Annotated in this window: 46 protein-coding genes, 1 pseudogene and 1 other annotated feature (2 of these 48 only partly in view); of the genes and pseudogenes, 17 read left to right on the top strand and 30 right to left on the bottom strand. The window is 50.6% G+C overall.

All coding sequences use genetic code 11. The features are described 5' to 3' along the window. On the top strand, window positions 1-779 hold the 3' portion of the coding sequence (locus M1D61_RS09380) for a DUF4179 domain-containing protein (protein WP_458122099.1). Its footprint begins 364 nt before the window's first position; 779 of the gene's 1,143 nt are visible here — the last part of the coding sequence; its start codon lies off the left edge, out of view; its stop codon occupies window positions 777-779. 391 nt (window positions 780-1,170) lie between these two features. Here M1D61_RS09380 and M1D61_RS09375 read toward each other — a convergent pair whose 3' ends face one another. Further along, complete coding sequence (locus M1D61_RS09375; protein WP_458122098.1) at window positions 1,171-1,392, bottom strand: hypothetical protein; 222 nt, start codon at window positions 1,390-1,392, stop codon at window positions 1,171-1,173. Between the two features lie 114 nt (window positions 1,393-1,506). Further along, on the bottom strand, window positions 1,507-2,796 hold the full coding sequence (locus tag M1D61_RS09370) for a glycoside hydrolase family 27 protein (RefSeq protein WP_458122097.1): 1,290 nt from the start codon (window positions 2,794-2,796) through the stop codon (window positions 1,507-1,509). Window positions 2,797-3,083: 287 nt separating this feature from the next. On the opposite strand from M1D61_RS09370, the gene M1D61_RS09365 reads away from it, so the two are divergent. Further along, window positions 3,084-4,784 carry a methyl-accepting chemotaxis protein gene (locus tag M1D61_RS09365; RefSeq protein ID WP_458122096.1) on the top strand — a complete coding sequence of 567 codons (1,701 nt, stop codon included), beginning with the start codon at window positions 3,084-3,086 and terminating at the stop codon, window positions 4,782-4,784. Window positions 4,785-5,001: 217 nt separating this feature from the next. Continuing rightward, window positions 5,002-6,108: a DUF4179 domain-containing protein gene (locus M1D61_RS09360; protein ID WP_458122095.1), complete on the top strand. Its 1,107-nt coding sequence runs from the start codon at window positions 5,002-5,004 to the stop codon at window positions 6,106-6,108. Between the two features lie 187 nt (window positions 6,109-6,295). On the opposite strand, the gene M1D61_RS09355 is transcribed toward M1D61_RS09360, so the two are convergent. Next, window positions 6,296-6,487, bottom strand: a complete 192-nt coding sequence (locus M1D61_RS09355; RefSeq protein WP_458122094.1) for a hypothetical protein — start codon at window positions 6,485-6,487, stop codon at window positions 6,296-6,298. A gap of 197 nt (window positions 6,488-6,684) precedes the next feature. Between M1D61_RS09355 and M1D61_RS09350 the strand changes: the two genes are divergently transcribed. The 3 genes from M1D61_RS09350 (at window position 6,685) to M1D61_RS09340 (ending at window position 9,126) form a co-directional block, all read left to right on the top strand. Then, complete coding sequence (locus tag M1D61_RS09350) at window positions 6,685-7,569, top strand: DUF6597 domain-containing transcriptional factor (protein ID WP_458122093.1); 885 nt, start codon at window positions 6,685-6,687, stop codon at window positions 7,567-7,569. A 286-nt stretch (window positions 7,570-7,855) separates the two neighbouring features. Next, window positions 7,856-8,239 (top strand): VOC family protein, encoded by a 384-nt coding sequence (locus M1D61_RS09345; RefSeq protein ID WP_458122092.1) that lies wholly within the window; start codon window positions 7,856-7,858, stop codon window positions 8,237-8,239. A 566-nt stretch (window positions 8,240-8,805) separates the two neighbouring features. Continuing rightward, window positions 8,806-9,126: a hypothetical protein gene (locus tag M1D61_RS09340; RefSeq protein ID WP_458122091.1), complete on the top strand. Its 321-nt coding sequence runs from the start codon at window positions 8,806-8,808 to the stop codon at window positions 9,124-9,126. 242 nt (window positions 9,127-9,368) lie between these two features. Here the strand turns inward: M1D61_RS09340 and M1D61_RS09335 are convergent, their stop codons facing one another. From M1D61_RS09335 to M1D61_RS09315, 5 genes are all read right to left on the bottom strand, one after another. Next, window positions 9,369-11,117 carry an extracellular solute-binding protein gene (locus tag M1D61_RS09335; RefSeq protein ID WP_458122090.1) on the bottom strand — a complete coding sequence of 583 codons (1,749 nt, stop codon included), beginning with the start codon at window positions 11,115-11,117 and terminating at the stop codon, window positions 9,369-9,371. A 57-nt stretch (window positions 11,118-11,174) separates the two neighbouring features. Further along, a complete protein-coding gene (locus M1D61_RS09330; protein ID WP_458122089.1) occupies window positions 11,175-12,086 on the bottom strand; it encodes a carbohydrate ABC transporter permease in 912 nt (303 codons plus the stop codon). A 107-nt stretch (window positions 12,087-12,193) separates the two neighbouring features. Then, window positions 12,194-13,132, bottom strand: a complete 939-nt coding sequence (locus tag M1D61_RS09325; protein ID WP_458122088.1) for an ABC transporter permease subunit — start codon at window positions 13,130-13,132, stop codon at window positions 12,194-12,196. A gap of 490 nt (window positions 13,133-13,622) precedes the next feature. Continuing rightward, a complete protein-coding gene (dat, locus tag M1D61_RS09320; RefSeq protein ID WP_458122087.1) occupies window positions 13,623-14,489 on the bottom strand; it encodes a D-amino-acid transaminase in 867 nt (288 codons plus the stop codon). 173 nt (window positions 14,490-14,662) lie between these two features. Beyond that, window positions 14,663-15,421: an SDR family oxidoreductase gene (locus M1D61_RS09315; protein ID WP_046215122.1), complete on the bottom strand. Its 759-nt coding sequence runs from the start codon at window positions 15,419-15,421 to the stop codon at window positions 14,663-14,665. A gap of 305 nt (window positions 15,422-15,726) precedes the next feature. Here M1D61_RS09315 and M1D61_RS09310 point away from each other — a divergent pair, with 305 nt between their 5' ends. Continuing rightward, entirely contained in the window at window positions 15,727-15,843 is a 117-nt protein-coding gene (locus M1D61_RS09310) for a hypothetical protein (protein ID WP_458122086.1), read from the top strand. On the opposite strand, the gene M1D61_RS09305 is transcribed toward M1D61_RS09310, so the two are convergent. The 6 genes from M1D61_RS09305 to M1D61_RS09280 form a co-directional block, all read right to left on the bottom strand. Next, window positions 15,804-17,699, bottom strand: coding sequence for a cache domain-containing sensor histidine kinase (locus M1D61_RS09305; RefSeq protein ID WP_458122085.1), 1,896 nt, complete (start codon window positions 17,697-17,699; stop codon window positions 15,804-15,806). The two genes, M1D61_RS09310 and M1D61_RS09305, sit on opposite strands and share 40 nt — an antisense overlap. Beyond that, window positions 17,696-19,342 carry a response regulator transcription factor gene (locus tag M1D61_RS09300; RefSeq protein WP_458122084.1) on the bottom strand — a complete coding sequence of 549 codons (1,647 nt, stop codon included), beginning with the start codon at window positions 19,340-19,342 and terminating at the stop codon, window positions 17,696-17,698. Before M1D61_RS09300 ends, M1D61_RS09305 begins: the two co-directional genes overlap by 4 nt. 5 nt (window positions 19,343-19,347) lie before the next feature. Continuing rightward, window positions 19,348-20,691, bottom strand: a complete 1,344-nt coding sequence (locus M1D61_RS09295) for a glycoside hydrolase family 140 protein (protein ID WP_458122083.1) — start codon at window positions 20,689-20,691, stop codon at window positions 19,348-19,350. A gap of 165 nt (window positions 20,692-20,856) precedes the next feature. Next, entirely contained in the window at window positions 20,857-24,099 is a 3,243-nt protein-coding gene (locus M1D61_RS09290; RefSeq protein ID WP_458122082.1) for a glycosyl hydrolase, read from the bottom strand. A gap of 72 nt (window positions 24,100-24,171) precedes the next feature. Beyond that, window positions 24,172-26,994 carry a glycoside hydrolase family 2 protein gene (locus M1D61_RS09285; protein WP_458122081.1) on the bottom strand — a complete coding sequence of 941 codons (2,823 nt, stop codon included), beginning with the start codon at window positions 26,992-26,994 and terminating at the stop codon, window positions 24,172-24,174. 157 nt (window positions 26,995-27,151) lie between these two features. Further along, entirely contained in the window at window positions 27,152-30,637 is a 3,486-nt protein-coding gene (locus M1D61_RS09280; RefSeq protein WP_458122080.1) for a chitobiase/beta-hexosaminidase C-terminal domain-containing protein, read from the bottom strand. A 493-nt stretch (window positions 30,638-31,130) separates the two neighbouring features. Continuing rightward, window positions 31,131-31,368, top strand: a binding site (T-box leader). Window positions 31,369-31,591: 223 nt separating this feature from the next. Between M1D61_RS09280 and M1D61_RS09275 the strand changes: the two genes are divergently transcribed. Continuing rightward, window positions 31,592-32,767: an aminotransferase class I/II-fold pyridoxal phosphate-dependent enzyme gene (locus tag M1D61_RS09275; RefSeq protein WP_458122079.1), complete on the top strand. Its 1,176-nt coding sequence runs from the start codon at window positions 31,592-31,594 to the stop codon at window positions 32,765-32,767. A 304-nt stretch (window positions 32,768-33,071) separates the two neighbouring features. On the opposite strand, the gene M1D61_RS09270 is transcribed toward M1D61_RS09275, so the two are convergent. From M1D61_RS09270 to M1D61_RS09235, 8 genes are all read right to left on the bottom strand, one after another. Beyond that, on the bottom strand, window positions 33,072-34,145 hold the full coding sequence (locus M1D61_RS09270; protein ID WP_458122078.1) for a M42 family metallopeptidase: 1,074 nt from the start codon (window positions 34,143-34,145) through the stop codon (window positions 33,072-33,074). A 451-nt stretch (window positions 34,146-34,596) separates the two neighbouring features. Continuing rightward, complete coding sequence (locus tag M1D61_RS09265; protein ID WP_458122077.1) at window positions 34,597-35,358, bottom strand: alpha/beta hydrolase; 762 nt, start codon at window positions 35,356-35,358, stop codon at window positions 34,597-34,599. A 386-nt stretch (window positions 35,359-35,744) separates the two neighbouring features. Further along, window positions 35,745-36,782 carry a metallophosphoesterase family protein gene (locus tag M1D61_RS09260; RefSeq protein WP_458122076.1) on the bottom strand — a complete coding sequence of 346 codons (1,038 nt, stop codon included), beginning with the start codon at window positions 36,780-36,782 and terminating at the stop codon, window positions 35,745-35,747. Beyond that, window positions 36,779-37,111 carry a DMT family transporter gene (locus M1D61_RS09255; RefSeq protein WP_458122075.1) on the bottom strand — a complete coding sequence of 111 codons (333 nt, stop codon included), beginning with the start codon at window positions 37,109-37,111 and terminating at the stop codon, window positions 36,779-36,781. Before M1D61_RS09255 ends, M1D61_RS09260 begins: the two co-directional genes overlap by 4 nt. Continuing rightward, window positions 37,108-37,914, bottom strand: coding sequence for an HAD family hydrolase (locus tag M1D61_RS09250; RefSeq protein WP_458122074.1), 807 nt, complete (start codon window positions 37,912-37,914; stop codon window positions 37,108-37,110). The genes M1D61_RS09255 and M1D61_RS09250 overlap by 4 nt, the downstream gene beginning before the upstream one ends. Window positions 37,915-38,013: 99 nt before the next feature. Continuing rightward, window positions 38,014-39,306 carry an ABC transporter substrate-binding protein gene (locus tag M1D61_RS09245; RefSeq protein ID WP_458122459.1) on the bottom strand — a complete coding sequence of 431 codons (1,293 nt, stop codon included), beginning with the start codon at window positions 39,304-39,306 and terminating at the stop codon, window positions 38,014-38,016. Between the two features lie 224 nt (window positions 39,307-39,530). Next, the gene (locus tag M1D61_RS09240) at window positions 39,531-40,331 is read right to left on the bottom strand and encodes a carbohydrate ABC transporter permease (RefSeq protein WP_046215217.1); all 801 of its coding nucleotides are present in this window, start codon (window positions 40,329-40,331) and stop codon (window positions 39,531-39,533) included. 152 nt (window positions 40,332-40,483) lie between these two features. Next, window positions 40,484-41,317 carry a carbohydrate ABC transporter permease gene (locus M1D61_RS09235; RefSeq protein WP_046215216.1) on the bottom strand — a complete coding sequence of 278 codons (834 nt, stop codon included), beginning with the start codon at window positions 41,315-41,317 and terminating at the stop codon, window positions 40,484-40,486. Window positions 41,318-41,579: 262 nt separating this feature from the next. On the opposite strand from M1D61_RS09235, the gene M1D61_RS09230 reads away from it, so the two are divergent. The 3 genes from M1D61_RS09230 to M1D61_RS09220 all read left to right on the top strand — a co-directional run bounded on the left by M1D61_RS09230 (window position 41,580) and on the right by M1D61_RS09220 (window position 43,890). Beyond that, window positions 41,580-42,122 carry a GbsR/MarR family transcriptional regulator gene (locus tag M1D61_RS09230; protein WP_458122073.1) on the top strand — a complete coding sequence of 181 codons (543 nt, stop codon included), beginning with the start codon at window positions 41,580-41,582 and terminating at the stop codon, window positions 42,120-42,122. 93 nt (window positions 42,123-42,215) lie between these two features. After that, a complete protein-coding gene (locus tag M1D61_RS09225) occupies window positions 42,216-43,190 on the top strand; it encodes an aldo/keto reductase family protein (protein WP_046215110.1) in 975 nt (324 codons plus the stop codon). A 148-nt stretch (window positions 43,191-43,338) separates the two neighbouring features. Continuing rightward, the gene (locus M1D61_RS09220) at window positions 43,339-43,890 is read left to right on the top strand and encodes an O-acetyl-ADP-ribose deacetylase (RefSeq protein WP_458122072.1); all 552 of its coding nucleotides are present in this window, start codon (window positions 43,339-43,341) and stop codon (window positions 43,888-43,890) included. A gap of 165 nt (window positions 43,891-44,055) precedes the next feature. Here M1D61_RS09220 and M1D61_RS09215 read toward each other — a convergent pair whose 3' ends face one another. From M1D61_RS09215 to M1D61_RS09205, 3 genes are all read right to left on the bottom strand, one after another. After that, window positions 44,056-45,351, bottom strand: coding sequence for a galactokinase (locus M1D61_RS09215; RefSeq protein WP_458122071.1), 1,296 nt, complete (start codon window positions 45,349-45,351; stop codon window positions 44,056-44,058). 303 nt (window positions 45,352-45,654) lie between these two features. Continuing rightward, window positions 45,655-47,850: a bifunctional alpha,alpha-trehalose-phosphate synthase (UDP-forming)/trehalose-phosphatase gene (locus M1D61_RS09210; protein ID WP_458122070.1), complete on the bottom strand. Its 2,196-nt coding sequence runs from the start codon at window positions 47,848-47,850 to the stop codon at window positions 45,655-45,657. Between the two features lie 278 nt (window positions 47,851-48,128). Next, window positions 48,129-48,833 (bottom strand): YceI family protein, encoded by a 705-nt coding sequence (locus M1D61_RS09205; protein ID WP_458122069.1) that lies wholly within the window; start codon window positions 48,831-48,833, stop codon window positions 48,129-48,131. A 201-nt stretch (window positions 48,834-49,034) separates the two neighbouring features. On the opposite strand from M1D61_RS09205, the gene M1D61_RS09200 reads away from it, so the two are divergent. Both M1D61_RS09200 and M1D61_RS09195 read left to right on the top strand, forming a co-directional pair. Next, complete coding sequence (locus M1D61_RS09200; protein WP_458122068.1) at window positions 49,035-49,718, top strand: response regulator transcription factor; 684 nt, start codon at window positions 49,035-49,037, stop codon at window positions 49,716-49,718. Continuing rightward, window positions 49,703-51,211, top strand: coding sequence for a HAMP domain-containing sensor histidine kinase (locus M1D61_RS09195; protein WP_458122067.1), 1,509 nt, complete (start codon window positions 49,703-49,705; stop codon window positions 51,209-51,211). The genes M1D61_RS09200 and M1D61_RS09195 overlap by 16 nt, the downstream gene beginning before the upstream one ends. 386 nt (window positions 51,212-51,597) lie before the next feature. Here the strand turns inward: M1D61_RS09195 and M1D61_RS09190 are convergent. Both M1D61_RS09190 and M1D61_RS09185 read right to left on the bottom strand, forming a co-directional pair. Beyond that, window positions 51,598-51,714: pseudogene (locus M1D61_RS09190) on the bottom strand (excalibur calcium-binding domain-containing protein); the annotation flags it as partial. 598 nt (window positions 51,715-52,312) lie between these two features. Further along, window positions 52,313-53,218 carry an NUDIX hydrolase gene (locus M1D61_RS09185; protein ID WP_458122066.1) on the bottom strand — a complete coding sequence of 302 codons (906 nt, stop codon included), beginning with the start codon at window positions 53,216-53,218 and terminating at the stop codon, window positions 52,313-52,315. A gap of 291 nt (window positions 53,219-53,509) precedes the next feature. Between M1D61_RS09185 and M1D61_RS09180 the strand changes: the two genes are divergently transcribed. Both M1D61_RS09180 and M1D61_RS09175 read left to right on the top strand, forming a co-directional pair. After that, on the top strand, window positions 53,510-53,719 hold the full coding sequence (locus M1D61_RS09180) for a KTSC domain-containing protein (RefSeq protein WP_458122065.1): 210 nt from the start codon (window positions 53,510-53,512) through the stop codon (window positions 53,717-53,719). A gap of 107 nt (window positions 53,720-53,826) precedes the next feature. Continuing rightward, window positions 53,827-54,195 (top strand): hypothetical protein, encoded by a 369-nt coding sequence (locus M1D61_RS09175; protein ID WP_458122064.1) that lies wholly within the window; start codon window positions 53,827-53,829, stop codon window positions 54,193-54,195. A gap of 135 nt (window positions 54,196-54,330) precedes the next feature. Here M1D61_RS09175 and M1D61_RS09170 read toward each other — a convergent pair whose 3' ends face one another. The 3 genes from M1D61_RS09170 to M1D61_RS09160 all read right to left on the bottom strand — a co-directional run bounded on the left by M1D61_RS09170 (window position 54,331) and on the right by M1D61_RS09160 (window position 56,461). Next, a complete protein-coding gene (locus tag M1D61_RS09170; protein WP_458122063.1) occupies window positions 54,331-54,663 on the bottom strand; it encodes an antibiotic biosynthesis monooxygenase family protein in 333 nt (110 codons plus the stop codon). A 137-nt stretch (window positions 54,664-54,800) separates the two neighbouring features. Then, window positions 54,801-55,247 carry an AAA family ATPase gene (locus M1D61_RS09165; RefSeq protein WP_458122062.1) on the bottom strand — a complete coding sequence of 149 codons (447 nt, stop codon included), beginning with the start codon at window positions 55,245-55,247 and terminating at the stop codon, window positions 54,801-54,803. 77 nt (window positions 55,248-55,324) lie between these two features. Further along, complete coding sequence (locus M1D61_RS09160; protein ID WP_458122061.1) at window positions 55,325-56,461, bottom strand: substrate-binding domain-containing protein; 1,137 nt, start codon at window positions 56,459-56,461, stop codon at window positions 55,325-55,327. Between the two features lie 218 nt (window positions 56,462-56,679). Between M1D61_RS09160 and modA the strand changes: the two genes are divergently transcribed. Both modA and modB read left to right on the top strand, forming a co-directional pair. Next, window positions 56,680-57,543, top strand: a complete 864-nt coding sequence (gene modA, locus M1D61_RS09155; protein WP_458122060.1) for a molybdate ABC transporter substrate-binding protein — start codon at window positions 56,680-56,682, stop codon at window positions 57,541-57,543. Further along, a protein-coding gene (gene modB / locus M1D61_RS09150) for a molybdate ABC transporter permease subunit (protein ID WP_458122059.1) crosses the window boundary here: on the top strand, window positions 57,540-57,671 show its 5' end (the start). Its footprint extends 546 nt past the window's final position; only the first 132 of its 678 coding nucleotides appear in the window; the start codon lies at window positions 57,540-57,542; its stop codon lies off the right edge, out of view. The genes modA and modB overlap by 4 nt, the downstream gene beginning before the upstream one ends.

Below are 57,671 nucleotides of genomic sequence, written 5' to 3'. Positions count from 1 at the left end.
TCCAAAACAATTATATTCAGCGAATGAACACATCGGTTACACAAAATGGGCTCACTTTCACTCTGCATGCCGTAACCGCAGACCGGCAGAAAATTGTCTATTTCTTCACGATTGAGAGTGAAAAAGATCTAATTGTTATGCGCCCCACTATCTCCCGTTTTATTAGTACAGATAACCGTAATGTCATTAGTGAAGGCAGTAGCATGTGGGGAGGTGCTTTTCCGGAAAACCCCAGATTGTATAAAGGTATGGGTATGATTCAACTGGAAGAAGGACAAGCATTCCCTTACAAAATGATTGGACGTTTTCAACTGCAAACCACAAAAGTAGATTTTTTGAACAATCCGAGCATCGTCGTGGATGATAGCGATATAGATACTTTACCTATAGTCAAAATACCTTTTGATTTGGCTCCACAGTTCAGCCTTCGGGAAGCCCAGACTTATTATCCAAAAGATATGATCTACAAATGGAGCAAAGGGAGCTTAAAAGTAACCAAAGTAGAATTATCGCCATTGACTACTAAAATCAATATAGTGCTTGATCCAGCAGCTGTTCCATCAGATCCATATCCAACCTTCCCGAACATTTATTTATTGTCGCAAAAAGGAGAAAAGATTAAACGTATTGATAATCGCTCTGGCGGAAGTTGGGGAGGCAAAACAGATGATGGCAGCTTCGAAGCAGGATATGAATTTGGTAGTGACCTGCTATCTCAACCTGAAGCATTACAAATCGTGCTGGCAGATGGACAGACACATACATTGAAGCTCCGCTAAGCTAATATCTAAAGGTTTGCTTACTACCAATTGATGCAACTGCACAGAGCGCAGGAAAGGAAATAAGAGCAAATTAGCGTTTGGCTTATGAAACGCGAGGTTCAATGAAAAGTGATTTTTATGAAGCAAAATATCTTACTACTTTAAGCATAGAGATCCTCATTTTCTATTACAATTAAAGGATCTCCATGCTTAATCGGAGTACGTGCTCTTATTTCTTTCTGAAGTGGATGCTGCTGTCTCCCTATATTAGGGGGGGGTACATGCAAGGTTCGTTCTACACCCGATCTATCAGCACAAAAAAAGGCGGATACCCTGGAGGTACCGCCCTTTTATTTTACATACTATCATGATACCGCCACGACTCAGCAGCCAACTTCATTTGTTGATCCTATCGTCGTGCCTGACGCTGCTCAAAAAACTCGCATTCCTGCCTGCCATAATACTTCATATCACTAATATCCGCCTGAACCACAATCCGATTCTCATCAAAACGCACAATCTTCACCGAGGATTCGATCAAATCATCCCCACGGAAAATGCGCAGAACCGACTGCCGATCCATCGCATCCTGAAAATCTTCATCGTTCTCCAGTCTGATCTGATACGCCATATTCATCCTCCTGTTCCATGCTGAACACTCCTATGAATCATAGCATATTTCCTGTTGCCAGGGTAACTGCTGGTCCTGCCCGCTATCTCCGTTCTTATATTCCCACTCGACTACTCATACCCGGCTCAACCGGTATAATGCCGCTCCATGCGGCGCCAGCTTCACTTCGATCTCTCCCTGTACTACGCCGGCATCCGAGCGCTCCCACAGATTGCGCAGCTGCACCGCTCCATCAATATTAAGCTGCTCCAGCGTCACGCGCACCACAGCATCCTCGTCCCCTGCATTGAACAGCGCCACATAACGATCCTCGCTGCCATCCTGCTCGGCTGTCCACACAATACGGTCCTGCTCATCACGGAACACCTGACGGGCATTGCGGCTGCTGCGGTTCGCCTGCAGCACTTCATTATTGGTGAGCAGCGACAAGGTCCATGCATCATTATCCCGCAGCTCCCCGCCGAACATGAGCGGTGAACGGAAAATGGACCAGAGCGTCATCATCGTCAGCTGCTCATCACGGGTAAACCGGGTCCAGCGATCACTGCCGCCGCCATCGACCGAGCGGATACCGATATGACCGAGCGGCAGCATATCACAGTCCGGCCACCGGCCTTCGGCGACATATGGCGCCCATTTCTCACAGCGTTCGAACATGGCATGCAGCAGCGGCCATAGATCCCAGAAGTCATCCGTCACCCGCCACATATTCGCATTGGCTGCGAACTGCTCATGATATTCCAGCGGTGCCGGGCCGGGAGACAGACTGAGCACCATCGGGCGACCGCAACGGTCAATCGCCCGGCGGATCAGCTGCATTTCCGGCAGATGGGTATCGTACAACCGGGAAGCGGCGATATCATCGACTTTGACAAAATCAACGCCCCACTCCGCATACAACTCAAACAGTGAATCATAATATTCCTGTGCGCCTTCTCGTGAGGCATCCACCCCGTACATATCCGTATTCCACGGACAGATCGAGTTGGGATGGGCGATCTGGCGGGCGGTAACAGTTGTTCCCTTGATCGGCGTATCCTGGTGTACCGCCTGTCTAGGAATGCCTCGCATTATATGTATGCCAAACCGCAGCCCCAGGCTGTGCACATAATCGGCCAGCGGCTTGAATCCCTGACCTCCGGCTGCAGATGGGAAACGGTTCACTGCCGGAATCAGCCGCGAATATTCATCCATCTCCAGCGGCACAAATGAGCGATACGCGGAAGATACCGCTCCCGGCTCGTACCACTGAATATCCACCACTACATACTCCCAGCCAAATGCCTGCAAATGCTCTGCCATGTACTCCGCATTGCCGCGTACTTCCTCTTCCCGTACAGCGGCTCCGTAACAGTCCCAGCTGTTCCAGCCGAGCGGCGGATAAGGTGCCCATTGATGATGCATCGATACACACTCCATTTCATCAGATAATTGCTTGCCTATTCTCCCTGATGATAACGCTTACTATAATCAAATTCAATTTAAAGATTACATTTATATAAATTAATTCATAATTTTATACTTGATAGGCGTAATGATTATCTAATATATAGCCATTTATATCCAATTTTCCTTGTATTATTACTAACTCAATTAATTACAATTTTATATATACATTTTTGAAAAAATAAGTCGATATATAGAGAGACTATGATACAGCACACTATATTTTGCAGTTGGAGCGTGAATTAATGAGATTTAATATTCAATCAAAGCTTTTATCTGGTTTTATCGTTGTTGTCCTGCTTCTTGCCCTCATGGGATTGATATCCACAATGGGCATTAATAATCTGGGAACCCAGCTCAAACAATTAAATACCAAATCCATGCCGAGCGTGACCCTGCTGGGTACGATGAATGGTGATACATCCGATATTGAACGTCTGGTACTCAATATCCTTTTTGAGACTGATCCATCCAAGTTAAAAGATCTTAATAATTCCTACAATTCAATCCTGGAAAAAATAGCCAACGAACGCACAGAGTATGAAAAATTGATCCGGACGGATCAGGAAAGACAAATGTATGAGCAATTCACAACCAATTACGATAAATATGTTGCTTTACTGCCTCAGTTGATCGAAGCCGGCCTTAACAATCAACTGCAGACTTCTCACGATTTGCATACGGAAGCCTATCCATTTTGGCATGCCGCCAATGATGCGATCACTCAGCTGATTGCGCTGGAGAATCAGCAATCGACGACGCTGACCGCTGAATCGGTAGATCTGTCAACGTCCACTTCCCGCAATATCTTTATCCTGACAATTGTATCTGTTATTCTGGCACTCGCTATCGCCATATTCATCGCCCGCCTGATCTCCCGCCCGGTCAAATCACTGCAATCCGCAGCTGAGCAAATCGCAAACGGCGACCTGTCCGGTGAAGCGATCGTGATCCGGAACCGCGATGAGATTGGTCTGCTCGCTGATTCCTTTAACAAAATGGCTACCAATCTGCGTAATCTGATCGAGTCGGTGGCTTCCACTTCCGAGATCATCGCGGCTTCTTCCGAACAGCTGACTGCCAGCAGTGAACAGAACACCCAGGCGTCTCGCCAGATTGCCGCGACGACACAGGAAGTGGCTGAAGGTACGACACGTCAGGTCGATCTGACCGCCAAATCCGCCCAAGCCATGCAGGAAATGTCCATCGGTGTCGAGCAAATTGCCATCCGTGCCCAGACAGTCTCCTCGTCCGCGACCGAAGCAGCTGCCAAATCGGCTGATGGCGACGCGGCGATCCGTGATGCTGTCGCCCAGATGGATTCGATCCAGAATTCCATGACTTCCCTGGCTCATGTCGTACAGGAACTGGGTGAACGTTCCCAGACGATTGGTAATATTACCGACGTAATCACAGGTATCTCTTCCCAGACCAATCTGCTCGCACTGAACGCAGCCATTGAAGCGGCACGTGCCGGCGATGCAGGACGCGGCTTTGCCGTAGTGGCTGATGAAGTGCGCAAGCTGGCCGAACAATCCGCCGAATCCGCGCGCCAGATTACCGAGCTGGTTAATTCGATCCAGAGAGAGACCTATCGTGCTATCCAGGCGGTCGATGTGAACACCCAGGAGGTTCGCAAAGGTATCCAGTCCGTATCGCTCGCAGGTCATGCTTTCCAGGATATCCTGGCAGCTGTTAATCAGGTGGCTGGGGATATCGAAGATGTTTCTGCAGGTGCCGAGCAAATGTCGGCCAGTACGGAAGAGATTGTGCGCTTCTCCAAAGAGATCTCCGAGATTACCGAAGAGACCGCTTCTGGGACGATGAATGTATCTGCCGCTACCGAACAGCAGCTGGCTTCGATGGAAGAAATTGCGACTTCTTCCGCTTCACTCTCCAATACAGCTGAACAGCTGCAGACCCAAATTAACGAATTTAAAATATAATGTAACCTTTTAAGGTTCCCATGCGTCCTATCTTCTGTGCACCTGCAGCAGCTAGGGCGCTTTTACATAACAAACGACATGAAATTGGCATAACATTACCAGAAATAGCTGGAACTACAGACACAGAACGAGGTAAAATTAGAATGCAATCCATAACAAATGATGCTGCTCAATCCTATACAGCAGATGAATTCAGACGAACAGGAGGACTGGTAGCATGACTGACCATGATAAACGAATATTGCCAGCGGAGACAGATGCTATGCGTATAACACAGCCTTCTGTTCAACCGCCGATGGCAGCTGCCAACGATTCCCCGCCCATACAGCAGACCGACCCGGCTGATTCGGAAGCATCCAGGAAATGGTGGGATGCCCGACTGCTGGTCGTCGTTATCGCGACAGCGATCGTCATGCTGATTCTGCTGACGACGACATGGCTGAGACCTGTATCGGATCTTCAGGCTAATGCGCCGAGCTGGGGAGAATTGGAACCTTTCCGGGTCTATCAGACCGATGATGTGCATAATCAGAGCCTGGTCTCCGCCATGGATCATAATTATATTCAGATGGTAAACAAGACAGCTGAACAGGAAGGCTACAAACTCACCGTCAATGCTGTAACCGCCGATGAGAATCGGCTGATTATTCTCTATACAGCAGAGACCGACGATACTCGTCAGATTCCACATGTGAACAGCGTCAAGCTGCTCAATATAGCTACCGGCAAGCCGATCAATGCTTCCAGGGTGCGTATGAATGGTACCAACGGAAATGAGAACCGGCAGCAGTATTTTGGCACAGCGACGATGCGTCTGGATCATCGCCAGAATTTCCCGAGAGAGATCGCAGCCCAGTTCCGGATCATGTCCGTCACGCCGGATTCGGCAGCGGAACCCGGCCGAATCCGTTATTCTCCTACACTGCTCGTACATTTCTCGCTGGCTCCCCAGTTCCGTACTCAGGAAACCGAGATCATTTATCCAAATCAGTCCATTCACTGGCACAATCACACTGTATGGCTAACGAGGGTTGAACTGTCTCCGCTGGAGATGCGGGTACGTTTTACCGCTGATTCGGATATGGATATGGAACATGCCAAGCTGAACGGCGTATGGCTCAGTCCACGTGGCGTTATTTCTCAAAAGGACGGCCGGACGATCACTCTTCAGCCGCTGGGCAGCCGAGTGGTGAGCCGTGATCCATATACGTTTGAGCATGTATATTACAGCAACCTGCTGGATGAACCGGATTCACTGGAAGTCGTTGTCAAACCTCTCGGAACATCCGGTTATGAAGATACACAGATTATCCGGATCAAATGATTCGCCATTTACCCACTACTGACTGTTTCATCCTGACACAAACACAGCAAAAAGCGCATCAGATCACCAGATGCGCTTTTTGCTGTGCCACGCTAATGGTTGCTTCTATCCCGGAATTGAACTCCAGGTAATCACTTTCCACCCCATCGCTGAAAATAACCCCATTCTCCGGCATCTGGGATACAATTCAAAGCGGCTGATTGTTGTCAATCCGGCCGAATACCAGCTCGGCCATCGTCTGCTTCAGCGCTTGGTGATACATGCGATCCTCCTGCACATAATCATCGAAATCTGCTCCCAGCCGCTCGATATAGAACTGTGCCTGTTGAATGGTATTGTAACGAACAATCAGTTCCTGCAGCCGGGGGCGGCGCTTCACGAGGATAATTTTGTTTTCGCATTTGTTAATAATATTTTGTTAATATGATTTTGAAATAAGGATAGCACGAATGAATGTTACTGTTTTGGATAAAGGAGATGATGCTGGGGTTATTCAATGTGCTAATTGGATGTGAAAAGGATGCCTGCATGCTGATTTGCAATGGTATACTGTGAATACAGAAAGAGCAGAAGAAAATGGCACAAAAAGGAGTGATGATGATGACGCTTTTGCAACCGCTCCAGCCTCCAGAGATTCAGCAGGGACTGCTGCACCCAGGATACTTTTATCAGGAATACAGGCCTGCAATACCGCTCCGGCAGGTGATTGCCTGTTATTGGAGCTCCTACGCTGCCCCTTGTGCTGCTTCTCTGGAGCACCGTGTTATTCCTGATGGCTGTATCGATATTATTTTTGATCTGATGGCGGAACAGGTGATGGGGAGTGCTTTTATTTCCCGGCTGATGTGCAGGTATGAGATTATGCCTATTGATCAGCCGATGCACTGTTTTGGTGTGCGAATGTATGCGGGTGAGGCAATGCGGATCCTGGGTCTTCCGGCAGGCTCACTGTACGGCTGCAAAGTCACGCTGCAGAATCTATACGGTTCGGCAGCAGATTCCATTACCGAGCAAATAATCTGCGCGGAGAATATGACAGCCCGCATCTCTCTGCTTGACCACTGGTTGTGCAGAAAATTGGAGCAGCAGGTTACAGTGCCTGCTTCCCTTTTCACCACAGCGCTGCAGTATATTCATAGTGAGCGCGGGAATATTACACTGCCCGGGCTGGCCGACGAGCTTCATTACAGTGAACGTACGATTCGTCGGCTTTTCCAGCAGCAGCTGGGCATCTCTCCCAAGGAGATCTCAGGCATTATCCGTTTCCAGTCCCTGCTGTACAGTTGGCAGCGGCAGTCTGCATTCCCTCTTAGTATGTCACGATATCGGTTCAGCGATCTGGCGGCGGCTCATGGATATTATGACCAGTCTCATCTGAATCGTGCGTTCAAGCAGTATTATGGACTCGCACCCGGTCAGGTTATACAATCGTCAGGCAATCGTGCGGAAACTTTGGAATAATCCAACTAAATGTTGCTGCCGACTACTGGCTGCCAGATTTCTTTCACGTGTTACGGTTACCAGCTATTATGGCCGTTTTTTACAAGCTATTTGCAATACATATGATTATGCTAAAAGAGACTCTTCCTACTCACCTGCTCCTTCAGAACACAACAACCACGCGTGAAGTCCAGACCTGAAGGTTATGGGGGATGGGCCGGGCCTGACTGACAGCACGCAGCTCTAGGACCAGCAAAGTGATTGGAGAAAACAGATGTAGACTATTGATGCCAAAGGGGATATAACGATGAAACTGTCCATGAAATATATAATCCTGTATGTAAATGATTTTGAGCAATCGATGCGTTTTTACCGGGATATTCTTGGTCTACCGATCAAAATGGAAGCCGGCACCTATGTGGAATTCGATACCGGTGCGACTACACTCTCGATCAATACACGCGAATCCGTCAATGAACTGCTGGATCTTGGATTGACGGCGGATGTGCCGGCGGCCAGTTCGTTTGAGGTAGGGTTTGTGGTGGAGGATGTGTCTGCAGTGATTGAGGAACTGCGCAGTCAGGATGTTCCGGTGATCCGTGAACCGGTGACCAAGCCGTGGGGACAGACTGTCGCGTATGTGACCGATCCGGACGGGCACTTTATCGAAATCTGCACGGCTGTTGGCTGAGCAATAATTTCTGGCCCAGCGCTATGGAAGACTGCTGCCGCAGTAATAGGGCCTTTCGCAGCCATGCTCATGCCTGCTTCTACTCTGCCAATAAATACTAGTGTATCTATCTCTAGCCTATCGGATATCCGGTAGGCTATTTTCTTTGTATAGGATAGTTGGAAATTAATACCTGATTCGTTTTTGCATATTTGTGTATATTAACAATGAGATGGAAGCCCACTTGCTTACTTATTTTCGGAACTCTTGCAAAATGGGTATACTGCATATATCCCATTGCCATGCTAAATTGGTAATTTTAGCTATATGAGCCTATGGAACTAAATAACACGAGCCTTTACACATAATTTGTATTGCTATATCCCTACTTAGATAGTATTATAGGCCTATGAACACATAGACCTAGTTATCCTGCCATTATCCTATAATTATTCCCATATAATCAATGATGAGAAGAGGTGATCCGTATGACTTTGATGGTAGATTATTGCCCGCGCTGCGGTACTGTTTATCAGAAAAATTTTCGTAAAATGTGTAACGGATGTAGTAATGAGCTGGATTCGACAATGAAACGGTGTATGGATCATCTCTGGAGATATCCAAACAGTACTACTGAAGAATTAAGCCAGGCTGCCAAGGTAGAGATAAATGAACTGTACCAGTTCATCAAGGAAGGCAAGTTCTCTTTCACTTATCCGAAGCTTACTTTCCCTTGCGAATGCTGCCGTCAGCCGATCCGTCAGGGACGAATCTGCAGCAGCTGTACCGGTTCGTTCAAAGAAGCCTTCCCTGTACCTGCTATAAGCGCACCGGATGCACGCACTTTCGATACACGTACAAGTCACAAGACACTATTCACGTCCAGAGGAACAACCAGACGTCGGTGAACAGATAACCGATTACGAAGATGCATGATAGATAGACATGAGACTTCGCACTCTTACAAACCATATATGCTCGCAGATAATAACGGATAAATGCAACTTACCATTTGTAATTATAAAGGGACCAGTACCTCTTTGGAGGATACTGGTCCCTTTTTTTCATAGAGGTTTACTCTTCGTACAGGATTACTCTTGGTATATGCTTCTTTGAACCGACCTTGTCATTCATGAACCTGATGAAAAGGTTACTGCTTCACGCCTGCGGTTTGCAGTGCTTTGCTGTACTCGGTCGTCAGGAACTGGGTCAGCTGATCGGCTCCGGCCGCCTTGAAAGCTGCGATCGCCTCCTGCTTGTTGGCGGCAAAATCTTCATCTGATTTGGACAGGATCATCGTCGCTGCTGTACGTGCAGCCAGTTCCTTGAGCTGGGTCTCCAGCTTGAGCAGATCATCATTCAGTACCGGCAGTACAACCGTATTCTCCTGAATAATCTCCTCGGCTGTCATATTTTGCAGTGGAGTATTCTCATCCTGCAGCTTGCCCTCCTGCACCAGCTTGGATACCACTTCTCCCGGATAGGACGCACCATAGTGCTTGCTGAAATCCTTTTCCAGTGTGGTGGAACTTGCGGCCATTGATTCTTCGGTAGAGAACAGATTGACCGGTGTCTTGGTCTTCGGATCGATGACACTGCCTCCGAGACCGATCAGATTCTGATCCAGCGCAATACCGGTACGTTCCCAGGCATCGCCGCCATTGACTTTCATATCGATGGTCTCCTTGGTCAGCTGCGGTTTACCATTTTCCATATTCCAGTGCTTCCCTTCGATTCCACTGTAGAGCGTACGGGCGCCTTCATAGGAATGAATATAATTGAGAAACTCCATCGCTTTCTCGGGATATTTGGAGCTTTTGGAGATGGCATAGCTCTTGTCTGCCCAGCCTACCGGGCGGACACCACCGCTCCATGCCTGCTTGCCTACCGGCAGAACCATATAGCCTTTGCCATCTTTGGCGTACTTGGCATTAAAGTCACCCATCGCCCAGGTGGCTGGTCCGAGAACAAACTGACCAGCTGTCGCTTTGGCCATGTAATCGTTGTTTTTCATCGTCAATGCATCGGGGTCCAGCAGACCCATCCGATACGCCTGATTATAAAAGTCCATTGCGACCCAATAGTTGGAATTCTCGTCGGTCAGTACATTGATCAGACGATGCTCACCCATCGGTTTGGCGAACAGATCAGAGCTGCCAATCGCACTCTGCTGGGTAATCCAGGTAAATGGAATGATATACGGCCACAGTCCCCAGTCCTGCCACATGGATACACCATAGATTTTTTTGCCCTCTTCGGTGGCAGGATGCTTGGTGGAGATCTGCTGCAGCACATTCAGCAGGTCATCGGTACTATTAATGGGCGGAGTGCCGATTTCCTTGTAATAGTCCCAGCGCATAGTCGGTCCGATCGTAAGGTTCGGGTAGATCGGGCTGGGGTCAGCCTGGATCTGCGGCGGCAGGAAATAGAGCTTGTTCTGCCCTTCGCTCCAGTTGGATCGACTGTAATCGACTACGGTCGGGATCGTCTCCTGGATATCCTTGCCGTACTTGTCCAGCAGATCATCCATCGGGATAATCAGCTTGCCGTCAATCAGCTGCTTGCCATACTGCGTAGGGTCAGCCCGGACGATATCCGGCAGATCGCCGCCGGCCAGCAATACATTCATTTTATTGGCATCGGCTTCAACGTATTCGATCTTCACGCCGACTTTCTTTTCGATTTCTTTGGCGATATCGCTGTCCGGGTACGTATTCCAGTTGGTTCCCGTCTCATTGACCAGCACGCGCAGAGTAACGATACCGTTCTGGTCTGCGGTGCCTGCCTCGCTGGTACTGCCAGTCGTGTTCTCTGCTCCACCCGAACAAGCTGTAAGCGTTATCACAAAGGAAAGTAAAAGTGCGGCTGCCGATCTGGTTTTGCCTCTTTTTCTCATCATACAACCTCCTGTTATTGTTATCTTACCTGCCTGAAGATAGCTGCGCCAGTGTAAGGATCAGCCTTTGACGGCGCCCATCATGATTCCTTTGACAAAGAAACGCTGCAGCATCGGGTAAACAATGACAATCGGCAGCGTAACCAGCATCGTAATGGTCATCTGGATCGACTGCGGTGTCATCGTCCGCACTTCTGCCGAGTTGGTCAATTCGGCTGCACTCATGCTGGAGATACTATTGGACTGGTTGAGAAAGTTGTACAGCACCAGCTGCAGTGTCTGCAGATTCGGATTCTCCACCAGAAAGAAATTATCAAACCAGGTGTTCCACTGTCCCAGCGCAGCAAATACGGCAATCGTCGCAATAATCGGCGTGGATAACGGAAAGATCACCCGGGTAAAGATCGTAAAGTAACCTGCACCGTCTATCTTGGCGGATTCCTCCAGCGCAGGCGGCAGCTGCTCGATAAACGTCTTGATGAGAATAATATTGAATCCGCTGATCGCGCTTGGCAGCACGTATAACAGAAAGTTATTTTGCAAACCATAGGCTTTCATCGTCAGATACCAGGGGATGAATCCGGCATTAAAGTACATCGTGATCAGCACGAAGCGGTAGATCAACTTGCGCATAGGCATCTCCCGCTTCGTGATCAGATAGGCAAAAAACGAGCAGCAGACCACTGTCAACAAGGTACCGATAATCGTACGCAGTACCGAGACAAGTGCTGCTTCCTGCAGACCGCTCAGCTGCAGCGTCGCCCGGTAGCTCTCCAGCGAGAATCCGGCTGGCCACAGAAACACACCGCTCTGCGCCTGAAATGAATCACTAATCGAATAGATGAAAATATAATAAAACGGGTAAATCGTGATAATCAGCAGGATCGTAAGCAGCGTATAATTCACTGCGTTGAAGGCCATATCCGGCCAATTGATGGGTTTACGGGTACGTATCCCGGCAGTCTTTTCCATAGCTGTTCCTTCCTTTCCGGCTTTAAGAGAGTACTTCCATGTATACTGCATGCCGTTCATGAATGACAGTGTACGTGGCAGAATCAGCGGTAGAGTGATAAAGGCTGTTAAATGATACTCTCGCCTCTGACCCTTTTGGACAGGCTGTTGATCATGAAGAGCAGGATAATGCTGATGACGGACTTGAACATGCCGACAGCCGTCGAATACGGATAGTCATTGGTTACGAGACCGAGGCGGTACACATACAGGTCGAGCACTTCAATTTTGTCGGCAACCATAATATTATTGAACACCAGATACTGTTCGAATCCGGCAGACAGCAGATTGCTTACAGCGAGCAGCAGCAGCACGATAAAGGTAGGCATAATGTTCGGTATTGTAATATGCACAATACTGTGGAACCGTCCGGCGCCGTCGATTTTGGCGGCATCATACTGTTCTCCATCGATGCCGACGATCGCTGCCAGATAGATGATTGCATTCCAGCCGATCGTTTTCCAGATCAACAGCAGGGTCTGGACGAGCCAGACATGTTCGGGATTACCGAGTACATTGAGCGGTGTATCGCTCAGTCCGAGCCGGGCGATGATCGTATTGATCGCCCCCTCCGAGCTGAACATGCTAAAGGCCAGCGAGAAGACGATAATCCAGCTGATATAGTTGGGCAATGTAGTCGTTGTCTGAATGAGCCTTTTGAAAAAGCCATTGCGCACTTCCGAGATCATGATCGCCAGCACCAGCGGCAGTGGAGCGGCCAGGATCGACAGCAGGCTCAGCGCCAGTGTATTGATCATAACCCTCAGCATGTCCCGGTCATGCAGCATCTCGCGAAAATGCTCCATCCCGACAAAAGCCGTCTGACTGAGCGGAATCCCCGGCCTGTAATCGAAAAAGGCATACGCCCAGCCAAATAGCGGCACATAGCTGAAAGCGATTACAAAAATAATGAACGGCAGGGTCATCAGCAATAATTTGATTCCGTCTGCATGAATTTTCCGCTTCTTCGTTTGCGCAACTTCTCCTTTTTTATACGTAATCTCCACAGCGGAACCTCCTTTGTTCTTCTTGCCACGGACCTCGGCAGGTCATGATCGGACTTGATTGTGAGTCAGTTGTCATGTCCTTATATTAATATGCAAGGGGAGGGCGCTAAATGAACAATCTGTAAAAAAAGCTGAACAATCTACAGATGGCGGGCTGAATCGGCTGGGGAGTTGAACGATCTACAGATATGGTTGAACAAAAGAAGCTGATTGTATTATGGGAACTGATGTGGATGGGCAGCAGCCGCTGCGAGGATGGTTATTATGTAATTAAAGACGCACAGCATTTGAGCTATTTCACCATACTGCGGAGCAGCTAATGGGGATATAAAAAAGCACCCTCTATGTTCATTAGCTTAACCGGGTAGGTGGCTAATAGGCATATGAAGGGTGCTTTTCAGCAGTTGGTTGTTCATTTGGCAGATTAATGGCTTATTGGTCTACTTATTTTCCTGTGATCATTAAGATTGATCTTGAAACTCTCTTGCGATCAAGTGCGAGAAGCCGGAGTTGTACCGGCGATCAGGGCCTGTATCTGTTCGAGGTAGGCTTCCTGCAGGCGGCGGGTGATCGGGCCGGGGGTGCCGGTGCCGACTGGGTGGCCGTCGATGGTGATCACTGGAGCAGCTTCCATCGTGGTGCTGGTAATCATCGCTTCATCGGCTGCCATCAGTTCTTCACGAGTGAACCGGCGCTCCACGTACGGGATCTGCAGATCCGCGGCGATGCGTTCGATGACTTTTTTGGTGATGCCGCTCAGGATCAGCGGGCCGTCGGGATGGGTATAGATCGTGCCATCCTTGACGATCAGCAGATTGGATGAGCTGCCCTCGGTCACCGTATTGCCCGCGCGGATCAGAATTGCTTCGGTCGCTCCGGCTTCGACGGCTTCCTGCTTGGCGAGCGTATTGGGCAGCAGATTCAGCGATTTGATATTGCAGCGCAGCCAGCGTACGTCTTCACAGGTGATCGTCGCGATACCGTTCTCGATCGCATCAACCGGACGTGTCAGCGGTTCGCAGTAGCCGAGCATAACTGCCTGGCTGCTGGCCGGAAAGGCGTGTGCTCTCTTCGCTTCACCACGGGTGAGCTGCAGATAGAGCATGCCGTCCTGTCGACCGAATGTGTCTTTCAGCTGATCCAGCTGGGCAGACAGTTCCTCCCGGCTCCAGGGGATCCGGATTTTGATCTCGGCCAGACTGTTATACAGACGATCCAGATGAGCTTCCTTTTCAAACAGATGTCCCTGGTAAATGCGGAACACCTCATAGATTCCATCACCGAAATAATAACCGCGGTCCCGGTAGGAGACCTGTACGTCTTCTTCGTTAACGAGCTTGCCATTCCAGAGCAGCATGATCCAACCTCCCATGAGCATATGTGACAGAGCAGCTATACAGAGCCTGTCGGTCCTGTATGCATCTTACCACGTCTGAAATGAAAGAGTAAATCCGGCTGCCGTCTTACAGAACCGATTCACCTTACGAGTCAACCGGCGATGCGGTATGCCGGGCGTAGAGCGTAAGATAATCAGTAAGCGCTCCAGCCGCCATCCGCGACAAGCACCGTTCCGTTGATAAAGCTGGCATCGTCCGAAGCGAGGAACAGTGCTGCAGCAGCGACTTCTTCGGGTTCGCCGAGTTTGGGATTCAGTCCCATGCCCAGCATGGCTTTCTGCTGACCAAAAGCATTCGGTTCGGTCATACTGGCACTGATATTGGTCTTGACCGCTCCCGGAGCGATGGCATTGCAGCGAATGCCGAGCGTCGCATACTGGAAGCCTACATTGCGCGTGAATCCGACCACTGCATGCTTGGAAGCGGTATAGGCCGCTCCTGCGCGGGAGCCGTTAAGTCCGCCGTTGGAAGCGATATTGATGATGACGCCGCTGCCTTTTTCCTTGAAGATCGGCAGTACTTTGCGGGTAGCCCGCATCACACTCGTCGTATTGATATCGAATATGCGTGCCCACAGTTCATCGGTCAGATCTTCTGCCGGAACAAAGTTATCCATGATCCCGGCATTATTGACCAGAATATCGACTGTCCCATATGTGCTGACTGCCGTATCGATCATGTTCTGGATATCCTGCTCCTGGGTCACATCGACTTTGAGTGCAATGGCAGTACCTCCCGCCGCCTCGATCTCATCTACGGTGAGCTGGGCGGTATCCTGGCGCAGATCGGATACGATCACTTTGGCACCTTCCCTGGCAAATAACAATGCGGATGACCTGCCCATGCCTGAGGCAGCCCCTGTAATAACAGCAACTTTATTTTCCAATCTCATAATGGTTCCCTCCACAGTCGTTTTGGATGGATATACTCAATCGATATAAATAAACAAATGATGACTAAACAACATCCTTATGAATATGATACAAACACATCGATACAGGCTCAATCAGTAAAAAGACGCTTTCCTGTCGGATAAGCAACAGATCGGCGCCATTTTGTTGACTGTAATATTTTTGGTGAATACATCGTTTTGAAAGGAGTCTATCATTATGGACCGCTGCATACACAGACGCCAGGCAGCCCAGCTCCATCGATCCCGAGCTGTTCGCCAGCTATCAGGCGTATGCGATCTGGGGATTGATTATGAACTGGGCGCAGCATGAGTTTGAAGCGTCACCCGACCATATGGCCGAGCAGCTGTTGATGATTGTGAATTATTCGGCCGGGCGAGTGTCCCCGAAGCCATCCTGCTGAGAGGAATCTGTCATTTTAGGCAAGCGGATTGTCACTTCTGCACCAGCAGGCACCTGCGGCACATGAAGACCATACCCCTGTCCAAAATAAAGCTGGATACGCTTGTTGACATTATACAGCCCGACTCCGGTGCCCGTGTTGGCATCCGGCTGAGCATGGATATCTCCTTCCGCTTCTCCATAACTCTCTCCGGCGGCCAGACGCGCATTGAGCTGCTCCCGCCGCTGCGGATCGAAGCCTGCTCCCGAGTCGATGACCGAGATCCAGAGATCCTGCCCGTCTTCATGAACTTCGATACTGATCTCGATCCCTTCTCCCTCCTGCCGGGCGAACTTGATTGAATTCTCGACTACAGGCTGCAGAATAAAGCGGGGAATTCGGCAATTGAGCAGTTCAGGGTCCACATCGAATTCAAATCGGATCGTGCTGTTGAAGCGAAAGTTAATGATCTTGATGTAATTTTCCAGATAATTCAGCTCATCCCGCAGCGTACACATGCTGTCCTTGCTGGCGAAGACCGGACGGAGGATATTGCCAAGTGCGACTACGCTGTTCACGATATTATCCGCTTTGATCATTGAGGCCATCCAGCGGATCATATTGAGCGTGTTATACAGAAAATGCGGATTGATCTGATACTGGAGCGCTTCGATTTCCAGCTTGCGCCGATTCTCCTGAATCTCGTTATTACGGCGCAGCAGATCGACGATACTGAGCGACATCTCGTTGAATCGACGCATAACAGTGCCGAATTCGTTATTTGGAATATCGGTAAACGTCACACCCAGATCGCCCTTGCTCACATCCCGCATCTTGTGGGCGAGCAGATGCAGCGGGCGGATCATCCGGCGCAGCGAGAAATACGAGACGCCGAAAATAACCAGAATGCTGAGTGCAAATACAAGCAGCATAATCCGCTGCACGGAAAAGATCTGCTGCGAGAACAGACCGAGCGGTACTTCGCGCATCATGTACCAGTCGCTGTCCTGCAATCGGTAGTACACAATCTGGATCGGATCGCCATTTTTAACAGAATCATAGCTGCCGAATGCTGCCGTACTGCCTGCCGGAGGAAGGTAGGGACTTTGCTGCCCCACGCTATCCGGGCTGCTGCCGGAAATAATCCGGCCATCCTTGTTAACGATATACATATTGCCCTCGGCCATATCGAGCGAAGCCGAATAGGTTGAAGCCAGATACTGTTCGTCCATATTGAAGATCAGCGTGGCACTTGTCTGCGGATCGTACAGGGCGCGCACCCCGCGAATCAGGCTGATCAGCCTGCCGTCAGCCTCCCCAGTAATGTAAGGGTTATAGTACGATTCTGTCATACCGCCCTCGACCGTCAGATTGGGAAAAGACTGCTTGGCCCGTTCGTAACCCTCGGACTGGAAAAAGCTGTCCGTCCAGGCACGTTCGGAGTGTACGAGCGTCCGCGTCGCATCTCCGCCGAGCGCACCGTTCGCATCCGATATGATATAGATCGAGTGAATATAATTGTAATTGCTGATAAAGTTGGCGATCCGTGCGTAAATGTCCTTTTTTAGATCGATATTCTCCAGCTGGGAACGGGTCTCACTACTCTGGATATAGCTCTGCACATTGTTGTCCAGCAGGAACAGCTTGGACAGCCGGTCCACATCACTGATCAGGTTATGGATATTGTGATCAATCTGCTGGAACTGCTGGTACAGCAGCTTCTCGTTCTGCTCCTTGATCAATCCGAGCATGAATGTATACAGCAGATAGGTCGCCAGGGAGAACACAATAATGCTGACCGCCATAAAGAAGACGATCAGCTGGGTACCGAGATGCTGAATTTTGCCGGTCTTGCCGGAGCGCCGCCATCCTGTCATAGGCTGTGATTCGCTCCTGTCTGCCCGCCTGTGCCCGCACTGCTGAGCCACTGTCTGCGATATTCGTTCGGATTGAGTCCGGTCACCTTTTTGAATACTTTGCTGAAATACGTATATTCCGGCGAGAAACCGACCTGTACCGCAATATCATACGACTTGAGATTGGTGCCGATGAGCAGCTCCTTCGCCCGTTCGATCCGGTAGCGGTTCAGATAGTCGATAAAGGTAATCTGCAGTTCCTTTTTGAACAGATTACTCAAATAGCCAAAGCTCAGGCTCACATGATCGGCGACCTGCTGCAGGCTGATATTCTGGGCATAATGCTGCTTGATATACTGGAGCGCCCGGGCAATCTCGTTGCTCATATAGAGCAGGTTGCGGGAATACTCCACCACCTCGGACAGATACTCCATTACCTGATCCAACATCTCCGGCAGTGTATCGCACTGCTCCAGCTGGCCGGTAATATTGAACAGCAGTGTCTTCTCGTTCTGATGATGATCATACAGACTGGTGCTGACCCACTGAATGAACTGGAACAACAGATGCTGGATCGATTTGCGGTCATCCTGCAGGTGGCTGCGCAGGATACGGATATACCCTTCATACCGTTCCTGCCGGAGCGGAGACAGCAGTTCGCGCACAGGAGCATACTGCCGGATTCGTTCCAGCTGTGCTTCTATCGGGGTCATATCCACTTGTTCGCTACGGGTATGATACAGCCCGGTACCCATCAGAAATTTGTTGCTGAGCACCTGGCAGGACTCCTGGTACAGTCCCGGCAGGTTTTTGTATGCGCTACCAATTTGACTGATACCAAAAGAAACGGAGCTGTTAAAGTAGGTTCGAATCACGTCCTGCACCCGCTGAAGTATCACTGCAATCTGCTGGCGGATCGCCTGCTCGGACAATATATCCTCGAAGCTGAGCAGCAGCAGATAATGCGTCTCATCAACATAGAATCCCTCTCCCCTTTTAAAGGAAGATGTGATCTCATTCAGAATGTTCAGCAGCGTCATCTTGATCAGATGTCCATGCTCATCGCGGAATTTCTGCTTGAGCCGTGAATAGTTATCCACTTCAATCGTACAGGCCACGATCCGCACCGGCGAAAGGCACATGCCGCTTTGCAGGGTGAATCGTTCGAATTCATCAGCCGAATAAATGCCATACAGCAGGAAATCCTTGAGGAACTTTTCTTTGACCAGCTCCATATTGGCCGGCAGCACCGACCCGGCTGCTCTGTCACTAACCGCACTCTGCTGCTCGCTCCATTCGCGCTGAATACCGGACAATACACTCCCAATCTCCTCTTCGGTCATCGTTAATTTGAGAATGTAACCGGATACACCAAGCGACATGGCCCGGCGTGCCAGATCGAATTCCTCCAGGCAGGACAGTACGACAATTCGTGTCTGCTTGTCCTCTTCCCTGATTCGAGCAATCAGCTCCATGCCATCCATCCGGGGCATGCGTATATCCGTAATAATCAGGTCAGGCTTCTCCTGCGTATATGTCTCCCATGCGCTCTGTCCATCCGGCAGGTCCGCAATCACTTTCATATTGAATTTATTCCAGTCAACCGAATTTTTAAGTCCGATCCGCACCAGCATCTCATCCTCTACAATCATCACTGTATACATGATGGTCACTCCTTGCTTCCAGAGTATAAACATAATACCCAGTCCCTGCCCCTGCCGCTGGAAGGAGCGGTGAATCGGCGGGTACCTGTGTTAGGAATCCGCAGCTGCCCGGTATGCTGTCCGGTGCGCGGACAATACCAGCTGGCAGTCAGCTCCGTACCGGGAAGTTCTCCCAATCTAACTTTAACATACAGTCCCTGAGGACAGTAGATAAATATGTAATTTTTACCTCTGGTTGCCACCGGAGTATTGGCTCCGGTCAGAGGCTCCTGCAGCAGCTCCTGAGCCGGCTGTCCGGTTGTATAGTCTACACTCTCCATCAGATGTCGCAGATGCTGCATCTGCCTGGCTCCCGGACGCTGCAGCGCATCCTGCCAGGACATGATGAAAAAGGCGCCCGGCTGATCCATAGCCACCGAGCTGTACAGTCCATCCGCCAGCGCCCAGACCGAGTGATGACCATACGTATGACCTGCCGCACCGCTGAATACCGCATAATAAGCTGCCTGCCGTACATCCACTTCGTCAAAATATCCGTTCTCCGGCTTGAAATCAATCGGGATATCTTCATAACATGGCTCTGCATCCAGTGTCGGCTTGATCGGCCGAAGATGGTAATCATTCTCGATCAGACGATAATTTTCCCGCACACCGGCACCATGACTGGACTGAATCATATTCCAATCCAGCCACTCTTCCTCATGCACATACAGTGACGAAGATACACCACCCTTGGGATGAAAAGTCATCAGATGTCTTCCCCCGTCTCCCTCTCTGATTCCGAGTGCCATCTGCCGGATGATCTCAAAATGCCGGCGAGTCTGCAGCGGACGGTCACCTCCCAGCACCCAAATGAGCGAATCCGTCTGCCGGTAGCGTTCACCGAGCCATTTGCCGTATTCAAAAGCATTATCCGGTGTGAAAATTTCCGGTCCCCTGCCCCACATCTTATGAAATTTATCTCCCCATGTCGGCAGCAGTGCCGTATACATGCCGAGCGAAGCCGCGAGCCGAATCATCTCATCGACATGCTGCCAGTAAGAATACTCTCCCGTAAGATCCGGCCGGAGCGGGTCCGGCAGACCGGAATTATTATTCAGCAGAGGAAGACGTCCATATGCATTGGGTGTACGCAGACCATCCAGCTCGGCCAGCGCCACTGTCTGAATGACATTGAATCCCTGTGCGGCACGGATGTGCAAATAATATTCGGTGTCTTCCCGGTTCAACCGGTGCAGCAGCTCCCAGGCCGTATCGGCCAGCCAGAAAAATGGATGCCCGTCTTCGGTAACCAGAAACCGCTGATTATCGCTGATTTGCAAACAGGGCAGATGCGGATAAGTGGTCATGATGGTCATCCTTTCGGGAATGGAATAGGGAAAGTCTACGTATAGGGCTGGGATAGATTGAGTCAAAACAGACCTTTTTCTGTAATTATTGCAGAAGATCAGCAGCCGCAGACTGCTGTCTGTTTCAGAAGTTCTGCGGCTGCTGATCCATCTATAATCATTTCATCACTTTATAATAATCTCGGGGCTCCTCTTGAGTCCAAAGGTCGTTAGGCAGTACCGGTCGGTATAAATGTGCGGTTCCGAGTAGTCTCCGTCTGTCCAGCTCGGCGTATCCTTAAAGCTGTCCGGCCCTACCATCATCAGCTCTCCGCGTACATGATGATGGGGACCGAGCAGATTGCGGCAGCTGGACATGAGCTCGATGGTCAGTTCATTTTCCCCTGCTTGAATATAATCTGTAATCTCCACTTCATACGGCGCCCACATAAAAGTATGCACTTCCTGCCCGTTCCACCACAGCCTTGACAGTACTGCATCCGGGCGGTCAAAACGGAACCAGGTGCGCTGCGAAGCTTCCATTTCTGGCAGGATCAGCTGCTGGGACAGCTGCACATTGCCTGCATAAAAGTTCAGTCCCTGGGTCGTCAGATCGCCGGTCTGCATGACAGACTGCGGTTCTTCCAGCCGGAAAGAACCCTCGGTATAGATTGCACCATCCCCCCCTGGGGTATATCCTGCACTGCTATTCACATGGAAATCGCCCAGCAGATAGATGCTCTCAATCTCGGTATCGTAGAAGAGCTTGTTGCCCTCGGATTCGAACGCTTTGGCTCTCGCTACGGCTTCATACGTTTCGGCAGAATTGGCAAAATGGCGCGCCAGCGTAATCCGGTTAGGGCCGGCGGTCAGATAACCCGTCATATCCAGCTTGCGAAAAGCAATATCCCGCCACCACCCAAGCTCCCGCTGCTTAAGAAGGCGATCATTGATGCTGATCACATACTGCTCCGGCTGTTCGATAATCAGATACATTTCCCGGTTCAGATAATCTCCAGGCAGTGCCTCCACGCTGAATTCCAGTTCAATTTCTACCGGATGACCGAGATGGACCAGCTGATCCTGCAGGAAAATAACCGGCTGCATTCCCGACCATTCTCCTCCATCCACACGCAGACGGCATGTATCCAGGGTCAGGCTGTTCAGATCGCTGCGAGTGAACTGCCATGACTCTCCTGTCCGGATGATCTGAGATACCGATGTATCTACAGCTGCAGCTGTCCCATCGTTTGCTGTCGGTAAGTTGCTTGGGATTGAATCCGTATCCATCGTATCTGTCCGCAGGCGCAGCATATAGGACTGCGCAGGCGCAAAGGAAAGTCTAACCACTGTGCCTTGTGCAGATTGTACGGGATTACTTTCAGGTGTACCTGTCAGCGAAAGGATCTGGCCCTTTTCCAGCTCGATCTGCTCCAGCTCTCCGTGATAGGGCAGCAGGATCTCGGCGTTGTAACTGTGCATCCGGTCGGTATTCACCAGATAGCAGAGGGTGTATTCTCCGAGTGTACTGATCTGGCTCAGAAGCGGCATATTGTCCGGTGCACTTTGTTCCGGCAGGGAAGTCACATCAGATGGAACAGCAGACGGTACCTTTACCAGATCACGGATCGTTATGCCGGCTTCCAGCTGACCGGCGAGATGATCGGCCAGAGATCGTTCCTTCATCGGCAGGCAGGATATGCAGGAAGTTAGCTCTATCAGCCGCTTATCATGACGCCCATTGACCATTGCCGGCAGTGTGCCGAGCGCGATCGCCCGGCCGCCCTGGCGAACGAATTCCAGCAGCAGTTCCAGCGTCCGCTCTGCCAGCGTGGCCATCGGCGGCAGAATGACCAGCTCGTAGGCAGCCTGTCCCACCACAAACTGTCCGTCTTTGACTACTCCATGATTTGCAATAATACTTTCCGAGCCATAATCATGACTGTACTGCAGCCCGCACAGCCATTCGCTGATCTGTACAAAATCCTCATGAATCCGATCGCCATCCTCTGTCGTACGGTCATTGTAAGCGATCCAGGAAGACCGAATCGGATGCAGCAGCAGTATATCGACCTGTCTGCGGCTCTCTGCCAGCAGCATCGATAACCGTCCAAAATAATCATTAAACCGGCTGTATTCCTCCCACCAGGGCTGCTGGTAATACAGGGATGGTGGATAATCCCTCTTGCGGATGCCGCGCAGACTGTAGCCTTCCAGATGCTGGCACATCAGATTGATGCCATGCACATACTGCCACTCGGCAATCCATTTCAGATCGGCAAAGGATACATTCCAGCCGCTGCAGCCAAATGTCTCGGAGAGTACAAATTTCTGCCCGAGCTGACGGGCTGCCGAACTGGCCTGCTTGGGCGTCAGGGGATTGCTGATGAAGCGGCCGAGCCAGTCAATGCCCGGAGTCTGCATATAGGCATACGAAGCCATCGCATCCCCCACTGATCCGGTCTGTGCCGTCAGATGATCTTCGCACACCACATGCCCGGTCAGACGCACCTGGTGCTCTTCACACCAGTCACCGATCTGCTTCATAAAGGATTCCGAGAACAGCCTGGTCACCAGCTCCCAAAACCGGTAGCGAGCCGATTCATATCCCTCTTCTTCCAGAAACAGAAGCGGCAGAATGTCCAGCAGCTCCTCTCCATAAGCCTGCCGGAACTGCTGCTGCAGGGTAAATGACCATGGCACCTGATTGCGTCCATACTGCGGTTCATCGGTAAATATCCCGTACACCGCCTGACCGAAATGTGCAGCAAACCGATCCGCATATTTCTCGTAGGTCGATTCGATAAAAGCATGAACAACCTTCGCATCCAGCGTATCGATATAGTACGGATTCACCTCGTAATAAAGACGCAGTTCTGCTTGCTCTTGCTGCCCCTGCGGGATTTGTACATAACGCCCCTTTCGATAAGCATACCATGCAATGGTACAGCTCCGGGTCTCTGCACAGTCAGGATTATCAGTTGGTGCTGTAGAATGTTCTTTCTTTTGTGTATCCACTTTTTCCATTTTCAGCCACTTTTGCTGGTAATCCAGTCCCAGCTGCGGGACTACCCCATCGGCAAATCCGCTTGGCCAGCCGTTCTCGTCATAACACCATACCTGCATTCCCAGCTGCTGACCTTCCTCGATCCCGGCTGCAATACAGTCCATCCATTCCTCACCCAGATAGGGCGTCTCCAGCCCGGCGCGGGCATGCATAATAAATCCGCCCAATCCCGCCTGCTTCATCTCGCGTACTTGTCTGCGAATCTCCTCGGGGTCCAGCCGGTCATTCCACGACCAGAACGGAATTGCTCGGTACACTGCCGGCGGATCATGCAGCTGCCGGAAAATCGGCTCCGCCAAACCGGTCTCTGGATGATTCGGAGCATACGCCGCCTCAATTGAAGAAAAGTTCGAACGGTTCATCGGTATCTCCACCCTTTACTTTGCGAATATTGTTATGGAATAACTGCACTTCGTCCCCGTCTCTTCTGCTCATCAATGACGACAATTCCAGGCACGCACTGCTATATTGCGGATACTGCTGACGTGTATCGTCCGGCTCTCCCCGGCGTCCAGCCAGATAAAATTATCTTCAGCCATGAATGGTATATCTTCCATTTGCCCAAGCTGCTGTGAAGCCCGGTTACTCTGCTCTGTCTGATACAGTTCCACTGCCACTGCCGGATAGGTTCCCCGGTTGGTGACAGTGATCGGATACGGATAGCGGCCGGAGTAACCGTATATAGACGAATGATGATCGATCTCAGCCAGAGCAGCCTCTTCGTATACATTTTCCTGAATATCTGCCCGATTGGACGGCATGGGCTGATTTACCTGATGGATCTGAACGTTATGATTCCTTTGATCACTCTGATCCTTCTGAATCTGCAGTTCCAACTCGGCAGACGGCAGATTCATCAGCATTCCCTGTCTGGCGTCAAAGTTGATCCAGTAAAAGGTACGATTCAGCACATTGTCCGCCTGTACGATCTCCGCTACGACCAGCAGTGGTGCCTCTTCCAGTTGGCTTCCCGGCATTTCCAGCTGTCCCAACCTTCGTACCTGTCCATCAGAACCGCCGTCCTGCCACGACTCTGACAGCATAACTTCCAGTCTGGCGTTATACACCCGCACTCCTGCTGTCCATTCTCCCTCCAGCTGCTCCCGGTCATCCAACAGATACACCGGCAGGGACTGCTGCTGCTCGGGACTGTTCAACTTGTCGAACACCACGGATACCATTAGCGGTGCATAAGCATCTGCCGTAAAATAGTGCGACATCTTGGGCACACCATACCAGTCGATCGTCGCCCACGACACACCGGGATAGACATCATTCAGCTTGTACGTCACGACTCCGATCTGCTCCGGCCAGTGGCACCGTGCACGCTCCATCTTGTGGCGCAGCGAGACGACCTGAGCCATCTGTGTACCGGTAACAAAGTTCTCCAGCGAATCACAGGGCACAAACGAATCCGCGAACTCGGATAGAATCCGCATCTCGTCCCGGGTATCAAAAGCCGGCAGATGATGATAGAAACTTTTGCCCGGTTCCGGCGGCCAGACATGACGCTCCTCTTCCGGCAAATATCGCTTCACCGACTCCATATTGGGCGAGGAAGCCAGACCGAATTCGCTCAGCATGATATCATCCAGCCCGGCATAATAGTCAAAGCTGTACGCCGGTGTCCAGCCATTCCAGACGATATGGTCATGCGTACTGCCACCCAGCGGATCGGTACGGTGAAATGGACGCGTCCCATCCAGTTCCACACTGCAGCGTCCCATCATCTGCATACTCTCATGTTCCAGTTCGCTGCTCGTCTCATTGCCGCCGCCCCACATGATCAGGGACGGATGATTGCGCAGGCGCAGCGTATTCACAATTACCGTCTCTTCCAAGGCATCATACGGCTGGTGAGCATGACTGCCCCAGCAGGTCGGCCATTCCTGCATAATCAGGATGCCCAACCGGTCGCATATATCATAGAAATCATCGGTCTCCGGCATCCCGCCGCCCCAGGCGCGCATAAAGTTCACATGCTGCTTTGCGGTCAGCTGGAGGAAATGCTCATATTTCTCACGGCGAAAGTCCATCAGCGCATCCATGGTACACCAGCCGGTTCCTTTGGCAAAAAAAGGCCTGCCGTTCACCGTAAATGTCCAGTTGTACATGTCCGGCTGCTGCCCCTGCGGCAGCGGGTCCATGCGGACGTGCCGAATGCCAAAAGTCAGCTCCCGCTGATCTCCCAGCACTTCCTTTGCGGATATAGCGTGATCCTTCCGCCCTGTTGAGGGGGAGTCTGCCGCGTAATCCGGTACAAAAGTCAGCTTCAGCCGATACAGATGCTGCTCTCCCATATCCAGCGGCCACCACATCCGATGATCCGGAATTTGCAGCTGCAGATGCATTTTCCTTTCTCCTGCTGCGGCCATTTCTTCTTCAGAAACTCGCTGGCTGAAAGTAATGCCCTGTCCCGCAAAATTATCCGGCTCGATCCAGCCCTGCAGCACACCTGATCCAGCTCCGTCCCGCGCGGTTAGTGTGAGCGACAAATCCATCATTCCCCGGGCTGCATTCTCCTCGCTCAGCGCAGCCATATACGGATGTTGGATCGAGACGTCCGGTTCTCCATGCACCCGCACGCTCTGCCAGATGCCGACAGCCGGTAGATTGACATAATGCCAGCCGTAATTGCAGTTGAAGACAACGGTGGAGTGCCAGATATTCCACTCATTGCCCAGCGGTGCCGGATGGACTTTGACAATTAATATGTTTTCCTGCTCCACGAGGGCGGAGATATCATGCTCCGGACCGCCGAATGCACCGGTATGCTCCCCGAGTGGATAACCGTTCAGCCAGACTTCACATGCAGGCGAGACCCCGGCAAAGCTCAGCCGCGGATGCCTCCAGACCTTGTCCGGGTCCAGTGTAAATGTACATCTGTACCACCATGTCTTGTGGCTGTAGGTTTTGGCAATATCGGCATTCTCCCCAAATGCAGGATCGCCGATGACACCTGCCTCCACCAGCGCCTGATGAATGCTGCCCGGTACGCGAACCGGAATAACATTATCCCACTGCCCCTGCAGACGCTCCTGGTCCTCTCCGCCCTCTGCCATCTCCCAATTCCCATCCAGCACCAGCTCCGGGGGCAATTGCAGCGAACCGTTCAGCAGTCGATCGCTGTCGATTCCGTCCTGACGGATTACCGGCTGTACCTCCACCTGCCGGGCAGGCTGATCCCATGGTGTGAATTGTGCCTGAAAGCTCTGTCGATCCAGCATATCCTTGCTTATGGCCTGCCTCGTATTCATAATTATCCTCTCCTTTTGCTGCGAACGGTTTGCAGTTACTCATTGCCTTTCATGTATACATCCCGGTTCAGCAGATCTGCCTGCTATGTGGTAATACCAGCAAAACAGAGCCGATCCGTGACAGCTTCGGCTCTGTTTTGCCATGTGTACCAAATGCTTATTGGATTAGGTTCAGCTTCACATCATCGATAAAGGCTGTATTGTCACCCGACGTGGACGTGGCGACAAACCTGAGTGTATGCTCCCCGGCTGTGACCGTGAAAGGACTTGTCGTATAGGCGACATAGCTGCCGGACTCAGGGGCATAGCTGCCCACGACCTGATTATCTACCACAACATTAAACTTCTGGATATTTTTGTTGAGATTGGTACGTTGGGCTGCCTTAAAGCTGAGCGTATAGGAACCGCCCGGGAACTTCAGCTTTTGGGTAATCGTACCGTTGATTCCATTGTCCGTTTTCAGATATGCACTCTGTACACCTTCCGGTATGGTTACATTGCCCAGTACACTGTTATTGGTCTGAACACCGGAACGGCTGTCAAATACCCAGTCACTGGTAAATGGACCCGGCTTCGTTTTGGACTTGCTGTCAGCCGGAATGACCGGTGCCTCGAACCCACCATTTTTCAGTTGGGCAGGCAGACTGTTGGCTACACGGATAAACACGTTATCCAGAAAAGCGGTATGATCTGTATCATTAGTCACTACCGAGTTGGCTACAAATTTCACCGTATGCTTGCCTGCAGTTACCGTAAACGGTTCAGTGGTTACTTTTTGATAATTGGTAAATTCAGGTGCAAATGAGTCAATCTTCTCGTTGTCCACATAGATATCAAACTTCTGCACCCCATAACCTGCGCGGGTCGCCAGATCAAAGCTCATTTCATACGTGCCCGCCGGGAAATTTAGCTGCTGGGTGAGTGTACCATTCACACCACCATCTGTTTTCAGGTAACCTACTTGCACCCCTGACGGTGCAACAATTTTATCACCTACCAGATTGCTCCCATTTAGAGATACGCCCGAACGGGAATCAAATGTCCATCCGTTGGTTAACGGTCCGGTACGCGTGCTGCTTGTTCCGGGCTTCTCAAATCCTGCGTTAAATATGGTGACTACCGGTGTCTCATCCGGAATATCGTTGGTGAAGAAGCAGCGTTTGGCGATGCCTGGTGCCGGATCAACACCAAACGACTCATCTGTACACTCCACATCATCTGTAAATGTTTTATATTTGAAAATGCCGTCTGCCCCGTAAGCGACCATCGCTTCACCGGTGAATTCGCATACCTTGCCTTCGTACATACAGAATTCATATCCATCCGGTCCAATTGCTACATCCCTTGTTTTGTAAAGGGCTGCGGTAACACCTGAGTTATCCAGTCCCGGCTTGATCGCTATTGCCTTGAGCATCCGGTTGCCGCCGTTTGGCAGAACCGCTCCATGCTTGTACAATCTGGAAGATGCTGTCGGTGTCGTGCCATCCATGGTGTAGTAAATCTGTGCTCCCGGTGTCTTGGTCTCGATAAATACCACTTCCGCCGAGTCATAGAGTCCCGGCTTCAGGCTGAATGTCGGTGCGTCCACCCGGGTAGGAATGGAACGCGGAATGACTTTGATAAGTGCGATCCCATAAGCGCCCACTTCATTGCTGCTGGTGGCCTTGATCGCTACCAGACGCTCGGAAGCGAGATCCGGTGCGGTATAGAGACCATTTGGAGTAATCGTTCCGTTATTGGTTCCGAGTACGGTCCATGTAACATTACCGGCTGCCGCCGCAGACTGCTCTTCATCGGCTGCGTCGCTGTACGTATCTTCATTGACCGTACCGACAGCGGCTGGTTCAGCATCGTTCTCTACAGCCACAGCGGTATTTGTACTTGTCGATACAGTATCATTTTGTACAGCCAGAGCTGTGGAGCTTGCTGCTGTACGGCTGCTATCTGCTGCTTCAGTGGAGGAAGCAGTATTATTTTGTGCATTTCCGTCCGGATTGTCATCGTCAGCTGTCGCAGACTGTGTATTGTCTGCTGCTTCTTCTCCAGCAGTTGCAGAAGCTTCATCCATGCCATACGTATCTTCGGTGACGATCGTCTGTCCGCTGTACACTGCATCAATTACCTTGGCATCGAGCTGCAGTGTGCTTGCTCCGGTAATCGTCTTCTCTACCGGCGTGACCGCTACCTGGGTCTGCGGCTTGGCTGTCGTATAAATGGAGAAATGATAGCCGGTATCCGTATCATTGTCGGTAAAGGAACGGGTTGCAGCAAATGCTTTTTCTACCTGCGGAAGTATCGCATTTACGTCTATATTGACATTATCGCGGTAAGTCATTTTGTAGAACGTTTTATTCACATCTGTACCGCCAAAGTTGAAATTGATATTTTTGGCTTCACCACCTTTGGATTCCACCAGTACGGTATAGTTGCCGTCTTTACCCTTGAAGGCAGCAGCACGAATATCGTCTGCTCCTCCAGTATCCGCAGTGAGAACATCGCTGTGTTCCGGAATGTAGCGGTTCAGGAAGCCGGCGGAATAGTAGGTTTTACGCGGCGTCCGGTCGAGCGGCAGCGAGCTCCACATCGTATACGTACCGTTCGTGTCTCCATCCGGATCGGACGTCCAGGCACCGTTCATCTGCCACATTAACGCCCCTTTCAGACCATCATTGGCTGCGCGAATTACGGAATTGGCAAATCCGGCATCCCAGTTGCTCGCATTGTCATCAGCCCAGCCAAATTCGGTCATAACGACCGGTTTGCCGCCGGTTATGCTGGTGCGGTCACTAATGACTTTTTCAAGCCCTTCATAGCCGGTGCCATACACATGGAAAGTATAGGCATCAAAAGCGCTGTCGGCATTCTGTTTCATATATTCTATCCAGTTCAGCGCTCCCGATTCCTCCGGTCCCCAGATCTGGATCCGGTCGCGCAGCCCATCTGTTTTGAGGCGGTCGCTTACTTTGCGTGTCATCTCGGCAAAATAGGATTTCTGATCGGCAGGACCTTCGAAATCCCAGCTGCCGTTGGATTCATTGTAAAAGGTCATATATTTGACATTGTCATATCCGCGTTTGTTCAGCAGCTCGTTCAATACGGCTGAAGCCGAAGCCGCGTAGGCATTGAGGTCGGTTGGTGCGCTCACATAAGGGTCTTTCAGATCCGGGAAATTAAACCAGTCCTGAACCGTCTTGCCTACCTTCCAGCCAAAGTTCAGTTCGACTTCCGTACCGGCGCTTTTGAGAGCATCCAGATAACGATAGAACTCTTTCATCTTGGGACTGTCAAAGGTATACTGTCCCTTTTCCGGCTCCATCCAGTCGATCTGGAACCAGACTCTGGCGACTTTCGGCTGGATTTTCTGAATCCGGTTCACATCCATCGCCCAGTAGGCCTCGTTATACCCGTACTTCCGGCCGAGATCCATCGTGTTGGTCGGAATAATATTGACTCCTACACCGAGAAAGTCCGACTGCACCACATTTTCCGGGTCAATGCTGATCGTACGGGTCACTGCTGCTGCACTGGCGGCTGATTCTGCTGCCTGTGCTTTGGACGGTACACTTACTGAAGGCAAGACAAGCGAAAGCAATAAAATGGACGTGCCCACAATGCTGAATGCCGACCTCGCTTTTTTGTTCATTCCTTCCTCTCCTTTTCGCATAAGGATAATTAAGTAAGTCTGCTTCCGACGCTTTGGCCAAAGGGCTGTTCAGTTCCCGTTACGGTGTACGATTCCGGATGGCGAAACCGCATATACATGCCGGAATAACAGAGAAAACGAGAAACTGAATCCTTCTTCATCATAGGTCAAAGATAGCGCTTACAAATTGAAGAAAACACAGAATAAATTGAAGAATATACAGAACTGCGAAGATGGAATTTTAGGTATCGTTGAACAAAATAACGAAAAACTTGAACAAATATCAGACATGGCCTGTCACCTTGCCGCTGCAGCATTTACGAATCGGTTCAGAGCTCCATGCCAAAAAAATCCTATTGCAATCTGCAAAAAACCGGATTATAATGAGCCTACGATTTTGACCGGTCGAAATAAGCAGGATTGCCGGAGCCAATCTCCCTGATCCTGAATCCATTTGATTGAACATGAACCTTTTGGTTATATAGATGCATATATACATTCCGTGACGGGAAAGAGTACGCTATGATTCTGATCTACAGAGAGTTGGATAAGGTGCAAGCCAACGTTCAGAATATAGCCGAAGCCATCCCCGAGAAGCAGGCTGAACATTACAGTAGGTGCTGCCGCATTTCCAGCGTTAACGGGAACACGTATTGATGGATACGTTGCAGAGTGCCACTTTGTCATGAAGTGGAACCAGGGTGGTAACACGGGCAGAGCTCGTCCCTTTTCAGGGGCGGGCTCTTTTTGTTTTCCAAAATGGCTGTCCGCAGAAATATTGCCCTCTCTGCAACCTGCCATGCTATCCAGTCCAAGCTGCCACTGGCGTATCCAATCAGCCGCTGCTCTGCCTGATCTTCACGCCCGCTTGCCGGGATCTGACCCTATTCCAGCATCACGATAAAAGAAACGAAGCCGGCCCTGACGGACAGGTTTCACCGAGGAGGAACAATCATGAGTTCATTGACCAAAAGCAGTCTGACCACCCCGCAGGTACAGCAGATGCCGCCATCGGGCATTCGCAAGTTTTTCGACTATGCTTCCGGACAGGAAGACATTATATCCCTCGGAATTGGAGAGCCGGACTTTACCACGCCGCGGGCTGTACGGGAAGCTTGTATCCGTGCGCTGGAAGAAGGACGCACCGAATATACACCCAATGCCGGACTGCTCGAACTCCGTGAAAGTATCGCCGGATATCTCCATACAAGCTACCAGCTGGACTATGATCCCGTTCATGAGATGATGGTGACCATCGGCAGCAGCGAAGCGCTGGATCTGGCACTGCGGGTACTGATCAACCCGGGAGACGAGATCCTCGTCCCTTCCCCCTGCTATGTGTCCTATTCGCCCATCACCGGACTATGCAGCGGCAGAACGGTGGAGATTGAGACCCAGGCCCAAAATGGATTCAAACTGACTGCCTCTGAATTGGAATCCAGAATCACGCCGCGCTCCAAGCTGCTCATCCTCAGCTATCCGAACAATCCGACCGGCGGCATTATGAGCTATGAAGATTGGCTGCCCATAGCACGGCTCGTGGAAAAATATGATCTGACCGTGCTCTCCGACGAGATCTATGCAGAGCTGACCTACGGGTCCAAACATGTCAGCTTCGCCTCCATGCCCGGCATGAAGGAACGTACCCTGCTGATCAGCGGCTTTTCCAAAGCATTTGCCATGACCGGCTGGCGTATCGGCTACGTATGCGGACCGGAAGAACTCATTAAGCCGATGCTCAAAATCCACCAGTATACCGTAATGTGTGCGCCCATCCTCGGCCAGATCGCGGCTCTGGAATCACTGAAACCGCATGGTCTGGAAGCCAAGGACCGGATGATGGAATCGTACAACGAACGCCGCCGCATGTTCGTAAGCGGCCTGCGCCAGATTGGCTTGCCATGCCACGAACCGCAGGGTGCATTTTACGCTTTCCCTTCCATCGCGCATACCGGACTGACTTCGGACCAGTTCGCCGAGCAGCTGCTCAAGGAGATGAATGTACTGGCTGTACCGGGCACTGCTTTTGGCAAAGGCGGCGAAGGATTCATCCGCTGCTCGTACGCGACTTCCCCTGCCAAGCTGGAACAGGCACTGGAGCGGATGCAGCTGTTCATGCAGCGGCTGTAGAATGCCACAACCATGCTGGATAGGGAAGTATAAACAATAGCTAGCTATAGGCAGCTGTACCGCCTGCTTCGGCGCAAGAGGCCGTACAAATGGATAGACTTACTCTCATGCCGGCAGCCAACATTGCTGCAAGCCATTGTTTATGCAGTTGTTGTAAGGAAATATTCTGTGCAAATGATTTTATGTGCTGCTGGAATACAGACTCCGGCATGACGGCAAAAAGCAAGGCAGCTCCGCATGATCACCAGCGGAACTGCCTTGCTTTTTGAAAATCTGAAATAAATGGACCGAGACGAGACCGCAATCAGCCAAACAGCTCGTTAACCAGGTCCCAGTCCAGCTTCTGGATTACAGCTGTCAGCAGCGTCGCTGCCTGATCAAAGTCCTTTTTCGCCATAATGGCATTGTGTGTATGAATATAGCGCGTCGGGAAGCCAACCGACAGGGTTGGACAGCCTTTGCCGCTCAGATGGAACTTGCCGCCATCGGTTCCGCCTCCAGGGATGGAATCGACCTGCAGCGGAATATTCAGCTCCTCTGCCGTATCCATCACCAGATCACGCAGACCGTTATGCGGAATCATGCTGGCATCGAAGAGCAGGATTAGCGGACCGTCACCGACACTGGTCTGCACCGGCTGGGATTCCAGACCCGGCATGTCGCTTGCGACTCCAACATCAAGCGCAAAAGCGATATCCGGCTCCACCAGATTGGCGATCGTCGTCGCCCCGCGCAGACCGACTTCTTCCTGTACAGTCGCTCCGGCATACAGTACATTGGGATGTTCCTGCTGCTGCAGACGCTTCATAACTTCAACAGCGAGTGCACAACCTGCACGATTATCGATCGCTTTGCCGACCCACAGTTCATCATCCCGCATCGTCGTAAATTCGGATACCGGTACAATCCAGTCACCCGGACGCACGCCCATCGCTTTGGCATCGTCCGCATCTCTTGCGCCGATATCGATGTACATGTTTTTGAGCGGTACGACTTTCTCGCGTTCAGCAGCCTCCAGAATATGAGGCGGTTTGGAACCGACGATGCCGATATAATCGCCTTTGCGTGTTTTCACTTTTACCCGCTGAGACATGACCGAATGAGGCCACCAGCCGCCCAGCTGCTGGAATTTGAGATAGCCTTTTGACGTAATGCTGGTTACCAGAAATCCGATCTCGTCCAGATGGCCGGCGATCAGCACTTTGGGACCGGCTTCACGTCCGGTTTTTCGACCAACAATACCGCCGAGGCGATCTTTGAGTATTTCATCGGACAACGGTTCCAGATAAACCGCCATCTTGTCCCGAACATTCCGTTCAAATCCGGATACTCCATCCGTCTCGGTCAGTTCCTTCATCATTAGTGTCATTTCATCCATGCTGTCGTCTCTCCTTTTACAGTAGCATAGTGGTGAATATAGGCCATGTCTTCTGCTATACATACTCTGTCCTGCTGTCCTTATGCTTGATGTTACCTTTCCGGCATAAAGGTCCCGAAAACAGAAAGCTATGAGATTGATTGTATGGCAACCTGACGTTATTCGCAAACATTCTGCATTGTTCTCATGGCGGGCGGTTTGGAACTTTCATATACCAACGGGTACATACACGTATCATTTGTGCAGCACTGTATAAAATGATAGTCTATCCTGCATGCGATTGCTTCTCCGGACTGTTATCCTCTTATCCATATCCTAGATGATGCGAAAAAGCACGCTTCATGCCTTTTTACCGGGCAATAAGCGTGCTTCATTTTTAACGATTCGGCTTATGATTTCTTGATCGTTATGCCAGACAACATTATTCATCAATGCCCAATCGTTCTTTCCATTAGAGTGTCGTTCCTGCCGCATCCCATTCCAGACTCTCAAGGAATCGATAAACATCCTCAAACACCAGATCATGCTGCTTGTCCATGGTAAGAATATGACCGGACTGATCATACCATTTCAGCTCCTTGACCGGCACGGTCAATTCTTCATAAATGATCCGGGCACTTTCGTGGTACAGCTCTTCATCCAGCTCCCCCTGCATAATCAGTGTGGGCGCAGCGATGCGCTTGACCTGGCGCGCTGTTGAAGCAATCAATTCGCGCAGCTGATCCAGACTGTGCAGCGGCTCGGCAGCCAGTTCCTGCAATTCCCTTTGGATCTGCGGCTCGTCCTTGCCTTCTATGGACTTGAACCAGTGGGCGTATTCGAGCACCCGTCTGAGGATATCCTCATTGCCTTTTTCACGTACAGGCGCACACATCGATACAATCGCTTTGGCCGGGAAAAGGGTACCGAGCCGCAGGGCAAACACCCCACCGAGCGATACGCCGACGATCGCAATTTCTTCGTACCCTTCCCGCTCCAGGTATTCATATCCTTCTACGGCATCTTTCCACCATTCGGATGGCTTGGTATGCAGCAGTTCTTCCGGGGTACTGCCATGCCCCTTGTACAGCGGTCCATGGCAGGTATATCCTCGATCATTGAGGAAACGTCCCAGCTTACGGACATGCAGCGTATTGCCGGTATACCCGTGCAGCAGCAGGGCAGCCCTCGCTCCCCCGCGATAGGTAAATGACTGAGGCGGAACCAATTTCATCCGGATCATCTCTCCAATTCTATTTTCTCTATACTATAAACAGAATGGCTGCTGTAACAGCAGAACCAGATGTAAGGATACCACAATTGCAGGAGAGAGCCTAATTGGGTGGGGGGCATCTACTTGAATCCACTCGAATCTACTTGCATCCACTTCAGAAAAGAATAAGAGCACGTCCTCCGGTTAAGCCTGGAGATCCCTGAATTGGATATTAGAAATGGGGATTTCCAGGCTTAAAGGTTGTCCGCTGCTCTTATTTCTTTTCTTACGTTCCGTGGATGGAATGCAGTTGGAGTTGCCTATCTACTTTAAATGCAAAGCTTGTTTCAAGTTCAAAGCTTTCAATTCGTGTATTCATATAACTTTTACGATGCAGATCCTCTATCCTATTCAATGAGGGCAGCAGGGATGGGATACGGGACGGTGTAGTCGGCTTGTTCGATCCAGGTGCCTGTGGTGAAGTCTCTGCCTCGGACGCGTACATGCGTTTTGTGAATTTCTACGTAGTAGCCTTCGCTGCCTTGCAGGTATTCGTCTTGGTCTGTCCACAGGTAGCCGACGGATGAGGAGTTGAACATGGCCGGCAGTTGGCCCTGACCGTCGTAGTAGGTGTGCGGTGCGCCGAGCTGCCAGTGGGTATGGCCGGTGAACAGGATGGTCTGTGGGTAGCGGGACAGGATGCGGCGCAGCTGCTCGTCCTGATGGACCCCGTACCAGCCCTGCTGTTCCAGAGAGCCGGCTACCGTATTGATGAGCGGCTGATGCAGGAACAGGAAGATCGGTTGGTCCGGGGAAGACTGTTCGGCCAGCTTGTGATCGATCCATTCCAGCTGCTCGTCCGACAAATGGCAGTCTTTGGACAGCGGCTGCTCGGTACCGATGAAGATAAAATGATATCCGCCGATCCAGTGATCGTGGTAGGAACCTCTTGTACCCGTCGCTTCGTTAAAATTGCCGATTCGGCGCTGCCACAGCTGCCGGGCCGCTGCGGAGTCTTTTTCCTTTTTCAACGATGTTTCTGCGGCCATCTGGGCCTGGTACTGTTCCCACAATTCCAGCAGCTGCTGGCCGGTCAGTCCAGTCAGTTCCTGCGGCGCTTCCTCCCAGATAAAGTCGCCTACATCATGATTGCCCATTGTAAAAAAGAACGGTGGCAGCTGCTCCCGATACGGCTCCCATATCCGGTGCAGCTCTCTGTATTCCGCTTCCAGGCCATGATCCGTCACATCGCCCACATGCATAACGCCGAGGCTGTTCTGACCATATCGGGCAATATCCGCGAGTGCCTGTTCCCAGTGGAGGTTGTGAATATGCTGCGGATCGTCGGTGACATGTGTATCCGTAATGACCTGAAAGCTGGCTAACGGTTGATCCGGACAGCACTTCTCCTGCTGTCCGATGAGGTTCATTTCCGATTGCTTCATTGTGCATCGCTCCATTTCAATCCGATAATTCCGACAATAATCAGCACCATCCAGCAGACGGAGGCTATTTTCAATCGTTCTCCGAAAAAGTAGTAACCGGCAATGCTGATCAGCGTGATACCAACGCCCGACCAGATCGCATAGGCAATACTGATCGGCATATAACGAACTGCATAGTTCAGCATGGTGAAGCTGGCTCCATAGCAGACGAACATCAGTACAGACGGCAGGATGCGACTGAAGCCATCCGACATTTTCATCATAATCGTACCGGTCAGCTCCAACACGATGGCGAGTATAAGCAGAACCCAGCCTGTACTGCCAGTCATTTCCGCTCCCCGCCCTGCCGCAGCAGCTGGTCAAAGGAATCGATTACCACGTCCGCCGATTGAATATTATCACTGCTGCCAATCCCGATCGTCAGCAGACATCCGGCTGCCCGGCCCATCTGCATATCGCCGCTTGTATCGCCGATCACGACGGTATGCTCTGCCGGGATACCAAGCTGCTCACAGGCCAGCTGTACCATATCGGGAAAAGGCTTGCCTTGAGGTACTGCATCATTACCGACGATCACATCAAAATAATCGGTCATGCCCATCCACATCAGATGCTTGCGGGCATTGTCCGTATCATCTGCAGTGACTACGCCAAGCCGTATTCTATTCTCCCGGCACTGCTCCAGAAATTCCCGCACACCTGGCAGCGGATATGCAGGCTTCGAACGTTCCATAGCGAGATTCGCTTCGCCGATACAGTCATAAACGATCGATTTGGATACGGCCCAGGACAAGCCGGCTCGATAACCATGCCAGATCAGTACGGCATAGACTTCTTCCATCGTGCCCATCGCCAGCGGTCCCTGGGTGTCGTAATCGGTCATCTGTCCGTGTTCATCATGCACCGTTCCCCAGATGTACGGAATCTGCCCCTGTTCCAGAGAGCATCCGTGCTCGGCCAGACGTACATTCACCAGCCGCATCACTTCATCGGTCCAGAATCCCCACATCCTGTTAAAATCCAGCAGTGTGCCGTCCTTGTCCAGCAGCACTGCCTGAACATGGGACGGATCATCCAGTAGGCTTTTCGCCTGCTCCAGTGGATGGCTTATGTTTTTTATCATTTCAGTCATCGGTGTTGGTCCCTTTCCTTCGTGTACCTGAAGACAGTGTACAGCGCCATCGGCTGCTGTACACTGTCATGGTTCATCGTTGCGACATGTTATTGGTGGTTAGCGGCTGTTTACACGATCCAGTTCCTGCTGTGCCTTTACCTTGGCCTCCTGCAGCGCCTGGGCAGCCGGGACATTGTTGATTTGTACCTGGTCGGCAGCTACTTTGAGCGCATCGGTAATTTTGCCGCCGGTCGGGTCCTGGAATGGCGGTGAAGCATGGGATGCCTGTTTCAGCGGCACTTCAATTTGCGGATTTTTCTTGCTGAACGCCTGGAAAGCAGGATCTTGCAGTGCGGATTGACGAACTGCGATATAGCCGGTATTCATCGACCATTGTGCTGTATTGGACGCCTTGGAAAAATACGTCAGCCATTTAAAAGCGGCCTGCTGCTGCTCTGGACTTGCTTTGGCCGGGATGCCTGCCATAATCGCATTGGCGACCGATTTCCCTTCGCCCACTGCCTGCCAGCCCGGCTGCTCCATTGCTCCGACGATTTTGAAGTCCAGATCTCCCTGATCGCCGCTGGAACCGGTATATCCCGCTGCTCTATTTTTCATCACATCGTCAATCGTTTTGTACCAGTATTCCCAGCCCTGTCCGCCGGAGTGGATCGTCATAATCTGGTCTTCGTGAATCCATTTGCGGAACATATCCCATGTCTCCACCCATTCCGGGGAGTCAATCATGACGGTCTTGCCATCGTCGCTGAGAATTTTGCCGCCTTTGCTCAGTACGGCATCCATCATATTGTCACTGCCCCACATTGGCTCCCAGCCGTAGAACGTGGTTTTGCCATTTTCCTTTTTGGTCATTTTGGCAGCAGCTGCCGCGAGCGCTTCCCATGTCGTGAGGCTTGCCGGGTCGATGCCGTTTGCTTTGAGCGTATCCTTGCGGTAGTACATGACCTGGGTCGTACCGTACATCGGCAGGAAATACTGCTTGCCATCCACCTGTCCCTGATTCAGGAAAGTCTGTACAAAGTCTTCTTTCTTGAAATCCGGATCTGCTGCGATCAGCTGATCCAGCGGTGCATAATAGCCTTTTTTGGCCCAGTCGATATTGGAACTGAGTACCGCAGCCGGTACCTGTCCGGAAGCGATGGCAGCTTGCAATTTTTGCCCGGTCTCATCATAATCTGCCTGCACGATGCCTTTAACGACGACATTTTTTTGGGAAGCGTTGAACTCATCGATCGTCTTTTTCATATTATCGCCCAGCTTGCCGCCGAGTCCGTACCAGAATTCGATTTCAACCGGTCCCTGGGATGCCGTGCCGCTGCCTGCTGCGCTCGTAGAGCTGTTGCCCGGTGAGCTGCAGGCGGTAATCATCAGGAAGCTGGCGACCAGCATAAGCGACAATCCGGATTTACAGTTCAGCGGCCGGGAAGTACGTCGCCCTGCTGCAGAAGAGAGCAGATGCGCGGAGATGCCGGCTGGATTTTTGATAGATTCGCTCTCTGTAATCACGTTAAAACGTCTTTTGAAGATTTCTTTTCCAAATAAGCGTAATGGTTTCATAACATTCTTCCCTTCTCATTTTCATTATTGGACAGAATCGCAATACAGCTGCCGGATTAGTTCTTGTTCACGCCTGCCGACATATTCACGCTCTGCATAATCGTCTTCTGGGTAAATAAAAACAGAATTAGCAGCGGTGCAATTGTAAACGCGCTGGCGGCCATAATTTGCGGCCATTTCAGACCATAGGCTCCTCCCTCCACAAAGAAGCTGCGCAGCCCTGCCGAGACGAGCTGCAGATCAGGACTCTTGGTGATCAGCATTGGCCAGAAATAGTTGTTGTACTGCTCAATAAAGGTAATGAGCACCATCACTGCAAACGTCGAACGTGCCAGAGGCGTGATGATCGTCCACAGTATCCGGAAATGGGAAGCTCCATCCAGCTGTCCGGCTTCCACCAGCTCATGGGATATCTGCATAAAAGCCTGCCGGATCAGGAAGATCGAGAATACACTGACACAGTTGGAGAGGATCAGCCCGGTATAACTGTCCAGCAGCTGCAGCTTGCTCAGCACGAGATAGCTTGGCAGATAGACGGCTGTACTCGGGATCATGTAGCCGAGCAGCACGACACCGGTGAACAGCCCTTTGAGCCGGAAGCGCATATGGGTCAACGCATACGCCATCATGCTTGAATTGATAATCTGCAGCAGTGAAATGGCGGCTCCAACACCGATACTGTTCAGAATATAGCGGGCGAATGGAGCCGCATGCCATGCATCCACATAATTGCTCCAGAGAAAGGTCTCCGGCCAAAATGTCGGCGGAAAGCGAAAAATTTCATCATTGGTCTTGAATCCGCTCATGACCATCCAATAGAATGGAAAAGCCATCAGCAGACTGATCACCGTCAGCATGACATACCGCAGCGCCGTACCGCCGCTCAGACGATAACGGGTCACCGTCCCGTCTCTTCGGCCTGCCGCTCCATTACTGCGCGATCTCGACCGGCGTCGTCCGGGGGTCACCGGTTCATACGACGTTGTATCCTTGCCTGCTCCTGTCATATTCACTGGTAATGCACCATCTTTCTTCCAATCAGGAACGAGCACCCTGACAGCAGTACACAGATCAGAATAATAACGACTGCCACTGAAGAAGCCTCCCCTACGTTAAATGCCTCAAAGGCGGATTGATAATACAGATACAGCAGCGTGCGCGTCGATCCCGCCGGGCCACCCTGTGTCATGACATTGATCTGGTCATACGCCTGCAGCGACTGGATCGTCAGAATAACGGCCAGGAAAAAGGTCGTCGGTGAGATCAGCGGCAGCGTAATATGGCGGAACCGGCTCCATGCTCCCGCTCCGTCCATCGAAGCGGCTTCCAGCAGATCCGATGGCAGATTACGCAGCGCTACCAGATAGAAGATCATCGCCCAGCCGACCGATTTCCACAGAGTAACGATCAGAATGGCAACCAGTGCCCAGTTGGAATCCTGCAGCCAGCCGATACCCGCAATACCAAACCAGCTGAGTACATGGTTCGCATAACCGACATCCGGCTGGAAGATCCATGACCAGACGATCGATACTGCGACAGTCGGTGTAACCCATGGCGAGAAAATAAAAGCGCGATAGATGCCCGATGTCCGCAGCTTGCTGTTCATCAGCAGAGCCAGCAGCAGGCCGCCGATCATGATCGGAATTACGCTGCCGATTCCGAACAGGGCAGTCACTTTCAGTGCCTGATAAAATTCGGGATTGCCCAGCAGATAACGGTAATTGTCCAGTCCGACGAACAGCTTGTCCGGACTCATAAAGTCCCAATCCGTGAAGCTCAAATAAAATATGTATCCAAGAGGTCCCAGCCAGAATACCAGCAGTGGAATGACGGCTGGCATTGTGAACAGCAATGCCTCTGTCTCCCGGAATATTTTCGTTTTCAACACATCCACTCCCGTGTTCAATTTTTCTTTAATAATTCTTTCAAAAACGTATTTTTCATGTTTATATGTCTTCCGTACAAAAAATATTGTACAATCAAATAAGAGATCATGAGTTATCCCAGTGTAAAAACATCGATGAATATTGTAAATTTTTCAGCTTTTTCTGGAAGTTAATCACAGATTATGAGGTGATATTGTGGAAAAGGAAATAAATGAGATGCCTAATAAGAACTCCCGTTCCAGACAACAGGAGCTGCGAACCGAGATGATTGAAGCGATTGCCCAGACGATGGACCTGTACGGGGTGAATCATTCGTTCGGTCAGCTCTATGGAGTAATGTATTTCGAGGACCGTCCAATGACACTGGAAGAAATGAAAAACGATATGAATATGAGCAAAAGCAATATGAGTTATGCCGTTCGCTCCCTGATGGAGTCACGCATGATCAACAAACTTGACGAGAAACGCGACCGCAAAGACCAGTATCAGGCAGATACCAATTATTTCAGCACGTTCCAGAACTTTTTTGGCACCAAATTGCAGCGGGAGATCGACGTCATGACCGCCTCCATGGAAGAAGTCATTCCCCAGCTGTCCGAGATCATCCTCTCCCGGCATACCTCGGCCGAGGAACGGGAAAGCTGTCTGCGTGATTTGCATAAGCTGCAGCATGCCCGGCAGTATTACGAGTGGCTGCAGCATTTTGTGAATCAGCTGCAGGCAGGCGCCTATTTCCCGCCTCCTGCCCAAGATGAGTAATCTAGCAGATTGACGAAAGCAGCTTTTTGTTCAATGATGGATAAGACGGCAAAACTGTTGCCTCTATTCTGTCTTACATAAGGAGTGTTACACATGAAATACCGCAATCTTGGCAATACCGGCCTCAAAGTAAGTGAAATCGCGCTCGGCAGCTGGCTTACCTATGGCACCGCCGCCGAGCAGCAGGCCGCAGATCAGTGCATCCGTACCGCATTTGAATATGGTATTAATTTTTTCGATACGGCAAACGCTTACAACCGCGGCGAAGGAGAAAAGGCGATTGGTGCCGCCTTATCCGCCTATGAACGCTCCAGTTATGTGCTAAGCACCAAGCTGTTTTTCCCGATGGGCGACGGTCCCAATGATCGCGGTTTGTCCCGCAAACATATTATGGAGCAGTGTGAAGCAAGCCTGAAGCGCCTGGGTACCGATTATATTGATATTTATTTCTGCCACCGGTTCGATCAGGAGACCCCGGTCGAAGAAACACTGCGTGCACTGGATGATCTGACAGCCCAGGGTAAAATCCTGTACGCAGGTGTCAGTGAATGGAGCGCCGCCCAGATCGCCGGTGCGGCAGCGATCAGTGAACGTCTCCGTCTGCGTCCGCTCGCTTCCAACCAGCCGATCTACAATCTGTTCGAACGTTATATCGAAGATGAAGTACTGCCGGTGTCGATGCAGTACGGACTGGGCCAGGTGGTCTTCTCCCCGCTCGCACAGGGTGTATTGACCGGCAAGTACAAACCGGGTCAGGCGCCAGCTGCTGGTACGCGTGCTGCCGATGATTCCGTCAACCAGGTGATCAACAGCTATCTGCGTGAAGATGTACTGCATGTCGTCGCCGAACTGAATGAACTGGCAGGCAGCATGAATATCTCCCTTTCCCAGCTGGCTCTCGCCTGGGTACTACGTCAGCCGGGAGTCAGCTCGGCTATTATCGGCGCCACCAAGCCGCACCAGATTCAGGAGAATGTAGAAGCGGTAAATATATCTTTGAATACCGGGGTGCTGGAGCAGATCGATGAGATCATGCTGAAAATCAAGGACTTTGCTCCGCTGCGCTGATCTGTAACTCCTTTCGGTCTGTACCTGCATTCGATCAGCGATTGCAGCAAGCAGTTTAGGCATGGAAGATGAGCAGGTCAGGGACTGAAGCTGATGCGCATCAAATCGCTCTGCCCAGCTCCCCCGCCGAGGGAGGTTTTCCAAAGTTATGGAAGTACAATTCAAAGATACGGTAATCGAAGCGGTTCAGGGTGATATCACCCGGGAACATGTTGATGTCATCGTAAATGCCGCCAATTCCAGCCTGCTGGGCGGCGGTGGTGTCGATGGAGCGATTCATCGCGCAGGCGGACCGGAGATCCTGGAGGAATGCCAGCAGATCCGCGCCCGACAGGGTGGCTGTGACACTGGCGAAGCCGTTATTACGACTGCAGGACGAATGCCAGCACGTTATGTGATTCATACAGTCGGTCCTGTATGGAATGGAGGCAGCAGCGGTGAAGATAATTTATTGCATAACTGCTATCTCAATTCACTGTGGCTGGCAAATGAGCATGACGCGACGACAATTGCTTTTCCGAATATCAGCACAGGCATCTATGGTTATCCCAAATCCCAGGCAGCCGACGTAGCCATCCAGGCTGTCAAGGAATACGTCAATCTCAGCGGACAGGGTCATATGAAGCGTATCCGGTTTGTCTGCTATGATGCGGAGAATCTGGCATTGTATGAGCAAAAGCTTCAGCAGGCTTTTAAATAACAGCGTATAGCATAAATAAGCGCAACAAAATAAGACCCTGATTAGATAGGGATCCCTGTACAACCGCTTTGCATGATGAGCAAAGATAGGAGAACAGGAACCTCTATTATCAGGTCTTGTTTTGTGTATACCGTTATATTGTCTTTCTATAGCCCAGCCAATTAATTACAGCAGGGCATTCAGGCAAAAAGCACCTTTCTCACGGATGCGGATATCGAAGATCGATGTACCCAGTGTCTTCTCGATCAGCTCTCTGTAACCTGCGGCATGTTCATTGGGCACAACCGCCAGAATCACACCGGCAAATCCGCCACCATGCAGACGACAGGCGCCTCCGCCGATATCCTGCAAATAGATCTCTGTAATCGCCAGTGCGACGGCCATGCTCTGATCGTGATGATCCGAATCCCGGTAGCAGTTTTGCAGCCATTTCCAGGAGGAATTGCCCGAAGCGGTCAGCAGCTGCAGGAAAGCCGGCATATCATCCTTACGCAGCGCCTCGACCTGACGATCCACCCGGCGATTCTCTTCCAGGAAGTGCATCGCTCTCAGCACCGCACGGTCTCCTGCCTGCTCCCGCAAGCGCAGCAGTTCTCCATAGATCTGCTCCAGCGTAATATCCCGGCAGTACTCGGCACCAAGAGCCTGTGCCACAGCAAACATCTCATTGGGCACGCTTGCATAATCTTCGGTCAGATCCGCATGATTGCCGCCCGTATTAACGACCATCATCGAATATCCGGCAGCCCCAAAGTCATACTGCAGCTGCTCTACCTGCGGCTTGGACGGATCGGCAAAGTCCATCGCTACCATACCGCCATACGCACAGGCCATCTGATCGAGCAGACCGGATGGTTTGTTCCAGTACTGATTCTCGGCATATTGACCGATTTTGGAGATCTCCGCTGCATCCAGTCTGCCCTCATTATAGAAATGATTCAGAATCGTACAGATCAGCATTTCAAAAGAAGCCGACGAGCTGAGTCCGGATGCGGATAGTACATTGGTCGTCGCATAAGCGCGGAACCCGCCGACATGCAGCCCTTTCTCACGGAAACCGGCCACGATACCTCTCAGCAACTTGGTGGTAGCGCTCTCAGAATCCTCTACAGATAATTCATTCAGATCGACTTTGAACTCTCCCTCATACCCTTCGGAGACAAGTACGATAACCGGTTCTTCGGTCGGTACAGCCGCTGCGATCGTATCGAGATGAATACTGCCAGCCAGCACTTTGCCATGATTATGATCGGTATGGTTGCCGCCGATCTCTACCCGTCCAGATGCGCTGAACATCTGAATCTGCTGTAGGTCCGCTTCGTATCGGTTCAGGAAGCTGCCGATCATCTGTTCATACCGATTCAACTGCATCTCCAGCTCATCCTGTCCGTACAGTCCGGTGAGCAGCTGCTTCATGCCCTCTTGGTGCATATATTGCTGTGCTTGTTCAACTGACTTCATGATGTTCCCTCCACTTGAGTAGTATGTATTACGGATTGCATAACCAGTTGTCTGTATGCCTACCTGTCTAAGTATAATCATGTCGCCCCCGCTAGGACAGGATAAAATTCCAATATTCACGACAATTTGCAAGTCTGTGTCTGTCGGTGACCGCGAATTCGCTTGATCCTATTCGTCTTATTTTCGTTACATTCCAATAAAATACACCCGGCATAGAATACCGGGTGTATGGATAGCCATTAACGTATATTTTGTTTTTGGTAAAATACTTCGTTGATTTTGGATCATTCACACCATTTCCGCTTACTTTTTGCTCAGATCAACGAAACGTTTGAGCAGCTGACGGATATTACGGAAGGACTTCAGACGGTAGTTGGCATGCGTATTACCGGAGCCTACTTTGATCGAGAATGCATCTTCCGGCAGTGCATCGAAGAGATCCTCATCCGTATGATCATCGCCCACACCGAAGATAAAGTCAAAGTCTTTGCCCTGCAGCATCTGGTGAGCACCATGGCCTTTGTTCATGCGGGTATCCTTGATTTCCAGCACTTTGTTGCCTTCCAGAATGCCGAGGCTCATCGATTGTGTAATGGAGAGCAGTGCTTCACGCAGCTCATTACGTTTCAGCATACCGATTTCCGGCTCACACTGTCTGTAATGCCATGCGAGAGAGTATTCTTTCTCCTCAATCAGGGAACCCGGTGTACGGTCGGTGTACATTTCCAGTACGTGGCGGATCGATTCTTTCCAATCGTTATCCACGCTCATGGTCATTCTCCACTCACCGCCCGGTTCACGCAGCCACAGGCCGTGGGAGGCAATGATATGCAGATCCAGATCGCCCAGCCAGTTCTCGATGACATCACGATCACGTCCGGTAATAATAACAACGGTATTGCGCTTGTCTGCACACAGCTGTGTCAGTATCTGACGCAGTTCCTCATCCGGCTTGGCCTGATCCGGCGTCGGCTTAAAGCCTACCAGCGTACCATCGTAATCGAGGAACAGAACGCGTTTTTCGGTTTCCATATACGCTTTTTCCACATTGGAAGGTTCGGACTTGATGTCTACCACATCTTTGGTCTCCACCTGGGAATCTGTTGTATTTTTGAGAGCTTCCAGGAACTCATCGGCCCAGAATTTTACATTATAACGAGAAATCCGGCGATGCAGCATTTTGTTGCGCTCGATTTTCTCGTGGTCCGGCATATCAAGTGCCGTTTTGATACCGGCTGCAATCGCACCGTAATCATTGGCATTAACGATAACCGCTTCACCCAGTTCACTCGCTGCTCCGGCCGTTTCACTCATAACGAGCATGCCTTTGTAGTCGTTGCGGGCTGCAATATACTCTTTAGCTACGAGGTTCATCCCGTCGCGCAGCGGCGTAACGAGCAGCACATCGCTGTTGCGATAGAATGCAATCAGATCGTCCTGGGTAAAGGTACGGAAAAAGAACCATACCGGCATCCAGCTGAGCGTACCGAACTGACCATTGACCGCGCTGACCAGCTCTTCAATCTCGCGCTTGAGATTATCATAAGCTTCTACCCCGACACGGGAAGGCGCGACGATCAGGTTCAGACGGACTTTCTCATGATATTCCGGATACTTGTTCAGGAACTGCTTGAACGCCTTGATCCGCTCCGGCAGTCCTTTGGTGTAATCCAGACGATCAACAGAGATGATATTCTGTACGGATTTGGTGCTTTCGATAAATTCCAGCGCTTCGTTCGACAGATCGCTCTGTACGGACGATTTAGCGAAATAATCGTAGTCAATTCCCATCGGGAATGCTTCGACCTGTACACTGTAAGTCTCATAATTAACTTTGTACAGGTTGTGCTCCTTGCCCAGCAGACGACGTACGCTGCTCAGGAAGTGACGCACATAATCATAAGTATGGAATCCAATCAGGTTGGCACCCATGAGTCCTCTCAGGATCTCTTCGCGCCAGATAAGTAAACGGTAAATTTCAAAAGATGGGAACGGAATATGCAGGAAGAATCCGATCTTGGTATCCGGATATTTCTCACGGATCATCTGCGGCAGCAGCATTAGTTGATAGTCGTGAATCCAGATTGTATCATTTGGTTCGATAACCGGATCAATTGAATCGAAAAATTTCTGGTTCACTCTTTTGTAGGCTTCCCATGTATCTACATTGTATTCGGTCGCATTGGTAAAATAATGGAACAGCGGCCAGATGGTTTCATTACAGAATCCATGGTAATACTGTTCGATCTCTTCTTCGGACAGGAAGATTGGCAGGCAGTTGTACTCCTCACGCAGCTCCTGGTCAATATCTTTCTCGTCCTGTTCATTCAGGTCATTGCTGGAAATGCCCGGCCAGCCGGCCCACAGGCTGTCCCCCTGCTCATGATAGCTTTTCAGCCCTGTAGCAAGACCGCCGATACTTTTACTATATTGAAGATCGGACTCAGTTTTTTTCACTGTTACGGGTAAGCGATTGGATACGAAAATTATTTTACTCATTGAATCTCCTCTCCTAACCAAAGTATAAAGTAGACTTGAATGATAATGTATGAATGGATGGTGCTCGGTAAAACCGGTGCTCCTATTGGTCAATGGCAAATTACCCTTATTTGCACATTCCGACTCAGCCCTTGCTAATTAAGTTGCATGATTGTGTCACGCAGCGTATATATTAACATGGCAAAAAGCCCGGAAACTCAATGTTTTCCGGGCTTTTGCTCTTTCTGATGCGGTTGGTCATTCAGTTTATACTTGAAACATTATTTGATCGCCTGTGATCAGCCTTTGGTCAGGATCAGTTCGAGCTGCACATTGATATCATTCTCTGTCGTCATCACTACAGAATGGGGATTGGTCATGCCAAAGTCCTGGAAAGTAACCATCGTTGTACCGGATAACAGAATCTTGCCATCCTGGTAGACGCCTTTGGCATCAAATGTCACTTCTTTTTCTACCCCTTTGACCGTAAGAGTGCCTGCCATTTTGAATTCGTTTGTTGCACCGGATACCCATTCGGATGGAAGTCCTTCAAATGAAGTGGCTTTGAAAGTGGCATTTGGGAACTTGCTTACATCGAAAAAGTCTGCCTGCTTCACATGCTCGTCACGCTGAGCTGTACCGGAATCGACAGCGCTCATATCGATCTGTCCTTCGGCGGACATCTGGGCAGGATCATCCACGTTCACTTTCCAGCTACCTGATACTTTGTTGTCCACAAAGTTGACGGTTTCCTGAGAAGTGGTTACTGAGAAATACACTTTGGAAGCATCGCTGATCGCCCAGTCGCCGTTCAGTTCCGTACCGGTCACATTTGCTCCACTTGTTGCTGCCTGGCCTTTAGCGGCTGCCGCTTCTGTCGGAATCACCTGCTGAATCTCCACTTTATTTCCCATATAGCTCTGCATAAATGTATATCCACCGACAGCCAGCAGCACCACGACAACTGCAGAAGCGATAATCCAGTTTCTTGTTTTTTTCGTCATTATATTCTCTCCTTTGGTTAGGTCATGACGTAAGTATAGTAGGTTAATGTGTCAGGAATATGTCGATGATCCTGCAGATTAAAAAAAGGATGGTACTTAATGATAAAGCTTGCAGCCCAATTTCCTGCCCATGTACAATAGATATAAAAAAGTAAGTATTATGTACAGACACGATACTACTCGGCAAGGAGCTTCACCCTTATGAGTCTGATTCTGATTGTTGAAGACGAACCGGCAATTGCCCGCGTTTTGTCCGCTTATTTAAAAAAGGCCGGCTTTGATACCGAGCATGCGGCGGACGGCCAGACCGCCATGGAGAAATTTCAGTCCTGCGCTCCCGCTCTGGTCGTGCTTGATGTTATGCTGCCCGGCATGGATGGATGGGAGCTGCTGCAGCTGATTCGGGCACAGGGCGCCTGTCCGGTCATTATGCTGACCGCACGGGACAGAATCGAAGATCGGCTAAACGGACTGGACAGCGGTGCTGATGATTACATGACCAAGCCATTCACCCCGGAAGAAGTGGTCGCACGGGTCAATGCCGTACTGCGGCGGCGTCCGTATCTGACGGATGCGGCAAGCAAAAGGCATTTTGGCAATCTGGTCCTCGACCTCGCAGCCAAGCGCGTCTATCTGAATGGCGCTGAAGTTCCGCTCAGTCCACGGGATTTGTCGCTGCTGCTGTTTCTGTCCGAATATCCCAACCGTACTTTTACACGGGATCATCTGATTGAACAGGTGTGGGGCATGGATTATGAGGGCAGCGACCGGGCAGTCGACCTGTCCATCAAACGGCTGCGCCAGTCTCTCTCGCACTGGTCAGCGCAGACCGGAGAGATCCGTACACTACGAGGAATGGGGTATCAATTTTGGCTAAACGAGTAAAACGGGCACGCTCCACGTCGCTCCTGTCCTACTGGACGATACGATACTTCATTATTTTATGTATTGGCTTCACCATTATTGCCGCTGCTGCCATCTACTGGATGCGGGATGCCACGATGGAGAGCCGTCTTCAGACAGCCGGTCTGCTCGGTCAGGAAGTCGCCGACCGGGTGACTTCACCGGGAGGGCAGCTCACCATCCCTCCCAAGCTGGATTATATCGTCAAAAACAGGCTGTTCTTCTTTAATATTGATGAATATATCTGTCTGATGATTACGGACCAAAAAGGCGACCTTAAGTTCTCCCGGCCTGCCATGACCGAGCAGCAGATGCGTGACAAGCTGACCGACGATCTGAGCCAGCCGCGGGATGACCGCTATGTGGCGATCACCACCCCGATCGACAGCGATAACAAACAGCTCGGCAAAGTCATCATTCTCCAGTCCAAAAAAGCACTCACTTACAGTCCGCAGGAGATGATGGTCTCCATCCTGCTGCTGACGATTCTGATTCTGACGGGCTGGCTGACCCTGTATCTGCTGTCCCGCAAGCTTGCCCGTCCACTCGGCAGTGTCGCCGATGCTGCCCAGCAGATCCGTCTGGGCAATTATGATGTGCAGCTCAATATCCATCCTCCTGAACGCGAGATTCAGCAGCTCGTATCTTCGTTTGAAGATATGGCCCGGCGGCTCAAACATCTGGAAGAATGGCGCGCCCTCTCCCTGGCCGGAGTGACGCACGAACTGAAAACACCGGTCACCTCGATCAAAGGTCTGGTCATGGCTGTACGCGATGAAGTAGTTGTGCATGAAGAAGCCAGGGAATTCCTCGATATCGCACTCAAGGAATCCGATCGGATGGAACGCATGGTCGCCGATCTGCTGGATTACAATGCGTTTGCTTCGGGCAGTGTGGAGGTACGCCGTGATGAGCTGGATCTGCCGGTGCTAATCGCGGAAGTGATCTACCAGTGGAACCTGCTGCATGATTCCAGCATAGTGCAGGTAATATCCGAACTGCCGGATTCCTCCCTTTACACGGTCGGGGATGCCCTGAGAATCCAGCAGATTCTCGTCAATCTGCTGAACAACAGCCTTCAGGCGGTGACGCCCGGGCAGACGCTCATGCTGCATATCGTGATGTATGCTGAACAGCAGCATATCCACCTCGAAGTAACCGATAATGGCACTGGCGTAGCACCGGAGGAGCAGGATTATATTTTCGAGCGTTTCTATCGTGGTGAACGCAAAAAACGGGCTGTACGCGGTCTTGGGCTGGGTCTGACTTACAGCCAGCTGCTGGCACGCGCCCAGGGTGGCGAGCTGCTCCTGAAAGGCAGCTCGCCCTCAGGCACTACCTTTGTCCTGCAGATGCTGCGCGATACCCGCTCCCTCCAGTCAGCTGGCTATACAGCAGCCAAAGACACCTATAGCGTCAAAAAACTGCTGCCCGGCGTCCCGACGATCCCACCGGGAGTGGGAACGAATAAATAGAGTATGTACAGGCATATTGTATAAAAGCCTGTCCCTGAAAATGGGCAGGCTGCGCTGTTCTCATTCGTTTATGTTGTATGGTGCACGATTACAATTGCGATAAAGCAATATCAAAATAATGAAATAAAAAAGCTCTGCCCCAGAATTAACAGGTATACCCAAATGGTCATTCGTTTACCCAAAGGGTTCTTGAATGACCATTTTAAGGAATACATTTTAACTGGCGGCAGGGCTTTTTGTGATGATTGATTATTGTATTTATTTTGAGAGGAGATCCATACTCCGGCATTCCTGCTGCCGCAAATGATCTGCCAATTATAATCTTCAAGCGATTCATGGATGTTCTATGTTCATACTCAGGTTATCAGCGGCTCGGCTCGACCTGATTATTCGCAGGCAATTCCGTCTTTATCACGGTCCAGACGAATCCGGTAACCTGGATCTCCTTTGTACAGTGGTGCTTTGCCTGCTTTGCGTACAGCTGTGCAGTTTTTGTAATAGACGGTTTTGCCTTTAACAGCTGTATAGGCGGATTGCTGTTGTGCCGGCTTGGCTTCTGCCGTTGTAGATACCGCAATTCCTGTACCTGCAAGTAGTGCTGCGGTTAGTAGACCTGTACATACTTTGTCCATCAATTTCATCGTAAATAGCCCCTTTGTATTTGGATGATTACAAGATGATGCTACTGCAAAATATTACTTAATTAGTTAGATTACGAAATGTATCATATCACATATTTATGTTTTATTTTACCTTTTTCCAAAATAATTATTAACTAAATAGCAGATAGTATATTCCACAACGATAGGTGCAGAAAAGTGCTATTTTTTATGATTTATCTATTTTGAATTTTTCATGTGTTGAATTAATTTTATTAGTATAAAGAATTTGTTAGTGTAAAAAATGGCTGGATTTTCTTGTTTCGTATTTTCGTTTCGTTCATAAAATAAAATCGTTCCTATCGTTCATAATGTTTGTGAATCCGTATATAAGTGCGCTCTAATTACCGACCTGACCAGCGGCACAAGCGCCAAAAAATATGCAAAAACGCTCCAATTCCTTTTTATCAGGAATTAGAGCGTGTTATCAATATAAAATTGGTCATGCTTCTTCCCATTCCGGGCGGAACCGGTACAGCTGGGACGGGCGGTGACCGGCATCCCGTGTATACTCGTTGGTCGCCAGCACACGCGGAGCAATTTTGCGGCGGAAAGCCGATGCCAGCAGCTCACGGTCCAGAATCGTCTCATACACCTGCTGCAGTGCAGACAGGGTGAACAGCGGCGGCATCAGATTGAATACGATATCCGTATATTCAATTTTGCTGCGCAGCCGCTCTACCCCATAAGCGATCATTTTGGCATGGTCAAAGGCAATGCCTTCGCTCTCCAGCACTTCCCAGTGCACGCCGGTAATCGTACCGCGGTAAATACGGGTTGCTTTTACGATCCCGGACAGCTCCATATCCTGATGACACAGGTTGATATGAATTTCCCTTTCCAGACGGCAGCTGTCCGGCAGATGAACCTTGGTCTCTTGCTGAATCCGATACTTCAGCTCAAACCAGCGTGCATCCCGCGCATCCTCTCCAGCCTGCACCTGCTGTGCCGATGAATCCACCAGAGCCATATACGACGTGCTGATCACCCGTGTGCGCGGATCACGCTCCACCGCTCCCCACGTATACAGCTGTTCCATATAAATGTCATCCAGCCCGGTCTCGCTTAGCAGCTCTCGCGCCGCAGCTTGATCGACACTCTCGTCCATACCGACAAAACCTCCCGGCAGCGCCCACTGTCCGAGAAACGGATGCTCTCCGCGCTGGATCAGCAGCAGCTGCAGCGACTTTTCCGGGAGTTTGCGATAGTTATCCTGCTCCTGATCCATAATCGTAAAGATCAGCATATCCGCAGTAACCGAAGGGCGGTCATACATACTGGCATCGTATTGATCAAGAAACTGCTGCTCGGTAAGTCCATGATGATTCAGAGAATACTGATTTGTCATGCATTTGCCCCCATCTTTATCGAAAGGTGTTACAGGCACAGCCTGTTTGTTTACTAATGAGTGACAGGAATGCTGTCAGAACACTGTGTTAAGAAGTTTATCCGAATATGTATCCACTTTTCTCTCCACTTCCGCTCTTATCCGCCTCTGTCTGTCTACTCATGGAATTAATTATCATATTGTTAATAACATAAAGTTAATGTATCAAATTCCGAATTTAAATGTCAATGATTACAGTATAAAGGTTGAAATTCACCTGTTAGAAGAGAGATAATAGAAGGAGGGACATATATGAACTGGGTTGCTGTCGGATCGTCCAACCTGGTTGCCGTCTCCTACGATAGAGATCGTTCGATTCTGTATGTCCAGTTCCGAAACGGTCATGATTATGTATATTATAATGTTCCATCCGATATGTATTACCGTCTACTGGATGCGCCTTCACGAGGGGCCTTTTTCAATAAAAATATCGCAAGACGTTTTCATTATGCACGGTTATGACCAGTGAGTAATATAACCTGTTGCTTTTACCGATATAAATAGTGCAAGACAGCCATTTAGCAGACCGGCTATAGACAGGAAGCAAGTCCCGGATAAGGAGAGATGAAATGAGAGTTAACCCTATTGAGGCTGTACGGCGTATTACAGCCGAAGTTGCAGCGTATACCCGGCAGATGCTGATCCGTCGCGAACAAAAGCAAGCTGAACGTTCCGAGCAGCAGATCCAGCAGACCGCAGATACGGCTGTTAATTTTGATCATTTACTGGAGAAAATCCCGCAGAGTCAGGCACCCAAGTTGGAACATATACAGCAGGTGCCTCGTCCTCAGTCGGTGAGCTTCAAAATGTCCGCCACAGCGGTACAGGACATGCCGATCGCCTCGCAGCAGCGTCTATCGACTGCCCAGAAGGCGTATGAAGTATCCATGCTCGATCAGAGTATGGTCACCATTGAACCTTTTGATTCACGTGCCTAAATGTGCATGTGATAGCGAATAGGATAGCATAACAAAAAGCACCTTTTCCTCGGAAAGGGTGCTTTTTGTTATTTATACCATCTGCTCGCGCACTTCGTTATATGACCATACGCATGGATGCGCATAACAATTATATTACGACGTAGGTTCTGCTGCGCCTTTTACTGCCTTGACATCATAACGGGCATGAGTTGCATTCAGTACGTATTCAGGCTTCGGCTGGCCGGCATTTTGGCGGTGTCCCTGAATATGGGCATCGCTTTTCTCCCAGTTTTTCCAGGCTTCCTCGGATTCCCAGCGGAACAGAATCACGACTTCTTCCTCGCCCCGGCGGGTTTGCTTCACCATAATCTCAATATTTATAAAACCCGGCTGCTGCTCGACGAGCGACCCCGGCTTGCTGAAACGTTCAACGACTTTGTCGGCATTACCTTCACTGACAGTCATGGTACGAATAATTACGAACATTGTTTATACCTCCTCATTTAGCTCACCGGCTTCCATCCCATAAGGCCGGCAATCAATAGATCAACCTGCCGGGATCAGAATACGTTTATTGTAAATGATAAAGATTATCATTGTCAATACAAGTGATGGTTAGCCTGCTATTCAGCGCGCTCTATCATAACAACATTGAATTTCCTATTCTGCAGGGTGACCCGGTACAGCTCATCAAATCCTTCGCTGTAACAAGGCTCCTCCAGCTGGTTGAGAATAATCGGTATCGCCTTGTCCGGAACACGCGCTTTGCCAGTGCGCAGCTGATTGCGCTGCAGCGAAGCCTCGGCATCCGGCTCAAAATAATAACCGATCACCCGAAATCGATGGGAACGGACAGCTTCGATATACTTTTGCCGATCCACTGCCGCCGGATTGGTATTGTCAACAACAAATGGCTGCTTGGCTTCCAGCGAAGCCTCCAGATAGATTTGCTCCCGGTGCCGGGTCTTCAGCATGTCCAGATTAATGCGCATATGGGTGTTGAAGAATCGTTCCCGGTAAAAGGTCGATTTGCCTGATGCGGGAATGCCGATCAGAATGATGCACTCCATGCTATCCCTCCATCCAGACGATGGATGATAAGGTAAAAGGTATATTGTCCCCTCCCTTTACCTTATCGATCGTGGTTCTAATGGACACTCTCATACAATATCTCTCCAGTACGGGACAGATCATATCCCCCAAGCGCCTCCAGCTCCTGCCGGAAGTCCGCAGACTGCAAAATGCGTTTGAGCAGTGCGATCCATTCGGCATTGTCCGGTTTGTTCAGCACTACCAGATCGTAGCGCTCCGTAACGAGCGGAATAAAGTCGATTCCGACCATGGCTGCAGCCTTTTCACTGCCCACTCCGACATCGGCCTGTCCGGCAGCAATCCGGGCCGCGACCGCAATATGGGAAGACTCTTCGTTGCCGTATCCCCGTACGGTGGAAGGACGAATCTGATGAAGCCTCAGCTGCTCATCCAGCAGCACGCGTGCTCCGGCACCCTTTTCCCGATTGACAATCGTTAGGCCCGGCTGACTCAGATCACTCCAGCTGCGAATTCGCCGGGGATTGCCGCGCTGTACGTAGATCCCGGCCCGCCTGGAGGCCAGGTTGATCAGGGTAAACGGGCAGGATACCATAATTTTACGTACATAGGGCAGATTGTATTCTCCGCTGTCTCCATCGAACAGATGGGTGCTGACAATATCCGAATTGCCCATATACATCGATACCAGGCTGTCCATACTTCCGGCAAAGGAACGCAGCGGACGGTAGCGGTTATCCTTTTCCATATAACGGGCCAGCAGATCAAGACTCGTATCCTGTCCGGTGATGACAATCGTCTTATTATTGATCGGCGGTGGTACCGGCTCCTGGGTGACCGGCTGCATCGTGCCGGTATTACGCAGAATCTCCTCCGGGCGTGCATAAGCAGCATGGACAAATTCCGGTGATACGGCGGATGGATCGGTGTTTAGGGGTTGATTGGCGGGCATGACCCCACTCTTGCCCGGCTGCAATGCGTGGTCGGAAGCCATCGGACCAGATGGCAGTCCGCTTTGCAGATCCCGGATATTCATGGATTGGTTATTTTCCCGCACCATTCCATTTTTGGCACGCTGCTTGTAAGTTTCCAGATCATAATGATCTACACGCATCTGCTTGCCGACCCGATAGGCAGGCAGATCGCCTTTTTTGATCAGGTCATAGACGGTTAATTTGGATACCTTTAATAATCTGGCAATCTCTTCCGTGGTATATGACACCTGTTCATTCATAGGTGGTTCCTCCCTGTGTCGCTGACAAGATACGTTCATCTTACCTGCGGAAATGGTGGATTGCAATTCATAACAGGTCGCTCCACTCATCTTTTTCGATATAATTAATGATATCTGGATATAAGTAGTGATATTTAGTATGGTTTGGTTTATATTTGTTGTATTCAGATAGGATTCAGTGTGAACGATCCATATCTATCTTGTTAAGGAGGAGACCCATGAAATCCCTACATAAGAATAAGGATAGACTGTCACGCCCCTCTATGCACCGGTTGCCTGTACTGGTGCTGCTGATGATGCTTGCCGCTGCACTCAGTGCCTGCGGGTCGGGGCAGTCGGGAGCTGCTTCCCAGCAGGGTGGCTGGGCTTCCAGCGGCACAACCGAATTGACCGTTTCGGCAGCCGCCAGTCTGACGGACAGCCTGCAGGAGATTCAACAGATGTATGAGCAGAGATTTCCCAATGTAAAATTAACCTTTAACTTTGCCGCTTCCGGTACGCTGCAAAAGCAGATCGAACAGGGCGCACCTGCCGATCTGTTCCTGTCCGCAGGCAGCAAGCAAATGGAAGCTCTCGTCAGCCAGAAGTTTATCGACCCGGATCATCAGACCAATCTGCTGACCAATGAACTGGTGCTGGTCATTCCCAAAGACAGTCCCAATCCACCAGCTTCCCTACAGGATCTGACCAAACCTGCTCTAAAACGTCTTGCTGTCGGTACGCCGGAATCCGTACCTGCCGGCATGTATGCCCAGCAGACGCTGCAGGCAGCTAATCTATGGGATAGCCTGCAGTCACGGATTGTACAGACCAAGGATGTCAAACAGGTGCTCTCCTATGTAGAGACCGGCAATGCGGATGCGGGATTTGTCTACAAGACCGACGCGCTGGAATCGGATGGTGTACACATTGCCTTTACGGCAGCGCCGGACAGTCATGATCCTATTGTCTATCCGGCAGGTGTGCTCGCCGGAACCGCTCATCGCGAGGAAGCCGCCCAGTTCTATGCCTATCTTCAGACCGACGAAGCTCAGGCTGTGTTTGAGAAATACGGCTTCAGCAGAGTGTCCAGCGGATCATGAGTGAAGTCTGGTCCTGGGAGGCTGTAGGCTTTCCGGTTATGCTGTCCCTGCGGATTGCCTGCATCTCGGGTATTCTTGCTTTTGCAGCGGCCGTGTGGATAGCCGCTTGGATGAACCGCCATTCTTTT

It is taken from the genome of Paenibacillus sp. Z6-24 (genome assembly GCF_054161335.1).
The sequence above is the reverse complement of the archived record's forward strand: the minus strand, read 5'-3'. Positions and strand labels throughout refer to the sequence as shown.

Coding starts and splice junctions, on each gene's coding strand:
- M1D61_RS09300 (WP_458122084.1), bottom strand. CDS start 19,342: ATGTATACAGTGATGATTGTAGAGGATGAGATGCTGGTGCGGATCGGA.
- M1D61_RS09200 (WP_458122068.1), top strand. CDS start 49,035: ATGAGTCTGATTCTGATTGTTGAAGACGAACCGGCAATTGCCCGCGTT.
- M1D61_RS09170 (WP_458122063.1), bottom strand. CDS start 54,663: ATGTTCGTAATTATTCGTACCATGACTGTCAGTGAAGGTAATGCCGAC.
- M1D61_RS09290 (WP_458122082.1), bottom strand. CDS start 24,099: ATGAACCGTTCGAACTTTTCTTCAATTGAGGCGGCGTATGCTCCGAAT.
- M1D61_RS09250 (WP_458122074.1), bottom strand. CDS start 37,914: ATGACTGAAATGATAAAAAACATAAGCCATCCACTGGAGCAGGCGAAA.
- M1D61_RS09185 (WP_458122066.1), bottom strand. CDS start 53,218: ATGACAAATCAGTATTCTCTGAATCATCATGGACTTACCGAGCAGCAG.
- M1D61_RS09260 (WP_458122076.1), bottom strand. CDS start 36,782: ATGAAGCAATCGGAAATGAACCTCATCGGACAGCAGGAGAAGTGCTGT.
- M1D61_RS09360 (WP_458122095.1), top strand. CDS start 5,002: ATGACTGACCATGATAAACGAATATTGCCAGCGGAGACAGATGCTATG.
- M1D61_RS09215 (WP_458122071.1), bottom strand. CDS start 45,351: ATGAAGTCAGTTGAACAAGCACAGCAATATATGCACCAAGAGGGCATG.
- M1D61_RS09285 (WP_458122081.1), bottom strand. CDS start 26,994: ATGAATACGAGGCAGGCCATAAGCAAGGATATGCTGGATCGACAGAGC.
- M1D61_RS09220 (WP_458122072.1), top strand. CDS start 43,339: ATGGAAGTACAATTCAAAGATACGGTAATCGAAGCGGTTCAGGGTGAT.
- M1D61_RS09255 (WP_458122075.1), bottom strand. CDS start 37,111: ATGACTGGCAGTACAGGCTGGGTTCTGCTTATACTCGCCATCGTGTTG.
- M1D61_RS09270 (WP_458122078.1), bottom strand. CDS start 34,145: ATGGATGAAATGACACTAATGATGAAGGAACTGACCGAGACGGATGGA.
- M1D61_RS09235 (WP_046215216.1), bottom strand. CDS start 41,317: ATGCCAGCCGTCATTCCACTGCTGGTATTCTGGCTGGGACCTCTTGGA.
- modA (WP_458122060.1), top strand. CDS start 56,680: ATGAAATCCCTACATAAGAATAAGGATAGACTGTCACGCCCCTCTATG.
- M1D61_RS09295 (WP_458122083.1), bottom strand. CDS start 20,691: ATGACCACTTATCCGCATCTGCCCTGTTTGCAAATCAGCGATAATCAG.
- M1D61_RS09245 (WP_458122459.1), bottom strand. CDS start 39,306: ATGCTGGTCGCCAGCTTCCTGATGATTACCGCCTGCAGCTCACCGGGC.
- M1D61_RS09340 (WP_458122091.1), top strand. CDS start 8,806: ATGAAACGGTGTATGGATCATCTCTGGAGATATCCAAACAGTACTACT.
- M1D61_RS09265 (WP_458122077.1), bottom strand. CDS start 35,358: ATGAAATTGGTTCCGCCTCAGTCATTTACCTATCGCGGGGGAGCGAGG.
- M1D61_RS09240 (WP_046215217.1), bottom strand. CDS start 40,331: ATGCTGACGGTGATCAGTCTGCTGATGGCTTTTCCATTCTATTGGATG.
- M1D61_RS09330 (WP_458122089.1), bottom strand. CDS start 12,086: ATGGAAAAGACTGCCGGGATACGTACCCGTAAACCCATCAATTGGCCG.
- M1D61_RS09160 (WP_458122061.1), bottom strand. CDS start 56,461: ATGAATGAACAGGTGTCATATACCACGGAAGAGATTGCCAGATTATTA.
- dat (WP_458122087.1), bottom strand. CDS start 14,489: ATGCTGCTCTGGAATGGCAAGCTCGTTAACGAAGAAGACGTACAGGTC.
- M1D61_RS09345 (WP_458122092.1), top strand. CDS start 7,856: ATGAAACTGTCCATGAAATATATAATCCTGTATGTAAATGATTTTGAG.
- M1D61_RS09275 (WP_458122079.1), top strand. CDS start 31,592: ATGAGTTCATTGACCAAAAGCAGTCTGACCACCCCGCAGGTACAGCAG.
- M1D61_RS09280 (WP_458122080.1), bottom strand. CDS start 30,637: ATGAACAAAAAAGCGAGGTCGGCATTCAGCATTGTGGGCACGTCCATT.
- M1D61_RS09210 (WP_458122070.1), bottom strand. CDS start 47,850: ATGAGTAAAATAATTTTCGTATCCAATCGCTTACCCGTAACAGTGAAA.
- M1D61_RS09305 (WP_458122085.1), bottom strand. CDS start 17,699: ATGACAGGATGGCGGCGCTCCGGCAAGACCGGCAAAATTCAGCATCTC.
- M1D61_RS09205 (WP_458122069.1), bottom strand. CDS start 48,833: ATGACGAAAAAAACAAGAAACTGGATTATCGCTTCTGCAGTTGTCGTG.
- M1D61_RS09315 (WP_046215122.1), bottom strand. CDS start 15,421: ATGAGATTGGAAAATAAAGTTGCTGTTATTACAGGGGCTGCCTCAGGC.
- M1D61_RS09175 (WP_458122064.1), top strand. CDS start 53,827: ATGAGAGTTAACCCTATTGAGGCTGTACGGCGTATTACAGCCGAAGTT.
- M1D61_RS09225 (WP_046215110.1), top strand. CDS start 42,216: ATGAAATACCGCAATCTTGGCAATACCGGCCTCAAAGTAAGTGAAATC.
- M1D61_RS09335 (WP_458122090.1), bottom strand. CDS start 11,117: ATGATGAGAAAAAGAGGCAAAACCAGATCGGCAGCCGCACTTTTACTT.
- M1D61_RS09165 (WP_458122062.1), bottom strand. CDS start 55,247: ATGGAGTGCATCATTCTGATCGGCATTCCCGCATCAGGCAAATCGACC.
- M1D61_RS09370 (WP_458122097.1), bottom strand. CDS start 2,796: ATGCATCATCAATGGGCACCTTATCCGCCGCTCGGCTGGAACAGCTGG.
- M1D61_RS09180 (WP_458122065.1), top strand. CDS start 53,510: ATGAACTGGGTTGCTGTCGGATCGTCCAACCTGGTTGCCGTCTCCTAC.
- M1D61_RS09375 (WP_458122098.1), bottom strand. CDS start 1,392: ATGGCGTATCAGATCAGACTGGAGAACGATGAAGATTTTCAGGATGCG.
- M1D61_RS09230 (WP_458122073.1), top strand. CDS start 41,580: ATGCCTAATAAGAACTCCCGTTCCAGACAACAGGAGCTGCGAACCGAG.
- M1D61_RS09350 (WP_458122093.1), top strand. CDS start 6,685: ATGGCACAAAAAGGAGTGATGATGATGACGCTTTTGCAACCGCTCCAG.
- M1D61_RS09365 (WP_458122096.1), top strand. CDS start 3,084: ATGAGATTTAATATTCAATCAAAGCTTTTATCTGGTTTTATCGTTGTT.